Origin of the sequence: Gemmobacter aquatilis (genome assembly GCF_900110025.1) — a bacterium.
Lineage (GTDB): Bacteria > Pseudomonadota > Alphaproteobacteria > Rhodobacterales > Rhodobacteraceae > Gemmobacter > Gemmobacter aquatilis.
Window position 1 is genome coordinate 1 of the sequence record NZ_FOCE01000012.1, and the last position, 54,458, is coordinate 54,458.

At 65.4% G+C, this 54,458-nt stretch carries 60 protein-coding genes (1 of these 60 running past the window's edge); 21 read left to right on the plus strand and 39 right to left on the minus strand.

What is annotated here, in order from left to right:
- Nucleotides 1-59: 59 nt before the first annotated feature.
- The 4 genes from BMX43_RS16535 (at nt 60) to BMX43_RS16545 (ending at nt 1,248) form a co-directional block, all read left to right on the plus strand.
- A complete protein-coding gene (locus BMX43_RS16535; protein ID WP_091303273.1) occupies nt 60-479 on the plus strand; it encodes a hypothetical protein in 420 nt (139 codons plus the stop codon).
- A gap of 24 nt (nt 480-503) precedes the next feature.
- Nucleotides 504-647, plus strand: coding sequence for a hypothetical protein (locus BMX43_RS19885; protein ID WP_175482151.1), 144 nt, complete (start codon nt 504-506; stop codon nt 645-647).
- Nucleotides 648-821: 174 nt separating this feature from the next.
- Nucleotides 822-1,043, plus strand: coding sequence for a hypothetical protein (locus BMX43_RS16540; RefSeq protein ID WP_091303274.1), 222 nt, complete (start codon nt 822-824; stop codon nt 1,041-1,043).
- A gap of 10 nt (nt 1,044-1,053) precedes the next feature.
- Nucleotides 1,054-1,248 carry a DUF6900 domain-containing protein gene (locus BMX43_RS16545; protein WP_091303275.1) on the plus strand — a complete coding sequence of 65 codons (195 nt, stop codon included), beginning with the start codon at nt 1,054-1,056 and terminating at the stop codon, nt 1,246-1,248.
- Nucleotides 1,249-1,442: 194 nt separating this feature from the next.
- Here the strand turns inward: BMX43_RS16545 and BMX43_RS16550 are convergent, their stop codons facing one another.
- Complete coding sequence (locus BMX43_RS16550; protein ID WP_091303276.1) at nt 1,443-2,102, minus strand: hypothetical protein; 660 nt, start codon at nt 2,100-2,102, stop codon at nt 1,443-1,445.
- Complete coding sequence (locus BMX43_RS16555; RefSeq protein ID WP_091303277.1) at nt 2,099-3,634, minus strand: restriction endonuclease; 1,536 nt, start codon at nt 3,632-3,634, stop codon at nt 2,099-2,101. Before BMX43_RS16555 ends, BMX43_RS16550 begins: the two co-directional genes overlap by 4 nt.
- 638 nt (nt 3,635-4,272) lie before the next feature.
- On the opposite strand from BMX43_RS16555, the gene BMX43_RS16560 reads away from it, so the two are divergent.
- The 5 genes from BMX43_RS16560 to BMX43_RS16580 all read left to right on the plus strand — a co-directional run bounded on the left by BMX43_RS16560 (nt 4,273) and on the right by BMX43_RS16580 (nt 7,716).
- A complete protein-coding gene (locus BMX43_RS16560) occupies nt 4,273-4,776 on the plus strand; it encodes a type III secretion system chaperone family protein (protein ID WP_091303278.1) in 504 nt (167 codons plus the stop codon).
- A gap of 29 nt (nt 4,777-4,805) precedes the next feature.
- Nucleotides 4,806-5,618, plus strand: coding sequence for a pyrroline-5-carboxylate reductase (gene proC, locus BMX43_RS16565; protein ID WP_091303279.1), 813 nt, complete (start codon nt 4,806-4,808; stop codon nt 5,616-5,618).
- Entirely contained in the window at nt 5,615-5,950 is a 336-nt protein-coding gene (locus BMX43_RS16570; RefSeq protein WP_091303280.1) for a tRNA-binding protein, read from the plus strand. Before proC ends, BMX43_RS16570 begins: the two co-directional genes overlap by 4 nt.
- Nucleotides 5,950-6,903, plus strand: coding sequence for a 2-hydroxyacid dehydrogenase (locus BMX43_RS16575; RefSeq protein WP_091303281.1), 954 nt, complete (start codon nt 5,950-5,952; stop codon nt 6,901-6,903). The genes BMX43_RS16570 and BMX43_RS16575 overlap by 1 nt, the downstream gene beginning before the upstream one ends.
- Before the next feature lie 153 nt (nt 6,904-7,056).
- A complete protein-coding gene (locus BMX43_RS16580) occupies nt 7,057-7,716 on the plus strand; it encodes a sulfotransferase family 2 domain-containing protein (protein ID WP_091303282.1) in 660 nt (219 codons plus the stop codon).
- A gap of 32 nt (nt 7,717-7,748) precedes the next feature.
- Here BMX43_RS16580 and BMX43_RS16585 read toward each other — a convergent pair whose 3' ends face one another.
- The 9 genes from BMX43_RS16585 to BMX43_RS16625 form a co-directional block, all read right to left on the minus strand.
- Nucleotides 7,749-9,944 (minus strand): 3-hydroxyacyl-CoA dehydrogenase NAD-binding domain-containing protein, encoded by a 2,196-nt coding sequence (locus tag BMX43_RS16585; protein ID WP_091303283.1) that lies wholly within the window; start codon nt 9,942-9,944, stop codon nt 7,749-7,751.
- Complete coding sequence (locus BMX43_RS16590) at nt 9,941-10,411, minus strand: cupin domain-containing protein (protein WP_091303284.1); 471 nt, start codon at nt 10,409-10,411, stop codon at nt 9,941-9,943. The genes BMX43_RS16585 and BMX43_RS16590 overlap by 4 nt, the downstream gene beginning before the upstream one ends.
- Nucleotides 10,411-10,881, minus strand: a complete 471-nt coding sequence (locus tag BMX43_RS16595; protein WP_091303285.1) for a cupin domain-containing protein — start codon at nt 10,879-10,881, stop codon at nt 10,411-10,413. The genes BMX43_RS16590 and BMX43_RS16595 overlap by 1 nt, the downstream gene beginning before the upstream one ends.
- Nucleotides 10,881-12,092, minus strand: coding sequence for an acetyl-CoA C-acetyltransferase (locus BMX43_RS16600; protein WP_091303286.1), 1,212 nt, complete (start codon nt 12,090-12,092; stop codon nt 10,881-10,883). Before BMX43_RS16600 ends, BMX43_RS16595 begins: the two co-directional genes overlap by 1 nt.
- A gap of 96 nt (nt 12,093-12,188) precedes the next feature.
- The gene (locus BMX43_RS16605) at nt 12,189-12,824 is read right to left on the minus strand and encodes a glutathione S-transferase family protein (RefSeq protein WP_091303287.1); all 636 of its coding nucleotides are present in this window, start codon (nt 12,822-12,824) and stop codon (nt 12,189-12,191) included.
- 269 nt (nt 12,825-13,093) lie between these two features.
- Nucleotides 13,094-13,306 (minus strand): hypothetical protein, encoded by a 213-nt coding sequence (locus BMX43_RS16610; RefSeq protein ID WP_091303288.1) that lies wholly within the window; start codon nt 13,304-13,306, stop codon nt 13,094-13,096.
- Between the two features lie 69 nt (nt 13,307-13,375).
- Nucleotides 13,376-15,151, minus strand: a complete 1,776-nt coding sequence (locus BMX43_RS16615; protein ID WP_091303289.1) for an acyl-CoA dehydrogenase C-terminal domain-containing protein — start codon at nt 15,149-15,151, stop codon at nt 13,376-13,378.
- A gap of 25 nt (nt 15,152-15,176) precedes the next feature.
- A complete protein-coding gene (locus BMX43_RS16620; RefSeq protein ID WP_245749514.1) occupies nt 15,177-15,590 on the minus strand; it encodes a MerR family transcriptional regulator in 414 nt (137 codons plus the stop codon).
- 229 nt (nt 15,591-15,819) lie between these two features.
- Entirely contained in the window at nt 15,820-16,191 is a 372-nt protein-coding gene (locus BMX43_RS16625) for a MerR family transcriptional regulator (RefSeq protein WP_091303290.1), read from the minus strand.
- Between the two features lie 149 nt (nt 16,192-16,340).
- Between BMX43_RS16625 and BMX43_RS16630 the strand changes: the two genes are divergently transcribed.
- The 3 genes from BMX43_RS16630 to BMX43_RS16640 are packed head-to-tail and all read left to right on the plus strand — an operon-like array spanning nt 16,341 to nt 18,587.
- Complete coding sequence (locus tag BMX43_RS16630) at nt 16,341-16,763, plus strand: PaaI family thioesterase (protein ID WP_091303291.1); 423 nt, start codon at nt 16,341-16,343, stop codon at nt 16,761-16,763.
- Nucleotides 16,760-17,272, plus strand: a complete 513-nt coding sequence (locus BMX43_RS16635) for a PaaI family thioesterase (RefSeq protein ID WP_091303292.1) — start codon at nt 16,760-16,762, stop codon at nt 17,270-17,272. The genes BMX43_RS16630 and BMX43_RS16635 overlap by 4 nt, the downstream gene beginning before the upstream one ends.
- The gene (locus BMX43_RS16640) at nt 17,265-18,587 is read left to right on the plus strand and encodes an MATE family efflux transporter (protein WP_091303293.1); all 1,323 of its coding nucleotides are present in this window, start codon (nt 17,265-17,267) and stop codon (nt 18,585-18,587) included. Before BMX43_RS16635 ends, BMX43_RS16640 begins: the two co-directional genes overlap by 8 nt.
- Here the strand turns inward: BMX43_RS16640 and BMX43_RS16645 are convergent.
- The 14 genes from BMX43_RS16645 to BMX43_RS16700 all read right to left on the minus strand — a co-directional run bounded on the left by BMX43_RS16645 (nt 18,577) and on the right by BMX43_RS16700 (nt 30,028).
- The gene (locus BMX43_RS16645) at nt 18,577-19,353 is read right to left on the minus strand and encodes a TIGR02186 family protein (RefSeq protein ID WP_091303294.1); all 777 of its coding nucleotides are present in this window, start codon (nt 19,351-19,353) and stop codon (nt 18,577-18,579) included. The two genes, BMX43_RS16640 and BMX43_RS16645, sit on opposite strands and share 11 nt — an antisense overlap.
- Nucleotides 19,350-20,270 (minus strand): sulfite exporter TauE/SafE family protein, encoded by a 921-nt coding sequence (locus BMX43_RS16650; RefSeq protein ID WP_091303295.1) that lies wholly within the window; start codon nt 20,268-20,270, stop codon nt 19,350-19,352. The genes BMX43_RS16645 and BMX43_RS16650 overlap by 4 nt, the downstream gene beginning before the upstream one ends.
- 145 nt (nt 20,271-20,415) lie before the next feature.
- Complete coding sequence (locus BMX43_RS16655; protein ID WP_091303296.1) at nt 20,416-21,381, minus strand: ABC transporter permease; 966 nt, start codon at nt 21,379-21,381, stop codon at nt 20,416-20,418.
- 10 nt (nt 21,382-21,391) lie between these two features.
- On the minus strand, nt 21,392-22,483 hold the full coding sequence (locus BMX43_RS16660; RefSeq protein WP_091303368.1) for an ABC transporter permease: 1,092 nt from the start codon (nt 22,481-22,483) through the stop codon (nt 21,392-21,394).
- Entirely contained in the window at nt 22,483-24,051 is a 1,569-nt protein-coding gene (locus BMX43_RS16665; protein WP_091303297.1) for an ABC transporter ATP-binding protein, read from the minus strand. Before BMX43_RS16665 ends, BMX43_RS16660 begins: the two co-directional genes overlap by 1 nt.
- 4 nt (nt 24,052-24,055) lie before the next feature.
- Nucleotides 24,056-25,057 (minus strand): BMP family lipoprotein, encoded by a 1,002-nt coding sequence (locus tag BMX43_RS16670; protein WP_091303369.1) that lies wholly within the window; start codon nt 25,055-25,057, stop codon nt 24,056-24,058.
- Between the two features lie 142 nt (nt 25,058-25,199).
- Nucleotides 25,200-25,646 (minus strand): GNAT family N-acetyltransferase, encoded by a 447-nt coding sequence (locus tag BMX43_RS16675; RefSeq protein WP_091303298.1) that lies wholly within the window; start codon nt 25,644-25,646, stop codon nt 25,200-25,202.
- A complete protein-coding gene (gene tsaB, locus BMX43_RS16680) occupies nt 25,643-26,251 on the minus strand; it encodes a tRNA (adenosine(37)-N6)-threonylcarbamoyltransferase complex dimerization subunit type 1 TsaB (RefSeq protein ID WP_091303299.1) in 609 nt (202 codons plus the stop codon). Before tsaB ends, BMX43_RS16675 begins: the two co-directional genes overlap by 4 nt.
- A complete protein-coding gene (locus BMX43_RS16685; RefSeq protein WP_091303300.1) occupies nt 26,241-26,804 on the minus strand; it encodes a NifU family protein in 564 nt (187 codons plus the stop codon). The genes tsaB and BMX43_RS16685 overlap by 11 nt, the downstream gene beginning before the upstream one ends.
- 88 nt (nt 26,805-26,892) lie before the next feature.
- Nucleotides 26,893-27,048: a hypothetical protein gene (locus BMX43_RS20260; protein WP_245749515.1), complete on the minus strand. Its 156-nt coding sequence runs from the start codon at nt 27,046-27,048 to the stop codon at nt 26,893-26,895.
- Nucleotides 27,049-27,359: 311 nt separating this feature from the next.
- The gene (locus BMX43_RS20265; protein WP_245749516.1) at nt 27,360-27,743 is read right to left on the minus strand and encodes a hypothetical protein; all 384 of its coding nucleotides are present in this window, start codon (nt 27,741-27,743) and stop codon (nt 27,360-27,362) included.
- 62 nt (nt 27,744-27,805) lie between these two features.
- A complete protein-coding gene (locus BMX43_RS16690; protein ID WP_091303301.1) occupies nt 27,806-28,261 on the minus strand; it encodes a universal stress protein in 456 nt (151 codons plus the stop codon).
- Between the two features lie 204 nt (nt 28,262-28,465).
- Nucleotides 28,466-29,164 (minus strand): metalloprotease, encoded by a 699-nt coding sequence (locus BMX43_RS16695; protein ID WP_091303302.1) that lies wholly within the window; start codon nt 29,162-29,164, stop codon nt 28,466-28,468.
- Nucleotides 29,165-29,167: 3 nt separating this feature from the next.
- Nucleotides 29,168-30,028: a branched-chain amino acid aminotransferase gene (locus BMX43_RS16700; protein WP_091303303.1), complete on the minus strand. Its 861-nt coding sequence runs from the start codon at nt 30,026-30,028 to the stop codon at nt 29,168-29,170.
- Nucleotides 30,029-30,492: 464 nt separating this feature from the next.
- Here BMX43_RS16700 and BMX43_RS16705 point away from each other — a divergent pair, with 464 nt between their 5' ends.
- Nucleotides 30,493-31,860: a calcium-binding protein gene (locus BMX43_RS16705; protein WP_091303304.1), complete on the plus strand. Its 1,368-nt coding sequence runs from the start codon at nt 30,493-30,495 to the stop codon at nt 31,858-31,860.
- A 39-nt stretch (nt 31,861-31,899) separates the two neighbouring features.
- On the opposite strand, the gene BMX43_RS16710 is transcribed toward BMX43_RS16705, so the two are convergent.
- Both BMX43_RS16710 and trpS read right to left on the minus strand, forming a co-directional pair.
- A complete protein-coding gene (locus BMX43_RS16710) occupies nt 31,900-32,985 on the minus strand; it encodes a hypothetical protein (protein WP_091303305.1) in 1,086 nt (361 codons plus the stop codon).
- Nucleotides 32,985-34,028, minus strand: a complete 1,044-nt coding sequence (gene trpS / locus BMX43_RS16715; protein ID WP_091303306.1) for a tryptophan--tRNA ligase — start codon at nt 34,026-34,028, stop codon at nt 32,985-32,987. The genes BMX43_RS16710 and trpS overlap by 1 nt, the downstream gene beginning before the upstream one ends.
- A gap of 90 nt (nt 34,029-34,118) precedes the next feature.
- Here trpS and BMX43_RS16720 point away from each other — a divergent pair, with 90 nt between their 5' ends.
- Nucleotides 34,119-34,805 carry a rhomboid family intramembrane serine protease gene (locus tag BMX43_RS16720; protein WP_091303307.1) on the plus strand — a complete coding sequence of 229 codons (687 nt, stop codon included), beginning with the start codon at nt 34,119-34,121 and terminating at the stop codon, nt 34,803-34,805.
- Here the strand turns inward: BMX43_RS16720 and BMX43_RS16725 are convergent.
- The 4 genes from BMX43_RS16725 to BMX43_RS16740 are packed head-to-tail and all read right to left on the minus strand — an operon-like array spanning nt 34,756 to nt 41,189.
- Entirely contained in the window at nt 34,756-35,616 is an 861-nt protein-coding gene (locus BMX43_RS16725; protein WP_091303308.1) for a hypothetical protein, read from the minus strand. The genes BMX43_RS16720 and BMX43_RS16725 overlap by 50 nt on opposite strands.
- A gap of 59 nt (nt 35,617-35,675) precedes the next feature.
- Nucleotides 35,676-37,220 (minus strand): murein biosynthesis integral membrane protein MurJ, encoded by a 1,545-nt coding sequence (gene murJ, locus BMX43_RS16730; RefSeq protein ID WP_091303309.1) that lies wholly within the window; start codon nt 37,218-37,220, stop codon nt 35,676-35,678.
- Nucleotides 37,221-37,230: 10 nt separating this feature from the next.
- Nucleotides 37,231-39,966, minus strand: coding sequence for a [protein-PII] uridylyltransferase (locus BMX43_RS16735; RefSeq protein WP_091303310.1), 2,736 nt, complete (start codon nt 39,964-39,966; stop codon nt 37,231-37,233).
- Between the two features lie 32 nt (nt 39,967-39,998).
- Nucleotides 39,999-41,189 carry a penicillin-binding protein activator gene (locus BMX43_RS16740; RefSeq protein WP_091303311.1) on the minus strand — a complete coding sequence of 397 codons (1,191 nt, stop codon included), beginning with the start codon at nt 41,187-41,189 and terminating at the stop codon, nt 39,999-40,001.
- Between the two features lie 85 nt (nt 41,190-41,274).
- On the opposite strand from BMX43_RS16740, the gene rsmI reads away from it, so the two are divergent.
- The 3 genes from rsmI to gshB are packed head-to-tail and all read left to right on the plus strand — an operon-like array spanning nt 41,275 to nt 43,506.
- Nucleotides 41,275-42,144 carry a 16S rRNA (cytidine(1402)-2'-O)-methyltransferase gene (gene rsmI, locus BMX43_RS16745; protein ID WP_245749517.1) on the plus strand — a complete coding sequence of 290 codons (870 nt, stop codon included), beginning with the start codon at nt 41,275-41,277 and terminating at the stop codon, nt 42,142-42,144.
- A gap of 1 nt (nt 42,145) precedes the next feature.
- Nucleotides 42,146-42,508, plus strand: a complete 363-nt coding sequence (locus BMX43_RS16750; RefSeq protein WP_425431812.1) for a YraN family protein — start codon at nt 42,146-42,148, stop codon at nt 42,506-42,508.
- A gap of 53 nt (nt 42,509-42,561) precedes the next feature.
- Entirely contained in the window at nt 42,562-43,506 is a 945-nt protein-coding gene (gshB, locus tag BMX43_RS16755; protein ID WP_091303312.1) for a glutathione synthase, read from the plus strand.
- Here the strand turns inward: gshB and BMX43_RS16760 are convergent.
- The 4 genes from BMX43_RS16760 to cobU form a co-directional block, all read right to left on the minus strand.
- Nucleotides 43,481-45,004: a YifB family Mg chelatase-like AAA ATPase gene (locus tag BMX43_RS16760; RefSeq protein ID WP_091303313.1), complete on the minus strand. Its 1,524-nt coding sequence runs from the start codon at nt 45,002-45,004 to the stop codon at nt 43,481-43,483. The two genes, gshB and BMX43_RS16760, sit on opposite strands and share 26 nt — an antisense overlap.
- A gap of 44 nt (nt 45,005-45,048) precedes the next feature.
- Nucleotides 45,049-45,921, minus strand: a complete 873-nt coding sequence (locus BMX43_RS16765; protein WP_091303372.1) for a glutathione S-transferase — start codon at nt 45,919-45,921, stop codon at nt 45,049-45,051.
- A 72-nt stretch (nt 45,922-45,993) separates the two neighbouring features.
- The gene (locus tag BMX43_RS16770; protein WP_091303314.1) at nt 45,994-46,551 is read right to left on the minus strand and encodes a histidine phosphatase family protein; all 558 of its coding nucleotides are present in this window, start codon (nt 46,549-46,551) and stop codon (nt 45,994-45,996) included.
- The gene (cobU, locus tag BMX43_RS16775) at nt 46,548-47,051 is read right to left on the minus strand and encodes a bifunctional adenosylcobinamide kinase/adenosylcobinamide-phosphate guanylyltransferase (protein WP_091303315.1); all 504 of its coding nucleotides are present in this window, start codon (nt 47,049-47,051) and stop codon (nt 46,548-46,550) included. The genes BMX43_RS16770 and cobU overlap by 4 nt, the downstream gene beginning before the upstream one ends.
- 107 nt (nt 47,052-47,158) lie before the next feature.
- Here cobU and BMX43_RS16780 point away from each other — a divergent pair, with 107 nt between their 5' ends.
- Nucleotides 47,159-48,034, plus strand: a complete 876-nt coding sequence (locus tag BMX43_RS16780; RefSeq protein ID WP_091303316.1) for an RNA polymerase factor sigma-32 — start codon at nt 47,159-47,161, stop codon at nt 48,032-48,034.
- Between the two features lie 180 nt (nt 48,035-48,214).
- Nucleotides 48,215-49,408, plus strand: coding sequence for a bifunctional phosphopantothenoylcysteine decarboxylase/phosphopantothenate--cysteine ligase CoaBC (gene coaBC, locus BMX43_RS16785; RefSeq protein ID WP_091303373.1), 1,194 nt, complete (start codon nt 48,215-48,217; stop codon nt 49,406-49,408).
- On the opposite strand, the gene BMX43_RS16790 is transcribed toward coaBC, so the two are convergent.
- Nucleotides 49,409-50,182 carry a protein-disulfide reductase DsbD domain-containing protein gene (locus tag BMX43_RS16790; RefSeq protein WP_245749518.1) on the minus strand — a complete coding sequence of 258 codons (774 nt, stop codon included), beginning with the start codon at nt 50,180-50,182 and terminating at the stop codon, nt 49,409-49,411.
- Nucleotides 50,183-50,358: 176 nt separating this feature from the next.
- On the opposite strand from BMX43_RS16790, the gene BMX43_RS16795 reads away from it, so the two are divergent.
- Nucleotides 50,359-50,913 (plus strand): YqgE/AlgH family protein, encoded by a 555-nt coding sequence (locus BMX43_RS16795; RefSeq protein ID WP_091303317.1) that lies wholly within the window; start codon nt 50,359-50,361, stop codon nt 50,911-50,913.
- Nucleotides 50,914-50,922: 9 nt separating this feature from the next.
- On the opposite strand, the gene BMX43_RS16800 is transcribed toward BMX43_RS16795, so the two are convergent.
- Nucleotides 50,923-51,984 (minus strand): quinone-dependent dihydroorotate dehydrogenase, encoded by a 1,062-nt coding sequence (locus BMX43_RS16800; protein WP_091303318.1) that lies wholly within the window; start codon nt 51,982-51,984, stop codon nt 50,923-50,925.
- Nucleotides 51,981-52,319, minus strand: a complete 339-nt coding sequence (locus BMX43_RS16805; protein WP_091303319.1) for a DUF952 domain-containing protein — start codon at nt 52,317-52,319, stop codon at nt 51,981-51,983. Before BMX43_RS16805 ends, BMX43_RS16800 begins: the two co-directional genes overlap by 4 nt.
- A gap of 160 nt (nt 52,320-52,479) precedes the next feature.
- On the opposite strand from BMX43_RS16805, the gene BMX43_RS16810 reads away from it, so the two are divergent.
- Complete coding sequence (locus BMX43_RS16810) at nt 52,480-54,078, plus strand: bifunctional metallophosphatase/5'-nucleotidase (RefSeq protein WP_091303320.1); 1,599 nt, start codon at nt 52,480-52,482, stop codon at nt 54,076-54,078.
- A gap of 252 nt (nt 54,079-54,330) precedes the next feature.
- Here BMX43_RS16810 and BMX43_RS16815 read toward each other — a convergent pair whose 3' ends face one another.
- Nucleotides 54,331-54,458, minus strand: the final stretch of a protein-coding gene (locus tag BMX43_RS16815; RefSeq protein ID WP_091303321.1) for a glutamine synthetase family protein. 1,267 nt of this gene lie beyond the right edge of the window; 128 of the gene's 1,395 nt are visible here — the last part of the coding sequence; the start codon falls outside the window, past its right edge — the gene reads right to left on this strand; the stop codon is at nt 54,331-54,333.

The window sequence follows — 54,458 nt, forward strand, 5'->3', positions numbered from 1 at the left end:
ATCCATCTCACCGAAGACGGCCCGGTGGCCCTGCCCAGCTATACCCCGGAGGTGGTCGCATGATCGACTGGACCCTGATGAAATCCCCCGAAACCCGCGCGACCGAGGCGCTGGCCGAGGCCAAGGCGCAAGCCCGCACCGAGATTACCACCCGGATCAGCGCCGCCCGCGCCACCATGATCACCACGCTGCCCGGCCAGCAGATGATCTACATGGCCAAGGAAGCCGAGGCCGCCCGCTACATCGCCGACCCCGCGCCCGACCTCGCCACCTATCCGCTGCTCGCCGCCGAGATCGGCATCACCGCCCCCGACGCCTGGCAACTGGCGCAGATCTGGCTCGCCATGGCGGATCTGTGGCGCCAGGCGGCGGCGGGGCTGGAAGCGCTGCGGCTGGGCACCGCGGCGGCGGTGGAGGCGGCCGGGACGGTGGGGGAGGTGGAAGCTGCGATGGCGGCGGTGCGCGGGGCATTTCCATAATGGTCAGCTGAAGGAGTACCTGCGTTGAAGAACGAAACGATCACGCAATGCATTCTTGCGGCCCTCATCGCCTGTGGCGGCGTGGCGGCCTCCATCGGCCTCGCCAAACTCGGCGAGCCGCAGTCTGTCTGGCTGTGGTGTGACATGGTTGGTCTATGCGCGCGCTAGAGGGGGCGGAGATCGAGGCGTTCGGGACGGTGGTGGAGGTGGACGCGGCGGCGGAGCCGGTCGCGCAATGAAGTGCTCGAAACTGCCCTGAAAGAGCAATCCCAAGGGGCTTCAAACCGGCGTTCAAGGGGGCATGTACAGACCATGAAACACGACCCGAAAAGGACCGGATCCATGGAAAGCACCACCCTCTGCAAGCTGATGGAAGCCAGCTATCACGGTGCGCGCGACCTGCTGATGCAGACCGCGCGCGAGTTGGACGATGCGGGTACCGCTGCGCGGCAAGGGCAACAGAGTCTTGCGCGTGGCACGGCCATCGGGGCCGAGGCTGACCTGCAGAAGGCCATTGACCTGATCAAGGCGGTGGGTGCGTTGCAGCAACTCGGCCGGGTATGAGGAGGGCGCCATGAACGACAAGGCCGCGCACCTAGACCAGACCAACGCCCTTCTCGCCGAGATCGCCCGCACCCACCTCGGCTTGCCCACCCTGGAGGAGCGCCGCTCAGACAGCCTCGATTTCCACGACCTCGCCGTCTGGTCGGTGAAAGCCGCCTTGGAGGCAGCATTCGAGGCAGGGCGGAGGGCGGCGAAGGAGGGGTGAATGCGGCCCTTTGCTGTCGGTCGGCAAACACAACTGCTGCGAGGCGGCGCTCCCCAAAGCAGCCACTCGAGTGGCGCCGCAGCGAAATCCTCGTCATCATGGTAGCGATGCGGGGCAAAACGGACAGCTGGCGTAATAGTTCGAGTGGCTTGGGGAAGTCCACCACGCGAGTTCTTGACCAGTCCGGCCGTCGATCATGAAAACTCTTTGAGGAGAAGGTCTGACAGGCCTTGCCTATCATCATCCCACAGGACGTTGCCGTATGCATCGTAGACCGGGAAGACGATGCTCCCCGTTTCTCGTTTGATTATTGGCCTCACCTGATAGGCTTTCGGCGTTGCTATGCGCTCGCACGAGATGCTGTTTTCACCGGACGGCCCGTCGATGAGGATGGCAGATAGGATTGTCTCGGGGGCTGGGGCGCCATGCGTCTGGACATCTTGTTTCGCCACCATCATCCGAATAGCCCCAAACCGATCAACCAACTCATTGAGCCGCTTGCAAATGGCCGACCCTTCTTCTGTGCCATTCCGCGTAGCGCGCAGCATTTCACCGACGCTCACCACCCAGTATCGGGTCAGTTGTATCTGAATTCGTGTCCGACTGTATGGGTGACAAGGTTCACCCGTATTCGCAATATATTGCGCGTGTTCGTCCTCCATCTGTCTAAGGAGAAGGTCGAAATATACGTCGTTATCTCCAGCATCATGGGGCGTCCCATTCCCTCGGATTTCTTCCAAGCGCTTTTGCACTGCACGCCACTTGGCGTGATAAGATCGCTTGGCTTCATAAGCCCGATGGAAACCGAATTCGATCAGATCGGTTGGGGACGCATCCTGAATCTTGCTGATCATCCTTGAGCCCTCCCCGAAATCTTGCTGGAAAGCCCAAGTTCTCTCCGCGCCTGTGCAATGTCGATCCTTGCCCGCATTCCGTGTTTCTCCAAAAGGTGGAGCAGGTGTCCACCGTTCAGCAGTGTGATGGGCTTACCTTGCACAAATTTGTAGGCGTCAGGCCCGAAGTCGGCGGTCGTCACTAGGATGCCCTTGGAAGCGCCCTCAGACTGTGCCGTGCCGTAGAGATCCCGCACCGCGCTGACGCCGACTGGCCGGGTGTAGCGCTTGGCCTGGATGACGATTTTTCCGCCGGTGATCGGATCTGGATCGAAGGCAATGGCATCGACACCGCCGTCTGCAGACGACTGTGTGATTTTCACTTCGCCGCCGCGCGATGCAAACTCTCTCTCGAAGACCTGCCGGACGAGGTGCTCGAACTCCTCCCATCCCATGGCAGCGAGGTTGACGGACCCATCTTCGACCAGCTCCACCTCTTCGGCCTTGATGAAGCGCTTGTCAGTCTTGTTGAACTTAATGACCGGTACGACTGCGGCTAGCCCCGACAAGCTCGATGCCGAAACCCCCTTCAGGGATTTGAAGCATGCCTTCGGATCGACGTTCTTAAAGTCGATTCCTGCGATAGCATCGCGCCCGACGAGTATCGACATGATCGTCTCGGTCGATTTTTTGCCGGTCGCCGCATTCACCGCCGTGACATTTCCGTTAAAGACGATCGTGTCGATGTTCTTCGGTTTGTCGCCCCTAAAGGTGTCCCTGATCGTCCGAAGACATGCCTGGTAGCACATGTTGTCGTAGAGCGCTTTGGCGTCCGTCTGCGATATCTGCGTCGTCGAGAACTCGCCGGACGTCGCGTTATAGCGCACGGTCTTCGTCGTCGGCATGTCTGACGGCAGCGGGAGCCAATAGTCGATCAGGAGGAGCTTTGCGGTTTTGTCGTACTGTAGCTCCACCCGAGGTGCCAGCGGCGGCGGATGGTCAGACATCCTCATGATGGCGGCGACATATTGAACAACGGTCTCCGCATCGCCGTCCTGCCATGCCTTCTTTATGTCACGGATCTTCTGATTGGCGTCCTCAATTCGCGCCGCCTCGGCTTTTTCAGTCTTGGCCTGATCTGCCTCGTGTTTTGACCACTGAGCCTCCCACTCTGCGATGCTCGCATCATATCTGCGTTCAGCTTCGGCATTGTCGGCGTCCACCATTGCGCACCGATCCTGGTAATCCTGTTCGATCTTGGCGGATCGGCCGAGAAGGCGATCCATGAATCCAGGCGCGGGTTTGGCAGGGTGCGGGTCGTGATGCTCTTTGACGGGCTTCTTGACGACGAATTTCTTCTTTGTGAATGACGAGATCTCCTCCTCGCCCATCCACTCCTGCATCGCTTTGATAGTTGGGGACTTTTTGAGAATAGACATCAGCGCCTGCCGCTCGTCCGAAAATCGGCGGGTAAGGTTGAGAGCCTTTTCGCGCTGGCGCTCGGTTTCAAGTCTCTTCAATCCCGCTGTAGAAAGCGGATTAAATCCGGACATGTCTGTCTCTCTGTAAAGGTTCGCAATAGTGGATCACTTCGCCGACGCGCATGTCCAGAGAAATCAGCGCAGGCGAACTTCCCGCGCTAACCGGGCGCTCTAAACGCTGATCCGGCCCGTGCGGGTCGCGACGATGCTCGGCTCCAGGCGATCTGGCGTATGGTTGGCTGCGGTCCGCACGAACGACTGCTATTCTGAGGTTTCTGCAAACGCTAAGCTGTGCTGCGGTCAGACAGCTTCAAGCCCGTAGGTGCCAACAGTCACTCGGGGGGGCCGTTCTTGGCAGACTGCGGGACATTCTGGCAGTTGGTGTGACGGGAACCTTGAGGCAGAGAGGGCCGGTCCGGTTTCGCATGGAGGGCCCTCTTCACACCCCCGTTCAACCCCGCTACAACGCCCCTCCTGTGAAAACCGTTCTGCTGCAAGTTCTGGTGTCAAACTCTGCAAGTTTGCGTGTCACGCTACAAGGGTGGAAATCAACAGACCAAGACTTATGCACAGAAGAATTTCCTTTACACACTTCCGCTTTGCCCACACCATATCTAGTAAGGTGTGACCGGGCTTCCGCTGCAAATTGCCCGATCCCCAGCTTCTAGTGGATCCCCGATCCGCACGGGGCGTTATGAAGAGGCCGGGCCATGTCGCTTGCTGAAGATTTCCTGATCGGAGACGATCTCCACCCCATCGACCTCGTGGAAACGCTGGCGGCGGATCAGCAGTGGGAGTTTGATCGGGTCACCGAAAACCAGATCGCCATGGCGGTCGAAGGGTTGTGGCGCACCTATGCACTGACCCTCGCTTGGGCGCCGCAGGACGAGACACTGCGCCTGATCTGTACCTTCGAGATGGAACCGCCTGTCACGCGCATGGGCGATCTCTACGATGTGATCAATCGTGCGAACGATCAGGTCTGGACCGGGGCTTTCACCTACTGGGCCGAGCAGAAGTTGATGGTCTGGCGCTATGGCCTGTCGCTGGCCGGCGGGGCGCTGGCCGGGCCGGAGCAGCTTAACCACATGATTTCCGATGCGATTTCGGGATGCGAGCGCTATTATCCGGCGTTTCAGATGGTGTCCTGGACTGACCAGTCGCCCGCCGAGGCCATGAAGGTCGCCATTGCAGAGGCTTACGGTCGCGCCTAACCTTGCCCCTGACAGACAGGGGACGTTCGATGGTTTTGGACAAGGTGAAAGACCGGGGGCTGGTGCTTCTGGGATGTGGCAAGATGGGCTCGGCACTGCTGGAGGGCTGGCTGAAGCAGGGTGTGCCGCCGGGCGCGGTCTGGGTGATCGAGCCGAACCCGTCGGACTGGCTGTGCACCACCGGGGTGCGGATCAACGAAACCTTGCCGGGGGCACCGGCCATCGTGCTTTTGGCGGTGAAGCCGCAGATGATGGGCGCGGCGCTGCCGCAGGTCACTGCGCTAGGGGGCAAGGATACGCTGTTCCTGTCGATCGCCGCAGGCACCACGATTGCCAGTTTCGAGGCGACATTCGGCGCCGCCACCCCGCTGATCCGCGCCATGCCCAACACCCCTGCCGCCGTGGGGCGGGGCATCACCGCGATCTGTGGAAATGCCCGCGCGTCAGAGGCCGATCTGGCGTTGGCCGAGGCGCTGCTGTCGGCGGTGGGGCAGGTGGTGCGGCTGGCGGGCGAGCATCAGATGGATGCGGTCACTGCCGTTTCCGGCTCTGGCCCCGCCTATGTGTTTCACCTGATCGAGGCGCTGGCGGCAGCGGGCGAAGCCGAGGGGCTGCCTGCGGATCTGGCGATGCAACTGGCGCGAGCCACGGTCTGCGGCGCGGGCGAGCTGGCGCATCAGGCCCCCGAAAGCGCCAGCCAGTTGCGTATCAACGTCACCTCGCCGGGTGGCACCACGGCGGCGGCGCTGGCGGTGCTGATGGATGTGGAGACCGGCTTCCCGCCGCTGCTGCGCCGGGCGGTGAAGGCGGCGGCGGATCGCGGGCGGGAGCTGGGCAAGTGACCATCACCTATGACGATTTTGCCAAGGTCGATATCCGTGTGGGCCGCATCACCCGGGCCGAACCCTTCCCCGAGGCGCGCAAACCGGCCTACAAGCTGTGGCTCGATTTCGGGGGCGAGATTGGCGAGAAGCGTTCGTCGGCGCAGATCACCGCGCATTATACGCCCGAGGCGCTGATCGGGCGGCAAGTGCTGGCGGTGGTCAACTTCCCGCCGCGCCAGATCGGCAAGGTTCTGTCCGAGGTGCTGGTGCTGGGCCTGCCCGATGCGGCGGGCGAAGTGGTGCTGATCGGGCCGGGCCATGAGGTGCCGCTGGGCGGGAGGCTGTTCTGATGCGGCTGCTGATCACCCGCCCGCTGCCCGATGCGGTGATGCAGGCCGCCCGCGCGCGGTTCGAGGTGACGGCGCGCACCAACACCCTGCCGCTGGACGATGCGGAGCTGCGCGCGGCGCTGCGCGACCATGACCTTGTGCTGCCCACGCTGGGCGACCGGTTCTCGGCGCAGGTCTTTGCCGATGTGCCGCAACCGCGCGCCAGGCTGCTGGCGAATTTCGGGGTGGGCTACAATCATATTGATGCGGTCGCGGCTCGGGCGGCGGGGGTCGCGGTGACCAATACCCCCGGCGCCGTCACCGATGCCACCGCCGACCTTGCGCTGACGCTGCTGCTGATGACCGCGCGCCGGGCAGGTGAGGGGGAGCGGCTGGTGCGGTCCGGCCAATGGCAGGGCTGGCACCCAACGCAGATGCTGGGCACCCATGTTTTCGGCAAGCGGCTGGGCATCATCGGCATGGGGCGTATCGGCAAGGCCATCGCCTGGCGCTGCCATTACGGCTTTGGCATGGAGGTGCGGTTCTATAACCGCTCGCCCGTCGTCCATCCCGGCCTGCTGGCTGATCAGGTAGAGACGCTGGCGGCGGCGATGAACAATGATTTCGTGGTGATCGCCGTGCCCGGTGGCGCCGAGACCCGTCACTTGATCGACGCGGCGGCGCTGGCCGCCATGCCGCGCCACGGTATCCTGATCAATATTGCGCGGGGTGATGTGGTGGATGAAGCCGCGCTGATCGCCGCGCTGCAAACTGGCCAGATCGCCGGGGCGGGCCTCGATGTCTATGAACATGAACCCCATGTGCCCGAGGCTTTGCGGGCGCTGGACAACGTCACCCTGCTGCCGCATCTGGGCACGGCGGCGCTGGAGGTGCGCACTGCCATGGGGCTGATGGCGCTCGACAACCTGATTGCCTGCGCCGAGGGCAGGCCGCTGCCCAACCCGGTGGCCTGACATGGCCCCCTTCTTCTTTGCCCAAATACCCAAATCCCACGCCCCCGCCGCAGCCGGCGCCTGCCAGACGCATCGCCGGGCCCGCCCGCCATGGCAATGCCGCCCGCAGGGGCTCGATGCCCCGGAGGGCGGCCCCTTGCGGCTGGTCAACCGATGATCCTGTCACGCGGGCGCCGCTTCATCTTCGTGCATATCCCCAAGACCGGCGGCACCGCCTTGTCGTTGGCGCTGGAGGCGCGGGCGATGAAGGACGATCTGCTGATCGGCGATACGCCGAAGGCCCGCGCGCGCAAACACCGGCTGCATGGGGTGAAGACGGCGGGGCGGTTGTGGAAACACTCCACCCTTGCCGATATTGCGGGCCTTGCCAGCGATGCCGAGATCGAAGGTTTTTTTACCTTTACGCTGGTCCGCAACCCGTGGGACCGGCTGCTCAGCTATTACCATTGGCTGCGCGGCCAAAGCTTTGCCCATCCGTCGGTCGGCCTTGCCAAAGCTTTGAATTTCAGCGATTTCCTGCATCACCCGCAGATCGGCACCGCTTTCCGGCTCTGGCCCGCCCGCGCCTATCTGACCGACCGTCACGGGGTGGAACGCGGGTCGGCAATTCTGCGGCTGGAACATCTGGCCGAAGATCTGGCCCCGGTCGAGGCGCATCTGGGTTATCGGCTTGGGCCCTTGCCGCGCGTCAATGAAAGTGACCGGCCGCGCGACTGGCGAGGTTGCTATTCCGATGCCGACGCCGCGCTGGTCGCCGATCTTTGCGGCGAAGATATCGCGCGGTTCGGCTATCGTTTCGACGATCCGGCGTAAGGCCGAGGGCAGCCCCCCGGCCTTGGCCCGTATCAGGCGGCTTTCGCCGCAGCCGGGTCATAGAAGCCCCGACCCTGCGCCGCCATGTCGCGCAGCACCTGCGGTGCCGCAAACCGGGCGCCATGGGCAGCCTCCAGCGCGTCGCAGATCGCCACGGCACGCGGGGCGCCGATGATGTCCAGCCAGCCGAACGGCCCGCCCGACCAGGGCGCAAAGCCCCAGCCGAGGATCGCGCCGACATCGCCTTCGCGGATGTCGGTCAACACGCCGTCTTCCAGCGCGCGCACCGCCTCCAGCACCTGCGCCATCAGCAGGCGGTGCTGGACCTGCGTCAGATCGGGTTGCACCTCGGCCAGCGGATACTGCGCTGCCAGTTCTTCCCACAGGCCCAGCCGTTTGCCTGCCGCATCATAGGCATAGAACCCGGCATTGGATTTGCGCCCCAGCCGCCCCTGATCGGCCATTGCGAACAGCACCGCATCCACCGCGCCATCCGGGTAGGCATCGCCCATCGCGGCCTTGGTCGCCTTGGCGATCTTCACCCCCAGATCAATCGAGGTTTCGTCCACCAGTTGCAGCGGGCCGAGCGGCATCCCCACCAGCTTGGCGGCATTTTCGATCAGCGCCGGTTCCACCCCTTCGGCCACCATGCGGATGCCCTCGTTGATATAGGGGATGATGCAGCGGTTGGCATAGAAAAAGCGGGCGTCGTTCACCACGATCGGCGTCTTGCGGATCTGGCGCACGAAATCCAGCGCCTTGGCCACGGCGCGGTCGCCGGTCTGCTTGCCCTTGATGATCTCCACCAGCATCATCTTGTCCACCGGGCTGAAGAAATGGATGCCGATGAACTGATCCGGCCGGGCAGAGGCCTTGGCCAGCGCCGAAATCGGCAGGGTGGAGGTGTTGGTGGCAAAGATGCAGTCCGGCCCGACGGCGGCTTCAACCTTGGCGGTCACTTCGGCCTTGACCTTCGGGTCTTCGAACACCGCTTCCACGATCAGGTCACACCCGACAAGGGCAGCGTAATCGGTGGTGGCGGTGATGCGGGCCAGCACCTCGGCCTTCTTCTCCGCTGTCACCTTGCGGCGCTGGATACCCTTGTCGAGCAACCCTTCCGAATAGGCCTTGCCACGATCCGCCGCGTCCTGCGCGGCGTCGATCAGCACGACCTCGATCCCGGCAGTGGCGCTGACATAGGCGATGCCCGCCCCCATCATGCCCGCCCCGATGACGCCCAGCTTCTTCACCGTCTGATCGGCAACCTTGGGCCGGTTTGCGCCCTTCTCCAGTGCTTCCTTGTTGATGAACAGTGAACGGATCATCGCGGTGGAAGACGGGTTCATCAGGACCGAGGTGAAGTGCCGCGCCTCGATCTTCAGCGCGGTGTCAAACGGCACCAGCGACCCTTCGTAAACCGCGGCCAGTAGCGCCTTGGCGGCGGGGTAAACCCCCATCGTCTTGCCATGCACCATGGCCGAGGCGCCGACAAAAGTCATGAACCCCGCCGGATGATACGGCGTGCCGCCCGGCATCTTGTAGCCCTTGGCATCCCACGGTTTCACGAGATCGGTATCCTTCGCCGCCAGAATCCACTCCTTGGCGCGGGCCAGCAGATCTTCGGGGGCCACCACCTCGTCGATGAGACCCGCCGCCTTGGCGCCCTTGGGATCGGACAGCTTGCCTTCCAGCAGGAAGGGCGCGGCCATCATCGCGCCCAGCTTGCGCACCAGCCGCGTCGTGCCACCCGCGCCGGGAAAGATGCCGACCATGATTTCCGGCAGGCCGATCTTGGCTTTGGGGTTATCGGCGGCAATGATGCGATGGCAGGCCAGCGGCAGTTCCAGCCCGATGCCAAGCGCGGTGCCGGGCAGGGCCGCCACGATGGGCTTGCCGCCTTTCAGCGTCTTCGGGTCCATCCCCGCGCGCTCGATCTTGCGCAGGATCGCGTGGAATTGCAGGATGCCTTCAAACACGGCCTTGGCCGGTTCTGCGCCACCCTGTTCCTTCATCCGGGCGATGACGTTCAGATCCATCCCCCCGGCGAAATCCTTTTTGCCCGAGGTGACGATCACGCCCTTCACGGCTGCATCCGCCAGTGCCGCGTCAATCAGCCCGTTCAGCTCTGCCAGCCCGGCCAGCGACAGCACGTTCATGCTCTTGCCCGGCACGTCCCAGGTGATGGTGGCAACGCCATCGGCATCGGTTGCCATGGTGAATTCGGTCATTCTTTCCTCCTCTCGGGCCAGTCGGTGCCATCGCGGCGCAGATAGCGCCGGGCCGGGCCGTCCTTATGGGTGATCAGGTCGTGATCGGTGTAATGGATGACATCGCGCTGATTGCGGGTGCCGATGACGAGATAGCGGGCCGGGGCATCCGACCGATTGTCCAGCCGATGCCCCACCGGGGCGCCCGCAGGCCAGCAGGCGGCATCGCCCGCGCGCAGGGTGGTTTCGGTCTCCTCCACCAGAACCACCTCGCCCGCCAGCATCAGGATCATTTCATCCTCGGTCTCGTGCCAGTGACGGCGGCCCGAGGTTGATCCGGGCGGCAGTTCCTCGATGAAGGCGCCGAACTGCGTCAGCCCGCCGGGATCGGAGATCAGCTGAAAGCTGTAGGGCCCGAGGCCGCCACCCAGAACCGGATGCGCGGTATCGCTTTCGGTCACAAACGGGGGCAGGGCGACCTTGGGCATCAGCGCGGGCCTTCCCAATCGCTGCCATCCTTGTAGGTGAAGCGCGCTTTGCCGCCGCCGATTTCCACCCGCAGATCGACATCGGAATAGGTGGCCACCTCTTGCGGCGCCTTGGTGCCCGCCACAAGAAACTTCGCTACGGCGGCAGAGCGGTTGATGAAGTGGTGCCCGTTCGGATTGCCCGCCGGAAAGGCCGCACAATCGCCCAGCCGCATCACGGTTTCGCCCGCGTCCTCCACCAGCACACATTCGCCCTCGATCACCATGACGAATTCGTCTTCGTTCTGGTGCCAGTGGCGCAACGAAGATAGCGCCCCCGGCTGCAGGATCACGAGGTTCACCCCGAACTGCGTCAGCCCCCCGGCATCGCCCAGCCGCAGGCTGGACCGGCCCGCCATCATCTCGGCATAGGGCGCGGGGTAGATGGAGCCGGTCTTGACCGGCACTTTCGTCAGATCAAGTTTCGGCATCACACCCTCTCGATGATCGTGGCCACACCCATGCCGCTGGCGATGCACAGCGTGGCAAGGCCAGTGGATTTGCCCGTCCGCTCCAGCTCGTCCAGCAGGGTGCCGATGATGATCGCCCCGGTGGCCCCCAGCGGGTGGCCCATGGCGATCGAGCCGCCGTTGACGTTGACTCGTGCCGGGTCCACGTCGAACGCCTGCTGGAAGCGCAGCACGACCGAGGCGAAGGCCTCGTTCACCTCGAACAGGTCGATGTCACCGATGGCCATGCCGCTGTCGCGCAGGATCTTTTCGGTCACCGGCACCGGCCCGGTCAGCATGATCGTCGGATCGGTGCCGATCTTCGCCGTGGCCCGGATGCGGGCACGGGGTTTCAGCCCATGGGCCGCGCCGAAATCGGCGTTGCCGATCAGAATGGCCGCTGCACCGTCCACGATGCCCGAGGAATTGCCTGCGTGGTGGATATGCTCGATCCGCTCCAGATGCGGATATTTCATCAGCGCCACCCTGTCGAAACCGGGCATCCCCTCGCCCATGTCCTTGAAGGCGGGTTTCAGGCTGGCCAGTGCCGCCATGTCGGTGCCCGGGCGGATATATTCGTCATGGTCCAGAATGGTCAGCCCGTTCATATCGCGCACCGGCACGATCGAGCGGGCGAAACGCTTGTCGGCCCAGGCGGCAACGGCGCGGCGCTGGCTTTCCACGGCCAGCGCATCGGCCATCTCGCGGGTGAAACCATATTCGGTGGCGATGATGTCGGCGCTGATACCCTGCGGCACGAAATAGGTCTTCATCGCCAGCGTCGGGTCCACTGCAATGGCCGCGCCGTCAGATCCCATGGCGACGCGGCTCATCATCTCCACCCCGCCAGCGATATAGGCCGACCCGGCGCCGCCCTTCACCTGATTGGCGGCCAGATTGACCGCCTCCATCCCCGAGGCGCAGAAACGGTTGATCGCCAGACCGGGGATCGCCTGATCGAGGTTCGAAGCCAGCACGGCAGAACGGGCAAGGCAGCCGCCCTGTTCGCCGATCTGCGTGACATTGCCCCAGATCACATCCTCCACCGCAGGACCCGAAAGCCCGTTGCGCGACTGGATCGCATTGAGCATCTGCGCCGACAGGGCGACCGAAGTCACCTCATGCAGCGCGCCATCCGGGCGGCCCTTGCCCCGCGGGCTGCGGATCGCATCATAGATATAGGCTTCGGTCATTCTCTCCTCCGGGGTCGTCTGGTTGGGGCGAGCCTAGCAGCGCCGCCCCTGCTTGTGGGATATGCCGTCACGTCCCGGCCTGCCCGTCACGCTGCGTCACGCGCGGTCGGACGGATTGCCGGGCATCAGGTCATAGGGATGTTTCCAGCCGGGCAGGGTGGCGATCCGGCCCAGCCAGCGGTCGATATGCGGCCAGTCGGCGCGGGTGAATCCGAAAGGCTCGGGGTAATAGAGATAGCCGCAGCAGGAAAAGTCGGCGATGGTCGGGCCGGTGTCGGCGATCCAGTCCCGCTGTGCGAGGTGATCGTTCAGCACGGTATAGGCGGCCTTGAGCCGCCCTTGCAGGAACGGGATCACGCCTTCGGGCCGTTTTTCGGCGGACAGGAAGTTCATCAGAAAGCGGCAGGTGCCTGCCTGACCGGAAAGTTTGTGATTGTCCCACAACACCCAGCGCCAGACTTCCTGCTGCGCGGCAGGGGTACTGCCGCCGAACCGGCCGGTCTTGCGGGCGATATGGTCAAGGATCATGCCCGATTGCGTCAGCACCTCACCGTCCTCGACCAGCACCGGCACTTCGCCCATCGGGTTGATCGCACGGAAGGCCGGGCCTCGGGTTTCGCCGTTGAAGAAATCCACAAACACCGGCTGCCAGTCCGCCCCCGCGAGGGTCAGGGCAAGGGCGGCCTTGTAGGCATTGCCGCTTTCACCAAAACAGTAGAGTTGCGCTGTCATGTCTTATGTCCTTCCTGTGGGATCTGTCGGCAGCGGGGGCTTCGCGCCCCCGCACCCCCGCGGAGTATTTTGGCCAGGATGAAAGGGATTTGTTAACTTTGTTCCTGTTTCCTGACGCTACGGAACAGGCTGGAGAGCCGATGACCGTCCAGGGTGAAGCCCCATCCCGATAAATCGCATAGCCAAGGCGTCAAGCGGGGTGGGGTGGATCGCGGTTTCATCCTGGCCAAAATACTCTCCCGCCGAAGGCGCCCGCATCCTCCATCTGCTCAGCGTTTCCGGCTGTCGATCTCGGCATTGAACAGGCGCAGCCGGTGGGTCAGATTGTCTGCATCAATCACGCTCGACCAGTTCTCGAACAGGAAGGACAGCGCCTCGCCTTCGTCCAGCCCCGCCTCCTGGGCAAAGCGTTTCAGGCGGCGATAGCCGTCTTCGGTCATGGCAACGGGAAAGCGGCGGGTGAGGCGAAAGCGTTTCGGCATGGGGAACTCCGGCTGGGCCGGGCCGGAATTTTCGCAGAAAATTCGCGGCCCTTCGGGATATGCCCCAGCTTAGAACGCCTCTGCGCGCAGCGCCATAACCGTCTCGGCGCCGCTTTCGATCCGGGCCAGATGCGTGGCGCAGGCGGGAAGTTGGCGCGCCATGTAATAGCGGCCGGTGGCGATCTTGGTTTCATGGAACGGCGTGTCCTCCGCCCCGGCATCCAGCGCCGTGAAGGCCGCCTTCGCCATGCGCGTCCACATCAGGCCGAGGCAGACATGGCCCATCAGGTGCATGAAGTCATAAGACCCGGCCAGCGCCGCATTGGGGGTCTTCATGCCGTTCTGCATGAAGAACATGCCCGCCGCCTGCATCTGCTTCGAGGCGGTTTTCAGCGCATCGGTGAAGGGCTGCATCCGCGCATCGCCCTCATGCGCCTTGCATTCGGCTTTCACCAGATCAAAGAACGCCATAACCGGCTTGCCGCCATCACTGGCCAGCTTGCGCCCCACCAGATCCAGCGCCTGCACGCCATTCGCGCCTTCGTAAATCTGGGCGATGCGGGCGTCGCGCACGAACTGGCTCATGCCCTGTTCTTCGATATAGCCATGACCACCATAGATCTGCTGGGCCTGCACCGCCATCTCGAAGCCCTTGTCGGTCTGGAACCCCTTGATCACCGGGGTCAGCAGGCCCACCAGCCCATCGGCATCCTTGTCGCCCATCCGGTGATAGCGGTCGATTAACGAGGCGCCCCAGAAGGTCAGCGCGCGGGCGCCTTCGACAAAGCTTTTCTGATCCATCAGATTGCGGCGGATGTCGGGATGCACGATCAGCGGATCGGCGGGGCCGGCGGGGTTCTTCACCCCGGTCACGTCGCGGCCTTGCAGGCGGTCTTTCGCATAGGCGACCGCGTTCTGATAGGCTGCTTCCGCCACCGCATAACCCTGCAGGCCCACGCCCAGCCGCGCCTCGTTCATCATGGTGAACATGGCGCGCATCCCCTTGTGCAACTCGCCCAGCAGGAAGCCGGTCGCGCCGTCATAATTCATCACGCAGGTCGCGTTGCCATGGATGCCCATCTTCTCTTCGATCTTGCCGACCGACACGGCGTTGCGCGCGCCAAGGCTGCCATCGGCGTTGACCATGTATTTCGGCACGATGAACAGCGAGATGCCCTTGGTGCCCTCGCCGCCGCCCGGTGCCTTGGCCAGCACCAGATGGATGATGTTGTCGGCCAGATCGTGATCGCCCGCCGAGATGAAGATCTTCTGCCCGGTGAGGCGATAGCTGCCATCGGTCTGAGGCTCGGCCTTGGTGCGCATCATCCCCAGATCGGTGCCGCAATGCGGCTCGGTCAGGTTCATCGTGCCGGTCCAGTCGCAAGTGACCATCTTCGGCAGGTAGGTTGCCTTCTGCGCCTCTGTGCCATGGGTATGGATCGCCGAATAGGCGCCATGGGTCAGGCCCTGATACATGTTGAAGGCCATGTTGGCCGACACGAAAATCTCGCCCACGGCCGAGTTCATCAGATAGGGCAGGCCCTGGCCACCATAAGCCGGATCGCAGTCCAGCGCTGTCCAGCCGCCGTCTTTCATCGCGGCGAAGGCCGCCTTGAACCCTGCGGGGGTGCGCACCACACCGTTTTCCAGCACGCAGCCTTCCCGGTCGCCCACCGCGTTCAGCGGCGCCAGCACTTCGGCGGCGACCTTGCCGGCCTCCTCCAGCACCGCCAACGTGAAGCCTGCATCCAGATCCGCATAGCCGGGTACGCCGGTTTCGGTCACTTTCAGCACGTTCTGCAGCAGAAACTGCATGTCTTTCACGGGGGCGGTGTAGGTCGTCATCAGTCTCTCCCTCTGATGGTTCAGCTCATTCGGCGGCCTTTCGGAGGCCCGCCAGCACTTCTTCCCCCCAGGACATCTGTGCCCTGAGGTCGGCAATCGCCTCGTTCAGCGTGTCCCGCTCCTGCTCCAGCACCTGCAGCCGTTCGCGGGCCAGATCATAGGTCCGCGACAGTTGGGCCTCTTGCGTGCCGTCGCGGTCATACAGGTCCAGCAACTGCCGGATGTCTTCCAGCGAGAAGCCAAAACGTTTGCCGCGCAGGATCAGCTTCAACCGCGCGCGGTCGCGGCGGGTGAACAGGCGCTTGGTGCCCTGGCGGATCGGGAACAGCAGTTCCTTCTGTTCGTAGAAGCGAAGCGTGCGGGGCGTCACGTCGAAGGCGTCGCACATTTCGCGGATGGTCATCGTATCCGGCCGGGCCGGGGTGGGTTTCGGTATCATGGCGGGTCACTCGCAGAACAGTTTCTGCGGTGAAAATGTAGGCTTGCCGGGAGTGATACCAGAGAAACCGAAGTTGACGTAAATGTAACGTCACGTCAAACGACAGGTGACGTAATGTCAGTGAAAATGACGCCGGGGAAACGCAACTTTATGACCCGGAAATCTGCCGTTCAAAGCGGTATGAGCCGCAACCGAAGCGGTGTGAAGGGCGGCAGATGCGGGTTTCGACTCAGGTGTCCAGCTCGCGCAGGGCGGTTTGGCGCAGGTCGCGCAGGTCGTCGATCGCGGCATCCAGTTCGGCCCGCTGGGTGGCCAGCGCGTCAAGCTGGCGGTCGGCCATGGCGATCCAGGCTTCCAGTTGTGGCCGGGTGCCCTTTTGCTGATAGATCAGCAGCCACTGGCGGATTTCTTCCAGCGAGAACCCGAAGCGGCGACCACGCAGCACCAGCGTCATCCGGGCGATTTCGCGGGCGCCATAGAACCGCGCGCGGCCTTCCTTCTGCGGGGCGAGCAACTCGATATATTCGTAATAGCGCAGGGTTCGCGGGGTCACGTCGAACCGGGCGCACATTTCCTTGAAGGTCAGGCGGGTCTCGGTCATGGGGTCCTCCTGCCCGCACCCTAAGGGAAAGACGGGGGGAAGCGCAATCCGCCCGGGCAGGGCCGGAACGTCATGTGCTGCAGTGCCGCGAGAGGGCTTGCAGCCCGGGCGGCGCCAGTGTCACATGAGACCATCTGAAAGGACATGCCATGACCGACAAGCTGCAGATTGCCCGGCAGTTCATCGAGGCGATCCCGCATAGCCGCGCGCTGGGGATGGGGCTCGACAGCCTCGGGAACGGGGTGGCGGTGATCTCGATGCCCTACGATGCGCGGTTTGTCGGCGATCCGGCGACCGGGGTGATCCATGGCGGCGCGGTGTCGGCGCTGATGGATACCGCCAGCGGCGCGGCGGTGATGAGCCATCCGTCGCAGCCGCGATCGACCGCCACGCTGGATCTGCGCATCGACTACATGCGCCCGGCAACCCCCGGACAGCGCATCACTGCGCGGGCGGAGTGTTACAATGTCACCCGGACTGTGGCCTTCGTGCGTGTGACCGCAACGGATGACGATACGGCGCGCCCCGTGGCCACCGCCACCGGCGCCTTCACGATGGAGTGGGGGGCATGACCGAACGGCGCAAACCCGAACCCGTGCAGGTGGTGAAGCAGCGGCGCGATGGCGCCTTGCGGCGGCTGATCGGCGGGGTGCCTTACATCAGCTTTCTGGGCATCGAATTCGACCGGCGCGGGGATGAACTGACCGCGCTTTTGCCCTATCGCGCCGATCTGATCGGCAATCCACAGATCCCGGCGCTGCATGGCGGGGCCACGGCTGCGTTTCTGGAGGTGACGGCGATCATCGAACTCAGCTGGTCGCTGCTGTGGGAGGAGATGGAAAGCGGGCAGCTTGACCCTGCCACGATTGACGGGGCGCATCTGCCGCGCCTGCCCAAGACCATTGATTTCACAGTGGATTATCTGCGCTCCGGCCTGCCACGCGATGCCTATGCGCGAGCGCGGGTCAATCGGTCCGGGCGGCGCTACGCCTCGGTGCATGTCGAGGCGTGGCAGGACAATCGCAGCCGTCTGTTCGCGCAGGCGACCGGGCATTTCCTGATGCCGGATCGCGATGGCTGATCCCGCCGCCGCCCTGACCCATGGCCGCGTGCTGCGCATCGCGCTGCCCATCGTGCTGTCGAATGTCACCGTGCCGCTGCTGGGCGCGGTTGATACCGCGGTGGTGGGGCAGATGGGGCAGGCGGCGCCGATTGGCGCGGTGGGGCTGGGCGCGGTGGTTCTGGCCAGTTTCTACTGGATCTTCGGCTTTCTGCGCATGGGCACCAGCGGGCTTGCCGCGCAGGCCCATGGCGCAGGGGATGAGGCGGAGCGCACGGCGGTGCTGCTGCGCGCACTGATCGTGGGCTTTGGCGCCGGGGCGCTGATCGCGCTGATGCAGGGGCCGATCTTCCTTGCCGCCTTCCGCCTTGCCCCGGCCAGTGCCGAGGTCGAGGCGCTGGCGCGGCAATATCTGGAACTGCGCATATGGGGTGCCCCCGCCACCATTTGCCTTTACGCGGTGACTGGCTGGCTGATCGCGCTGGAACGCACGCGCGCCGTGCTGCTGCTGCAACTGTGGATGAACGGGTTGAACATCGCGCTCGACCTGCTGTTCGTGCTGAAGTTCGGCTGGGGGGTGCCCGGCGTGGCCGGTGCCACGCTGCTGGCGGAATGGAGCGGGCTGGGCCTTGGCCTGTGGCTGTGCCGCGATGCCTTTGGCCCGATGCTGGACGAGGCGCGGGCGCGGCTGTCCGACGCTGCGGCGCTGCGGCGCATGGCCTCGGTCAACAGCGATATCATGGTGCGCTCGGTGCTGCTGCAGGGCAGCTTCACCGCCTTCCTGTTCTTTGGCGCCGGGCTGGGCGATGTGACGCTGGCGGCCAATCAGGTGCTGATGCAGTTCCTTGAAATCACCGCCTATGCGCTGGACGGGTTCGCCTTTGCGGCCGAGGCGCTGGTGGGGCAGGCTGTGGGCGCGCGGGCGGGGCCTGTGGTGCTGCGCCGGGCGGTGCGGCTGCCGTTCATCTGGGGGATCGCCGGGGCGCTGGCGCTGTCGACCTGCTTTGGTCTTTACGGCCCGCAGATCATCGACCTGATGACCACCGCCCCCGAGGTGCGGGCGGCGGCGCGGGGCTATCTGTGGTGGCTGATCGCGGCGCCGGTGATCGGTGTGGCCAGCTGGATGTATGACGGCGTGTTCATCGGCGCCACCGCCACGCGCGAGATGCGCAATGCCATGCTGCTGTGCGTCGCCAATTACGCACTGGCGCTGGCGCTGTTGCTGCCGACGCTGGGCAACCACGGGCTTTGGGCGGCGCTGATGCTGCTGAACGCCACGCGCGGGCTGACGCTGGCGCATATCTGGCGCCGCCGCGAGGCACAGCTTACCACCTGAACCGCGAGAACATCACCGAGGCGCCCCAGCCTGCCAGCGCCGCCACGATCAGCGAGGCCAGCCCGTAGAGCAGCGGTTGCTGATGGGCAGATTGGTAGAAGAACCGCTCCAACCCCGCCTTGCGCACCCAGATCGCGCGTTCCACGCGATCCACCACCTTGCCGTTACGCGTCAGGAACACCCGCACGCGGTAATCCCCTTCGGTCAGCGCGGTGGGCAGGGCGATATCGGTGCGGAACAGCGTCTGCTGGGTCAGCGCCACGCTGTTTTCGCGCAGCACATAGCGGCCTTCTGCCGCACGGATGCGCAGCAGTGCCTCGACAAAGGCGGGGGAATTGTCGGCCTCGGCGCTGATGCCCACGGCGCGCACGGCGCGGGGGATGGTGATGCGGTGGCGCAGATCCTCGGTTGCCGACAGGGCCACGGCCAGCGGGGCCGAGGTTGCCACGGCGTAAAAGCTGGGGGCCGAGTCGATCTGCACCGCCGCATTGTTCAGCCAGATGCCGAAGCGATGATCCTTGCGCCGCACCTTCAGCGGTGCCGAAGGCCCCTGCACCGTCACCACAATGCGCAGGGGATCGCCCTCGGGGATCGCACTTTCGCGTTTCACCGCGCCATAGACCATGATCTCGGCCCCCGAAAAATCGGCGGTGATGGACACCGAGCTTTGGCTCAGCCCGGCCACGATCGCTTCGGTCGGGGCCTCGGTCTGCGCGCACAGGGGCAGGGCGAACAAGGCAAGGATCAGGGCAAGGAGGGCCTTCATGGCAGGCTTCCCGGTGCGATGGAGTAAAGCTCGTCCGGGGCCAGCACCAGATCCAGCGCCACCCGCCCGCAGACCGCCAGCACCAGCAGTGCCAGCATGACCCGCATCTGATCGGCGCGCAGTTTCACACCCACCTTGGCACCGATCTGTGCCCCGATCACACCGCCGAGGATCAGCAGCAGCGCCAGCATCATGTCCACCGTCTGCGACGAGACCGCGTGCATCACCGTGGTGAAGGCGGTGGTGAAGATGATCTGGAACAGCGAGGTGCCGATCACCACCTTGGTCGGCATCCCCAGCAGGTAGATCATCGCGGGCACCATGATGAAGCCGCCGCCCACCCCCATCACCGCCGACAGGAAGCCGACAAAAGCCCCCACCATCATCGGCGGCAGCACACTGATATACAGGCCCGAGGCGCGGAATTTCATCTTGAACGGCATCTTGTGCACCCAGGTATGCACATGCGCCCGCCGCACCTGCGCCCCCGGTTTGCGCGCCCGCAGCATCGCCCGCAGGCTTTCCTGCAGCATCAGCAGCCCGACAAGGCCCAGAAACACCACATAGCTCAACTGTACGAACAGATCGACCTGACCGGCTGCGCTCAGCACCCGGAACACCCAGATCCCCAGCGCCGATCCGGCCATGCCGCCCGCCAGCAGCACCAGACCCATGCGGAAATCCACCGCCTTGCGCTTCAACTGCGCCAGCACGCCAGAGATGGACGAGGCCACCACCTGATTAGCGCCGGTGGCCACCGCCACCGCAGGCGGCACGCCGATGAAGAACAGCAAGGGGGTGATCAGAAAGCCGCCGCCCACACCGAACAGGCCCGACAGAAAGCCCACCACGCCGCCGATGCCGATCAAAAGAAAGGCATTTACCGAGACTTCGGCAATGGGAAGGAAAAGCTGCATGTCCGGCCTGCCGCTGCCTCTGGGGTTTTTTCAAAGCCTTGCGCCGTTCGGCAGGCTTGTCAAACCTTTGGACGACCATCCCCGGCGTTTCGCGCCGCCTGTGGCGCATTCCCCGCCCCGCAGTCGTTGCGGGGCGGGCGCGGGGTCACCGCTCTTTCACATAAGGCTCGCCGCCCGCGCGCGGCGGGATCGCCTTGCCGACGATGCCTGCCAGCACGACCACCGTCAGGATATAGGGCAGGGCGTCCAGCGCGGGCACCGGGATCGACAGGCCGGTTTTCGCGATCACATCGGGGCGCAGCGCCAGCGCCTGAAAGAAGCCGAACAGCATGGTGGCGCCCAGTGCCTGCCAGGGCCGCCATTTGGCGAAGATCAGCGCCGCCAGCGCGATATAGCCGCGCCCCGCCGTCATCTCGCGCCCAAAGCCCGCCTGCAGGCCGGTGGACATATAGGCCCCCGCCAGCCCGCACAGAACCCCGGTGATCAGCACGGCGGTGAAACGCAGCCGGATCACCGAAACCCCCGCCGTATCGACCGAGGCCGGGTTTTCCCCCACCGCCCGCAGCCGCAGGCCAAAGCGGGTGCGATAGAGCAGCCACCATGTGGCGGGCACCAGCGCCGCCGCGACATAGACAAGGAAGGTATGGCCCGAAATCACCTCGCGATACATCGGGCCGAGGATCGGCACGACTGACAGGCTGTCGACAAAGGGCAGCGAGATCGCGTTGAACCGCGCACCGCCCGACAGCGGCGGGGTGCGCCCGCCCTGACCGAACAGATCCTGCGCGATCAGCACCGTGATGCCCGAGGCCACAAAGTTCAGCGCCACGCCGGAAATCAACTGGTTGCCCCGGAAGGTGATCGAGGCCAGCCCATGCACCAGCGCAAACAGCAGCGCCCCCAGAATGCCCGCCGCCAGCCCGACCCAGACAGAGCCGGTCAGCGCCGCCACCGCCGCCGAGGTCATCGCGGCCATCAGCATCTTGCCCTCCAGCCCGATGTCGAAAACCCCCGCGCGTTCGGAATACAGCCCCGCCAGACAGGCCAGCAGCAAGGGCGTAGCCAGCCGCACCGTGGTGTCGAGGATTTGCAGGAAAGTCGCGTAATCCATCACCGCCCCCTTATGCCGCTTGCGGGCGGCGGGTGCGGAACACCACGCCCAGCATCATGCGCACCATCTGATCCAGCGCGCCGGTGAACAGGATCACCAGCCCCTGCACCACCGTCCGCAACTCGATCGGGATCGAGGTCCAGAGGCCGAGTTCTGCCCCGCCCTGATACAGGAACCCGAACAGCAGCGCCGCCAGCAGCACCCCCAACGGGTGGTTGCGCCCCATCAGCGCCACCGCGATGCCGATGAACCCTGCCCCTTCCGAGGCGTTCTGCAACAGCCGCTCGCTTTCGCCCATCACGTTGTTGATCGCCATCAACCCGGCCAGCGCGCCGGAAATCAGCATGGCGATCATCGTCACCTTCACCGGCGAGATACCGGCATAGCGCGCCGCCGCCTCGGATTTGCCGAAGGCGCGGATCTCGTATCCCAGCCGGGTGCGCCACAGGATCGCCCAGATCACCACACAGGCCGCCAGTGCAATGAACAGCGTCACATTGGCGGGCACCTGCTTGGTGAAGATCAGGCTGAGGCCGGGAATCTCGTGCAATGTCGGCAGCTTGGTGCCTGCGGGAAAGCGGGCGGAGGCCGGGTCCATCTGGCCGTCGGGGCGCAGCACCTCGACCAGAATGTAGATCAGCAAGGCCGAGGCGATGTAGTTGAACATGATCGTGGTGATCACGATATGGCTGCCGCGTTTGGCCTGCAGATAGGCCGGAATCGCCGCCCAGGCCGCGCCGAACAGCGCCGCCCCCACCATGGCGGCGGGCAAGGCCAGCGTCCAATGCGGCCAGGGCAGTGCCAGACAGACCAGCGCCACGCCCAGGCCCCCCAGTTGCGCCTGCCCTTCGGCGCCGATGTTGAACAGGCCCGCATGATAGGCAATCGTCACCGCAAGCCCGGTGAAGATGAACGAGGTCGCATAATACAGCGTATAGCCCCAGCCATAGGGCGACACGAGCGCGCCCTCGACCATCACCTTCAGCGCCTCGGACGGGCTTTGGCCGATGGCCAGCAGCACAAGGGCCGACACGAAGGCGGCCAGCAAGAGGCTGATCAGCGGCACCAGAACCACATCCGCCCAAGTCGGAAGTTTCTGCATCATGCGCTCTCCCCGCCGACACCGGCCATCAGCAGGCCAAGCTCGCGTTCATTGGTGGTGGCGGGGTCACGTTCGCCCATGATGCGGCCGTCGAACATCACCGCGATCCGGTCTGACAGTGACATGATCTCGTCCAGTTCGACCGAAACAAGCAGGATCGCCTTGCCCTGATCGCGCAGCGCCACGATCTGTTTGTGGATGAATTCGATGGCGCCGATATCCACCCCGCGCGTCGGCTGACCGATCAGCAGCAGGTCGGGGTTCCGTTCGATCTCGCGCGCGACCACGATCTTTTGCTGGTTGCCGCCCGAGAAATTCTTGGCGGCCAGCGTCGGGATCGGTGGGCGCACGTCAAAGGTGGCCATCTTCTTTTCGGTATCCGCGCGGATCGCGTCATTGTCCATGAACAGCGCGTTCTTCTGATATTCCGGCGCGTGGTGATAGCCGAAGGCCACGTTTTCCCAGGCCGAGAAATCCATGATCAGGCCCAGCACCTGCCGATCTTCCGGCACATGGGCGATGCCATCCGCCCGGCGCGACCGGCCGTCGGAAAACTTGCCAGTCAGATCAAGCTCTTTGCCGTTCAGCCGGATGGTGCCGCTGCCCTTGGCGATACCGCCCAGCACCTCCAGCAGTTCCGATTGGCCATTGCCCGCCACGCCTGCGATGCCCAGAATTTCCCCTGCGCGGACCGTCAGGCTGATGCCGCGCAGCCGTTCCACCTTCTGGTCATCGACGACGCGCAGGTTTTCCACCTCCAGCACCGCAGCCCCCGGGGTGGCCGGGTCTTTGTGCACATGCAGCAGCACCTTGCGGCCCACCATCAGTTCGGCCAGTTCTTCCGGGCTGGTCTGCGCGGTGGTCACCGTCGCCACCATCTGGCCGCGCCGCATCACGCTCACCATATCGGTGATCTCCATGATCTCGCGCAGCTTGTGGGTGATCAGGATGATCGTCTTGCCCTGATCCTTCAACCCATTGAGGATACGGAACAAATGGTCCGCCTCGGCCGGGGTCAGCACCCCCGTCGGTTCATCCAGAATCAAGATATCGGCCTGCCGGTACAGCGCCTTCAGGATCTCCACCCGCTGCTGGTGGCCCACGCTCAGATCCTCGATCAGCGCGTCGGGGTCCACGTCCAGCTCATATTCCCGCGCCAGATCGCCCAGCACCTTGCGCGCCTTGGACAGCGAGGGCGCCAGCATCGCGCCTTCTTCGGCGCCGAGGATCACATTTTCCAGCACCGTGAAATTCTGCACCAGCTTGAAATGCTGGAATACCATGCCGATCCCGGCGCGGATCGCGCTCTGGCTGTCGGGGATGGTGGTCGGTTTGCCGTCGATCAGGATCTCGCCCGAGTCGGCCTTGTAAAACCCGTAAAGGATCGACATCAGCGTCGATTTGCCCGCGCCATTCTCGCCGATGATCCCGTGGATCGAGCCTTTCGCAACCTGGATCGAAATGTCCTTGTTGGCCTGAACCGGGCCGAAGGCCTTGGAAATGCCCCGCAGCTCGATGGCGAAGGGGGCGGCAGATGCCTGCCGCCCCAAAGTGCCTTGCCCCTGCATGGGATCAGAAGGTTGCTGCCGGGCAGGTGTCGTCCGACATGTAGTCGTGCACCACCAGCTCGCCCGATTTGATCTTCTCGGCGGCGGCATCCACCGTGGCCTTCATTTCGGGGGTGACGAGGGCCGCGTTGTGTTCGTCCAGCGCATAGCCCACGCCGTCGCTGGCCAGATTCATCACCTTCACCTTGCCGGTTTCCAGATCGGCGCCAGCCTTGAACGCCTCATAAACCGCATTGTCCACGCGCTTGAGCATGGAGGTCAGCACCTTGCCCGGGAACAGGTAGTTCTGGTTGCTGTCCACGCCGATCGACAGGATGCCCTCATCCGCCGCCGCCTGCAGCACGCCGACGCCGGTGCCGCCTGCCGCCGCATAGATCACGTCGGCGCCCTGCGATTTCTGTGCCTTGGCGATTTCGGCCCCTTTCACCGGGTCGTTCCAAGCTGCGGGCGTGGTGCCTGTCATGTTCAGGATCACGGTCGCGTCAGGTTTCACCGCTTTCACGCCCTGCGCATAGCCGCAGCCGAACTTGCGGATCAGCGGAACGTCCATGCCGCCAACGAAACCCACGGTGTTGGTTTTCGACGCGAGGCCCGCCATCATGCCAACCAGATAGCTGCCTTCATGTTCCGAGAAGGCGATCTGCAGGATATTGGGTTGGTCCAGCCAGTCTACGTCGATGATGGCGAATTTGGTATCCGGGAAGTCCGGCGCGACCGAATTGAGCACATCGCCAAAGGCGAAGCCGGTCATCACAACAGGGTTGGCGCCCGATTCCGCCAGACGGCGCAGCGCCTGTTCGCGCTGTGCCTCTGACTGCATCTCCAGCTCTTTGAAGGTGCCGCCGGTTTCCTGCGCCCATTTCGTCGCGCCATTGAAGGCCGCTTCGTTGAAGGATTTGTCGAACTTGCCGCCAAGATCGAAAATGATGGCCGGATCGGCCGAAACCATTGCCGAGGACAGCGCGAGCGTGGCCGCTGCGCCGAGCAGGGTTTTCATCAGGGTCATGGAAATCTCCCGGTTGTCATTCATTATTACCGCGCGTCGCCCTGCGGGCCGGAACGGGCGGGTCACAGCCGATTTAGGGCGGGTTTGATCCAGCCGGTCAAGATGGAATCGCGGATACGTTGAGTGCGCTTTGATCTTTCGATCAAATTTCAGTCGGGTGCCCGCCACCTTCCGTTGCGTAAATCGGGCGCGACAGCACCAGCGCGTCGATCTTTTGCCCATCCGGCTGGCGATAATACCCCCGGCGTCGCCCGGCAGGGGTGAAGCCGGCCCGCGCGTAAAGTGCGATTGCGGCGGGATTTTCGGCGCTGACCTCCAGAAAGGCGGTCCGGGCGTCGTGCAGGGCGGCGTTGCGCAGAAAATCCGCCACGAGATCGGCGCCGACACCCTGCCTGCGCGCGTCGGGGGCGACCGCCACGGTCAGCAGTTCCGCTTCGTCCGCCACCACCCGCCCGATCAGGAAGCCAGCGGGGCGGAGCAGGGCAAAGCATAGCGGATCGGCCAGAAACCCGGCGATCTCCGCTGCCGACCACGGGCGCGGCGTGGTGAAGCAGCGGGCGTGCAGGGCCGCCATTGCCTCGGGCGTCATGGCAGGATGACCGGCGGCGGATCGGCGGGCGGGGCGGCGTCGGCGCTGCGCAGATAGAAGGGGGCCGGACGCGGGCCGGGCGCGCGATCGGCGGCCAGCCGGGCCATCGCCTCGGCCAGCGGCAGGGCGGGGGGCAGGGCATCGGCAAAGGCCGATCCGGTGACATGCGACGCGGGCGGCAAGTCAGAAATCGGTGAAAGGCACGCCGTTTCAAAACCTTGCAGATCGAACCCCTGCGCATAGGCCTCACCCCGCCGCGCATCCTCGGCCACCAGAAGTGGGCGGGGCAGGCCGTAGGCCAGCGCCTCCAGCCGGGTAATCCCCAGGGCCGGGATGCCAAGGCCCAAGGCCAGCCCACGCGCCGCCGCGACGGAAATCCGCACGCCGGTAAAGTTGCCCGGCCCGGTGCCCACCGCGATCCGCGTCAGATCGCGCCAGCCCAGCCCCGCCTCGGCCAGCAGTTCTTCCAGCAGCGGCATCAGGCGTTCGGCCTGTCCCTTTTCCATCGGCTCCAGCCGCTGGACCACCTGCCCGTCGGGCAAAAGCAAAGCGGCCGCGCAATGCGCGGCCGATGTGTCGAAGGCCAGAACGGTTTCAGGCGGCAACGGGACGGACCTCTGTCACCTCGGGGATATAGTGGCGCAGCAGGTTCTCGATCCCCATCTTCAGCGTCAGCGTCGAGGACGGGCAACCCGCGCAGGCGCCCTGCATATGCAGGTAGACCACGCCGCGATCAAAGCCGTGGAAGGTGATATCGCCGCCATCCTGCGCCACGGCGGGGCGGACGCGGGTATCCAGCAACTCTTTGATCTGGCGCACAATATCGGCATCTTCGCCGCTATGTTCGGCGTGCCCGCCCGAAGGCGCCGCCTCGCCCGCCATGACCGGCGCGCCCGATTGGTAATGCTCCATGATCGCGCCCAGAATGGCGGGTTTGATATGGTCCCACTGGCTGGTTTCGGCCTTGGTCACCGTCACGAAGTCCGTGCCGAAGAACACGGCCTGCACGCCGGGCACCGTGAAAATGCGGCCCGCCAGCGGGCTTTTCGTGGCAGCCTCGGCGCTGGGAAAATCGGCAGTTCCGATTTCCAGCACGGTCTGGCCGGGCAGGAATTTCAGCGTCGCGGGGTTCGGTGTGGATTCGGTCTGGATGAACATGGGTATCTCCGACGGTTCTCGTCGGATATGCGCCTTGGCGTGTCAGAAGTCAACTCTGGAACGGTTCTAAAAGCCCCGCAGCCTGCCCTTACTCTTCCGAGTAATAGGCATACATCTGGTCGATGGCCGAAAGCTCGCGCAGTTTTTTCACTGCGGTATCAGGGGTATAGTAGGCAAGCGTATCTTCGCGTACAGGCACGGGCTGCGGCGCGGGCGCTTGGGGTTTGGTGAAACGCATGAACATGGGCGGACCCTTTCTGACTGCTAGCCTCCCTGCACCTCCATATATGCTGCACTGCGGCAATTTCCACCCCGCACAGGCGCAAAGGCGCCATGACGTAGCGACATTGCTTGTCTGAGAGGCGTTCAGGCAGCGCGAAGGCTGCGTGACAGGCGGTGCAGCATCCACCGCACGAGCCGCCGACGGGCCAAGGCCTACCACAATCATGTAGATCCGTGCCAACAGATTCCGGGGGACCACCGAGGAGGTGATGGTCAGCCTGCCATCAATTGTGGTGACGCAGGCCATGACATCAAGATGTCGGTTCCGTTCGGTCAGGACAGGCTGTTCGGGGTGGATTCTTCGACAAGAACGATGCTGAACCGTGCACCGGGCCGGGCGCTTTCTGCCTTGCGATGCGAGAAGCCATTGAGGCGTTGGACGCCGAAACGCGACGCAATCATGTCGTGCGTGCGCATGGCTGTGGCCGTGAACCGCAGGAAATGGCCCATGAAGCGGCTCCACGCCTCCAGTGCCGAAAGCGGGGCGGCGAGAGGGAGGGACTGGCTGTCGAGGAAGCACAGATGTGGCTCGGGGGCGACGAGGCGGGGGCCGGTGGGCAGGCGCGGGCGGCCTGTCGTGTGGCGGCGGGCCCGCCGCCGAAACGGGGCGCGTTCGGCCTGTTTTCCCCCGGTGACCGGCGTCTGACAGTTGTACACCCCCCGTACACCCCCTGTCGGGCATTTTCGCCGCCCGCACAGGCGCGACGGACCGGCACAGGTCAGGTGATCGCCTCCAGCCGTTCCTTCGACATGTCGCCCGGAACGATGGTGATCGGGATCGGCAGCGTGCCGGAATTGCGGCTCATCTGGGTGACCAGCGGGCCCGGGCCGCTTTTGTCGGTGCCCGCGCCCAGCACGAGGATGCCGACCTGCGGGTCGGCCTTCACCTGCGCCAGAATCTCGGCCGCCGGGTCGCCCTCGCGGATCACCAGTTCGGGGTTCACGCCCTGCCGGTCGCGCATCCATTTGGCGAAGACCTCGAAATGCGCCTCGATCCGCTCGCGCGCCTCTTGCCGCATCAGATCGGCGACGCCCATCCAGTGCTGGTATTCCTCGGGCGGGATCACCGAAAGGATCTGAACGCCCGCGCCGGTATGGGCGGCGCGCAGCGCGGCATAGCGCATCGCGTTAAGACATTCGCGGCTGTCGTCCAGCACGACGAGGAACTTGCGCATGGGTCTCTCCTGTCCGGGCGGATCATGGCGCCGGGGGGCGGGCTTGGCAAGGGGGGCGCTGGGGGCGATTGTTACCGGATCGTGCGCCGTTAAGGGCCTGTTAAGCCGACTCGGTCAGGGTAGGGCAGGACAGGAGGCTGCGAATGACCGGATATGTTGCGACGATATGGGTCTGGGGTCTGGCCATGTGGCGGCTCTGCGCCGTTACAGCCGCTGTTCGCCCTTTGCCATCGCAAGATGCAGTGCCAGCGAGGGGGCGAAGAACAGAAGCCAGCCGGTGGCGAAGAACAGCCAGACCAGCGCAGGCCACCACAGCAGGCAGAACACGGTGCCGATCTGGCCGGCCAGCCGAACCGCGCCCGCCACCGGCATCAGGCGGCGCAATCCCAGCAGCAAGAGCTTGCCGCCATCCAGCGGCTGTACCGGCACCATGTTGAAGGCAAAAAGCAGCAGGTTGACCATGCTGGCAAAGGAAAGCCAGGGCAGCAGCGCATAACCCAGCCGCGCGATCTGCGGATCGGTCAGCGCATGGGCATAGAAGCCGTTCATCACGAGGCCGAGCAGCGCCCAGAGCGAGAGGTTGACCAGCGGGCCCATCGCCACGATCAGCTCTTCCTGCCGGGCGGTGCTGCGCGCGGTTTCGGTGGTGCCGCCGCCGCCATGGATCACGATGCGCTGCACCGCGATGCCCTGCACCCGCGCGCCCCAGGCATGGCCCAGTTCGTGCAGGAGGATCGAGCCGAGCACCACGGCGACAAGGCCAAGGGCGGTGAGCGGGCTGCCCCCCTGCACGAGGAACAGCAGCAGGAAGACCATCAGCAGCAGGGCCGCCGATTGCCGCACCTCGACCGCGATGCCGAAGGGACCGCGCAGGGTGAGAAGCGTGGGTTCGCTGCCCGGCATGGCTCAGGCGCTCAGCGCCCAGTCCATGTACAGGCTGCGGATGTGGTCGGTCATCTTGCGGGTCTTGTAGGTGGTATCATCGAAGCGCGAGACCGAGGTGACCTTGGCGAAGTTGCCGGACAGGAACAGCTCGTCAGCGGCGTGCACATCATCGAAGGTCAGTACGGTTTCATGCACGGCGATGCCATCGGCGCGCAGATTGGCGATGTGGCGGGCGCGGGTGATGCCCGACAGGAAGGTGCCATTGGCGATGGGGGTGAAGACCTCGCCATCCTTGACGAGGAAGACATTGGCCGTGGCGCTTTCGGCCAGGTTGCCCATGGCATCGGCGACGAGGGCGTTGCCGAAGCCCTTGCCCTTCGCCTCGACCAGCATCCGGGCGTTGTTGGGGTAAAGGCAGCCGGCCTTGGCATTGCAGACCGCATCCTCCAGCACCGGGCGGCGGAACCGGGTGCGGGTGACGGTGGTGGCGCCATTGGCCGGGGGCATCGGCACCTCTTCCAGGCACAGCGCGAAGCGGGTGGAATTTTCGGCAGGCGCGATGCCGAGTTCGGAGCCATCGACCGCCCAGTACATCGGGCGGATATAGACGGACTGGTGTTTGCCATAGGCGCGCAGGCCCTCGCGGGCGATCTCCAGCATGTCTTCGGGCGTGACGGTGGGGGTGATCATCAGCGCGGCGGCCGAGCGGTTGACGCGGGCGAGGTGCAGATCAAGGTCGGGGGTCACGCCATCGAACAGGCGGGCGCCGTCGAACACCGACGAGCCCTGCCAGATACCGTGATCGGCGGCGCGCATGACGGGGATGTCGCCCGCGTGCCATTGCCCTTCGAACCAGGTGCGGATGTTCGTGCCGAATGCCATGATCGTCCCTCGGATATGGTGGCCCGGCCTGTGGCGGACCCCGGATTTGTCCGGGCAGTCAAACACAGGGGGGCGGGATGGTCCAGAGCAGTGCCCGCAGTGTTTTGGCAGGGCGGTAAAAGACGCCCCGGACCGGAGGGCCGGACCGGGGCAGGAGGGCGCCGTGCAGGGGAGGGAAAGCCCGTGCCATGTGTCTGGGGGACAGGAGGCCGATTCGGCGCCGGTGGTGGCCCGCCCCGATCTGAGCGCCGCCGTGCAACACTTTGATGATGATGCCTGAATTTTGCGCGCCCTCTAACATACCGCCATTCAGCCGCCATTTGTGGCTTTAAAACCACGATTGGCTTGACCGAATCTGCCCCTGCGGAGGATAGTCTTGTCGCGCGGCCTGCATATTTGCCCCGCGCCAGCGCTTGAGCTCTCTAATTCCTTGAAAACGTGTAATAGTAATCTGGAGAAAGCCAATGCCTAAATCATTTCTGTTTGAACGCTCCTTCAATGTCAATACCAACTTCCTGTCCTGGGCGACCGCGACGACCGGGGAGGGGAGCTTTGCCGGGATCGACGATCCTGCCCTGCTGCACTATGTCGGCTTCGACGATATCCTGTCGCCCGATGACGAGGTGATTATCCCGGTTGCGTTGTTTGCCGGGCAGACGGTCAATATCGACGTGGATTTCGGGATGAAGACGGTCGGGGATTCCATCGACCTGCAGGCGGTTATTGTGGATGCCTTCGGAAATTCCGTGCGCCAGGATGATTCTGGCGCTCTGGATGACGGATCTGTTCATCAGTTCGACCCGAATTTTTCTTTTACCGCCACAACGACCGGGCTTTATTATCTGGTCATCGCCGAATTCCGGAACAATTACGCGGGTGATTTCGAATTCGAGAATGACGGCGGGGACACCGGCAGTTTTCAGGTGGATATTTCAACCTCCAACACGTTCGGCTTCATCAACTTCGGCACGAATGAAGACAACGTGCTCGATTTCACCAGCGACAACTTTGATGACCGGGTTGCCGGTCTGGGCGGCAATGACCTGATCGAGACCGGGGGCGGGCGTAATGTCGTGGATGCGGGCGACGGGTCGGATACCGTTCTGGGGGGCGAGGATTCCGATCAGGTGTTCGGGGATCTGGGCCGGGATTCGCTGGTCGGCAATGGCGGTGTGGATGTGCTGGTCGGCGGCGGTGGCGATGATTTCATCATGGGCGGCGGGGGCGAGGATCAGATGTATGGCGGCGGCGGGATTGATACCGTCAGCTATGCGGACGGCACGGCCGGGATCATCCTCGACCTGACGGTGATCGGGGGGCAGAATACGGTCGGCTCTGGCGTGGAGGCGTTGGGCGGGTTCGAGAATGTCATTGGCAGCCAGGGCAATGACCGGATTTCAGCCACCTTTGTGAACAACCGGCTGGAGGGCAATGACGGCAACGATTTCCTGAGCGGTCGGGCGGGGGAGGATACGCTGACCGGCGGCATCGGGCGCGATACGATGCAGGGCGGCGGCGATGCGGATGTATTCCTGTTCGCCGCAGCGTCGGAGATGGGGACGGCCGGGGCGCAGGACATGATTCTGGATTTCGCGCATCAGGTGGATATCATCCATCTGCGCGGCATTGATGCCAATGTGTTCGCAGCCGGTAATCAGGAGTTCGAGTTCATCGGGCAGCAGTCCTTCTCGGGGGCCGCGGGCGAGTTGCGGTTTGTGCGGGGAGGCGGACGGACCTTGATCCAGATGGATATCGACGGCGACGGGGTTGCCGATATGGCGATCACCATCGACCGGCGGGTTGGGCTGACGGCGGGGGATTTCATTCTCTGACCGGCTGGAACAGCCACGGGCGGGAGGGCCTGCCCGTGTTCACCCGGCGCGCAGCAGGCGGCGGGTGAGGCGGTGTGTCACGCCATGGGCCGCGCTGACGCCAAGGCCGGTGAGGGCGGCGAGCAGACCGGCAAGGCCCGACCACAGGTGCAGCGCGGTATCCGACAGGCGCAGGCCCAGCCGGAACAGGCGGGTCTTGCCCAGAACCTCGATCCGGCCCAGGGTTTTCGGCCCCAGCGCCTCGGCTGTGCGAGCGAGGCGGGCGGCGTCTTCGGGCGTATCGACATAGCGCAGCAGGTGCAGGGCCTCGGTCGGGCCGGTCGCGCGTTCCAGCCGCAGCAGGTTGGCGGCGAGGGTTTCGATCCCGTCCAGCGCGCCGGGTTTGATGGCGCGGCGCAGATCGCCGAAGGCGCCTTCGGCGCGCAGGGCGTTCCAGTCGATCGCGTCATCGGCGCTGCGGGTCAGCCAGCCGGTGAGCCGGGGCGACAGCAGTTTCATCTCGCGCCCCAGCCGCAGGACCGAGGCGCCCTCTTTCACCGGCAGGGTGAGGGGGGTGGCGGTGCCCGCACTGGCAAGGGTGACGACGGCGGCGCCAAGGCCCACGGCGCAGAGCGTGGTGTTGAAACGGTCCACCTCGGCGCCGCTGAGGTAGTTCACGCCCTCGCGGGTCAGGCACAGCCCGTCGCCCAGCGTGGTGAAGGTGATCGGCGCGTTGCAGATCAGCGCCTGCGACAGGCTGCATTGGCCGATGTCCCAGGCGCAGGTGGCGCAATCGGTGATCCGGGTCAGAAGGCCGGTGTCTTCGGCGCGGGCGGTTTCGATCCGGGTGATCAGGGTCGGGTGCAGGGGCAGGCCGCGTTCGGCGGCGACGGCAAGCAGCGCGTCGAGGGCGAGCCAGTTGCGGGGATCTTGTGCCAGGTGGCCGGACAGCAGGCTGGCGATATGGGCTTCGGTGGCGCTGCGGGCGAGGGCGGCGTCAGTTGCGGCCTGCAATTCGGCGGCGGAGCGTTCGACAAGCGGGCGGACAAGCGGATTGCGGGCCAGTTGCAGGCCCGCATTCAGGCTGATGATCAGCGAGGCGGCCAGCAGGGCCAGCAGCCCCGCTTGCCGCAGCCGGTGCAGCATCACACTTCGCGCGAGCGGATCATGCCCACGATGTCCTTCACCTGATCGAGGATCGGGCGGGCGATGGCGTCGGCCTGTGCGGCGCCGCGGCCCAGGATGCGATCGATCTCGGCCGGGTCGGCCATGAGGCGGTTCATCTCGGTGGTGATGGGCGAGAGGGTGGCGACCGCCAGTTCCGCCAGTTTCGGCTTGAAGCTGCCGAATTGCGCGCCGGCATATTCGGTGATCACCGCCTCGGCGCTTTGGCCGGACAGGGCGGCGTAGATGTTCACCAGATTGCGCGCCTCGGGCCGGTCTTTCAGGCCGTCCAGCGTGTCGGGCAGCGGTTCCGGGTCGGTTTTGGCCTTGCGGATCTTGGCGGCGATGCTGTCGGCATCATCGGTCAGGTTGATGCGGCTTTGATCGCTGGGGTCGGATTTCGACATCTTCTTGGTGCCGTCGCGCAGGCTCATCACCCGGGTTGCGGCGCCTTCGATCAGCGGTTCGGTGATCGGGAAGAAATTCACGCCGTAATCATGGTTGAACTTGGCGGCGATGTCGCGCGTCAGTTCCAGATGCTGTTTCTGGTCTTCGCCCACCGGCACATGGGTGGCGCGGTAAGCCAGAATGTCGGCGGCCATCAGCGAGGGATAGGCCAAGAGCCCCAGCGAGGAGTTTTCGGCGTGTTTACCCGCCTTGTCCTTGAACTGGGTCATCCGATACATCCAGCCGATGCGGGCGACACAGTTGAAGATCCAGCCCAGTTCGGCATGGGCGCTGACCTGGCTTTGGTTGAACAGGATCGAGCGCGCCGGGTCGATGCCCGAGGCGAGGAAGGCCGCCGCAATCTCGCGCGTCTGGTTGCGCAGCTTGTCGGGGTCTTGCCAGACGGTGATCGCGTGCATGTCGACCACGCAATAGATGGTCTCGATGCCCTCGTTCTGCTTTTCGGCAAACCGCTTCAGCGCGCCGAGGTAATTGCCGAGCGTCATGCCGCCCGAGGGTTGGATCCCCGAGAAGATGCGCGGCGGGAAGGTCTGAGGCGTTTGGACCGGCTCGGACATGTGGTTCTCCGTCTGGATAAGGGTGCCTGCATCGCTTACTCTTGGCGGCAAGGGGCGTCAATCGAAGCGCCCGTGAGTTGGAGCAGTGCCATGCGCGAGAATCTGAATGCCCCGCCGCTGAACCCCTTGCCCTGGGTGGTCTGGCTGATTGCCCTGCCGATCATCGCGATGGAGGTGGTGGTCAGCGCGGGGGGCAGCGGGCTGGTGGGCGGGCCTGCGGCGATCGGCTGGCGGCTGGATGCGGTGCAGCGCCTTGCGCTGTCGCCCGAGATGCTGCGGCAGATGCTGGCGCAGGGGGTCTATCCGCCCGAGGCGCTGTTGCGGGTGGTGGCCTATCCGTTTGTGCATGGCAGTTTCACCCATGCGGCCTTTGTGGTGGTGATGCTGCTGGCGCTGGGCAAGATGGTGGGCGAGATCTTCCGCTGGTGGGCGGTGCTGCTGGTGTTCTTTGGCGCGGCGGTGATGGGCGGGCTGGTTTATGCGGCGGTGCCGATGACGGAATATGCGCTGCTGGGCGGCTATCCGGCGGTCTATGGGTTGATCGGGGCGTTTACCTTTCTGGTCTGGGTGCGGCTGGCGGGCAGCGGCGGCAACCAGTGGCGGGCGTTTTCGATGATCGGCTTCTTGCTGGGGGTGCAACTGCTGTTCGGGGTGTTTTTCGGCAGCAGCATGGAATGGATCGCCGATCTGGCGGGGTTCGCCACCGGGTTCTTGCTGAGCTTCGTGGTCAGCCCCGGCGGTTGGGCCCATGTGAAGGCGCGGCTGCGCGCGCGGTAAGCAGAGTTGCGGCATTGAGCAGGCCAAGCGCACCCCAGATGCAAAGATAGGCGAGCGGGGCGGGTTTGCCTTGGGCCAGTTGTGCCAGGCAGGCCAGCGCGATGCCGCAGCCATAGCTGGCGGTCAGGGCATGGGCCGAGATGCGGCTGGCGCGGTCGCCCGCGAAGGGCTGGGCGGCGGCCACGGTTAGGACCATCGCGGCGATCAGGCGGCTGGTCAGGGCATCGCTTGGCCAAGGCCAGAGCAGGGGCAGCGGACCTGCGGGCCAGAGGAACAGGGCAAGCCCCCATGCGGCGGCGATCAGGCTGGTGAGGGTGGCGATGGTGCCTTGTGGGCGGCTGAGGCGGGGCGGCATCTGGGGCAGGGTGGCCGCGAGCCCGGCGAGCAGCAGCAGGACGATGGCGAAGAACGCGATCACCACCGGGCGGTCGAAGCTGAAACGATCCAGATGCAGCGCCAGAATCGCCAGCGTCAGCGGGCCGAGATAGAGGCCGAGCAGCCCGAGAAACTGCGCGCTGCGGGCGGGGCTGGGCCGCGCCAGCGCCAGCAACCCGCAAAGACCGAAGGCGAGGCCCGCCACGGCAAGAAACCGGAAGGCCAGCGGCGTCAGATCCCACGAAAAGGACCAGGGCAGGGCCTGCATCCAGGCCGTGGCGCCGATCATCCCGCCTGCGGTTGTGGCCAGGATCACCATGCGGGCCAGACGGGGCTGCCCGTGCAGCGGGCTGCGGCGCTGGAGCATCACCTCGCCGCCGGTCAGGGTGACGACGAGCAGAAACAGGCCGATCCCTTGCCAAAGCGTTGCGGTCATCCGGTCCTCTCGGCCCCTGTGTGGGGTCAGTCTAGGGGCGGGGCAGCGGGGCTGGCAAGTCAGGCTTTCTTGCGGCGCAGGGCGGCTTTGAAATCCGACAGGCGGAAGGCGCCGATCAGCGTGCCGAAGCCGAAATAGACCACCGCGCCGCCGATGCAGAGCGCGGCAAGCGCCAGCCAGCGCAGGGCGCGGGCGTTCAGCGCGGGGGCCAGCAGGTCGGCGCCGCCCCAGAGCGCCAGCCCCATCAGGGCGCAGGCGGCCAGGATGCGGGGCAGGCGGTTGCGGAACCGGGCATCGAAGGTGGCCGCTGCGCCCATCCGGCGCGAGCCGAACCAGAGCTGCGCGACCATGGTCCAGCCGGAAACCGTGGTGGCGAGTGCCGCCGCCATGAAGCCCATCAGCGGCATCATCCCCAGCGCGAAGCCGACATTGACCACCATCGACCAGACGGCATAGCGGAAGGGGCTACGCGTGTCTTCCCGCGCGTAGAACAGCGGCTGCAAGACCTTGTGCAACACGAAGGCGGGCAGGCCGAGGCCATAGGCGGCCAGCGCCAGCGCGGTGTTGTGGGTGTCGAGCGTGCTGAAGGCGCCGCGTTCAAACAGCACGCGGGTCAGCGGCACGGCGATCACCACCAGCGCCACGGCGGCGGGCAGGGTCAGCGCCAGCGCAAATTCGGCGCCGCGGTTGAACGAATTGCGCCCGCCCTCCAGATCGCCCGCGCGCAGGCGGCGGCTGAGGTCGGGCAGCAGCACGGTGCCGATGGCGATGCCCACCACCCCCAGCGGCAGTTGATAGAGCCGGTCGGCATAGCTGAGCCAGGCCACCGCCCCTTCGGTGAAGCTGGCGACCTGACGGCCCACCAGCAGGTTGACCTGCACCACGCCGCCCGCCAGCACGGCAGGGCCGGCGATGATCGCCAGCCGCTTCAGTTCCGGCGTCAGGCGGGGGATCCGGGGGCGGATGCGGATGCCCAGACGTTCCGCCGACCACCAGGTGAAGGCCAGTTGCGCGATGCCGGTCACCGGCACCGTCCAGCTGAGCGTCAGGCCCATGTCCCAGCCCTGCCAGTCGGCCAACCACATGGCGATGATGAACATCAGGTTCATCAGCACCGGCACGAAGCTGGCCTCGGTGAAGTGGCCAAAGGCGTTCAGCACACCCGACAGCAGCGCCACCAGCGAAATGAACAGGATGTAGGAGAAGGCGATCTGCCCGAACAGCACCGCCAGATCGAAGCGCGCATCGCCCGCAAAGCCCGAGGCCATGGCCCAGACCAGCCAAGGCATGGCCAGCGTGCCCAGCAGGGTGAACACCAGCAGCACCGCCGCCAGCCCGTTGAAGGCGTCGCGGGCAAAGCCCTGGGCATCCTCGCCGCCTTCGAGTTTCTTGGAGAACATCGGCACGAAGGCCATGTTGAAGGCGCCTTCGGCGAAGAAGCGGCGGAACATGTTGGGCAGCGAGAAGGCCACCAGAAATGCCTCGGCCACCGGGCCTGCGCCCAGATAGGCGGCCATCATCACGTCGCGCACGAAGCCCACGACGCGGCTGCCCAGCGTCCAGCCCCCCACGGTGAGGAAGCCCTTCACAAGCCGGATGCCCATGTTTCTGCCCTTATGCCTGCGCCCGTTCGGCGCCTTCGACGATCGCCTGCCGCAGCTTGCGTTCCAGCGCCTCTTGCTTGGGTTTGGTGTGCAGCTTCAGCCCGAACATGTCCTTCACATAGAAGGTATCCACCACCTGCGCCCCATAGGTGGCGATCATCGCCGAGGCGATGTAGATGTTGTTCGCGGCCAGCGTGCGCGTCAGATCATAGAGCAGGCCCGGGCGGTCGCGCGTGTCCACCTCGATGATCGTGTAGATTTCGGAGCCTTCATTGTCGAAGGTGATATGGGTGGGAAAGCGGAACTCGCGTTCGCGTTTCTTCACCTTGTCGCGGTCGGCCAGCGCCTGACGCGGCATCACCTCGCCCTTCAGGGTCTTGTCGATCATGTTGCGCAGACGGGGCAGGCGGCTGACCTCGTAGGGCTTGCCCTCGGAATCCTGCACCCAGAATACCGCCGTGGCATAGCCGTCTTTCGAGGTATAGGTGCGCGCGTCCACCACGTTGGCCCCGACCAGCGCCAGCGCACCGGCAAGGCGCGAGAAGATGCCGGGGTGATCGGCCAGCGCGAAACAGGCGCGGGTGGCATCGCGGGCGGGATCGGGATGCAGGTCGATGCGGATCTCGTTTTCCGGCAGATCGCGCAGCAGCCGGGCGAAGGTGGCCTGCGTTTCCGTCATCAACCCCTGCCAGTAGGGGGCGTAATGGCGGCCAAGTTCGGTGCGCAGATCCTTGGCGTCCCAGTCTTTCAACGCCTCGCGCAGGTGGCGCTTGGCCTCGCTTTCGCGGCGTTCGCGGTTGACGCTTTCCAGCCCGCCTTCCAGCGCCAGCGTGGTATCGCGGTACAGCTGGCGGATCAGCATGGCCTTCCAGTTGTTCCACGTCCCCGGCCCGACGCCGCGGATGTCGCAGACGGTGAGCACGGTCAGCAGATCCAGCCGTTTGCGGGTTTTCACCGCCTTGGCGAAATCGCGCAGGGTGCGCGGGTCGGAAATGTCGCGTTTCTGCGCCATGTCGGACATCAGCAGGTGATAGCGCACCAGCCATTCGACGGTTTCACACTCTTCCGGGTCCAGCCCCAGTTGCGGGGCGACGCGGCGGGCGATCTGCGCGCCGAGGATCGAGTGATCCTCGGGGCGGCCCTTGCCGATGTCATGCAGCAGCAGGGCGACATAGATGACGCGCCGGTTGATCCCGGCCTTGAGGATGGAGGAGGAGAGCGGCAGTTCCTCGACCAGCTCGCCCCGTTCGATCTGGGCGAGGGTGGAGATGCACTGGATGATGTGTTCGTCCACCGTATAGTGGTGGTAGACGTTGAACTGCATCATGGCGACGATGGGTTCGAATTCCGGGATGAAGGCGCCCAGCACGCCGAGTTCGTTCATCCGCCGCAGGGATCGTTCGGGGTTGCCATGTTTCAGCAGCAGGTCAAGGAAGATGCGCCGCGCCTCGGGGGCATCGCGCATTTCGTCGTCGATCAGGTGCAGGTTGGCGGCGATCAGGCGCATCACATTGGGATGCAGCAGATAGCCGGTGCGCAGCCCCTCTTCGAAGACACGCAGCAGGTTGAGCTTGTCGGAGAGGAATTTCTTCGGGTTTTCGGCGTCGATGCGGCCCTGCACCACCTTGAAACCGGCGCGGACCTGCTTCTTGCGGCGGAACATGCCGATCAGATTGGCCTCGGGCTTGGCGTGGCGGGCCTCTAGCTGGGTGAGGAAGACGCGGGTCAGTTCGCCGACGCGGGTGGCGTGGCGGAAATAATCCTGCATGAACACCTCGACCGCGCGGCGCCCGCCGCTGTCGGTATAGCCCATGCGGGCGGCGACATCGACCTGGAGATCGAAGGTCAGCTGATCCATCGCGCGTTTGCAGATGTAATGCAGATGGCAGCGCACCGCCCAGAGGAAATTCTCGGCCCGGCTGAAGGTGGCAAATTCTTCCTGCGTCAGCAGGCCTGCCCCGACGAGGCCCGCCGGTTCCGGCACCCGATGCAGGTATTTGCCGATCCAGTAGAGCGTTTGCAGGTCGCGCAGGCCGCCCTTGCCCTCTTTCACGTTGGGTTCCAGCACATAGCGCTGACCCCCTTGCCGTTTGTGCCGGTCGGCGCGTTCGGCCAGTTTCGCCTCGATGAATTCCGGCCCGGAATTGCGGAACAGCTCGGCCCAGAGCATTTCGTCCAGCTCTTTGGCCAGGGCACTGTCGCCGGTCAGATAGCGGCTTTCCAGCAGGGCGGTGCGGATGGTGATGTCTTCGCGCCCCAGCCGCACGCAATCGCGCAGCGCGCGCGAGGAATGGCCGACCTTCAGCTTCAGATCCCACAGGATGTAAAGCATGGTCTCGATCACGCTTTCGGCCCAGCCGGTGATCTTCCATGGTGTGAGGAACAGCAGGTCCACATCGGAATGGGGGGCCATTTCGGCGCGGCCATAGCCTCCCACCGCCAGCACGGTCAGCCGTTCCGACGCGGTGGGATTCGGGGCGGGGTGAAAATGGTTGCGTGCCAGTTCGAAGGCCAGCGAGACGAGGCCGTCGGTCAGGTGGCTTTGCGCGCGGGTCAGGGCGCGGGCCTCCAGCGGGCGGGCGGCGAAGGCGGCGGCGAGGGTGGCATTGCCGGCGGCCTTGGCCTCGGCCAGATGGCGCACGGCGATGGCGCGTGCGGCGCGGGCATCGGGTTCCCGGGCCAGATCGGCGTGGATGGCGGCAAGAAGGGCGCGGGGGTCGATGATCTCGACCCCCGGCAACAGCATGTCCTGCTGGGAAATGGCGGCGCGGTGCAAGGTCAGAATCCGGCCCCGCCGAAGCTGCGCGGGGCGGGATCCAGCACCACAAGCTGGCTGTTCTGGATCGAGGCGATGGCGAGGCCGCGTTCGTTGGTGCCGTCGGATTTCAGCCGGAAGATGCCCGAGACGCCAACAAAGCCCGAGCCTTGCGTCAGCGCCGAGGCCCCCAGCGCATGGGTATTGCCGCGTTTGACCAGCGCGCCGATGGCGGCGATGCCGTCATAGGCCAGACCGGCGATCGGGTGGGGCTGTTCGCTGAAGGCGGTCTGATAGCGGGTCTGGAACTGGCCGTAGAGGTTGGGATCGGGCAGCGCGAACCAGCCGCCCTGCACGCCGGGCAGGGCCAGCGTGGCCGACGGGATGTCCCAGCGGGTCAGGCCCAGAAAGGCGGTGGTGGGCGGCGCCACGCCATTGTCGCGCAGCACCTGCGAGATCAGCGGCAGAGCGCCTGCGGTATCGGCGGTGAGGAAGATCGCCTGCGCGCCGGTGGCCTTCGCCTCGGCCGCGATGCCGGGACCGGCGCCGAGGATGCCGTTCTGCGAGAATTCGTAAGAGCGGGACGCCACGACCTGACCGCCCGCCGCGCTGACGCCCCGCTGGATCGCGGTATTGCCGGCGCTGCCCGCAAGGTTCTGGTCGCTGACCACCATCACCCGCGACTTGCCCGCGCGCACGGCATAGCGTCCCAGCCGGTCGGCGGTGTTCTGGAAGGTCGGCCCCAGCACGAAGACATTGCCGCCCGCGATGTCGGTATTGTTGGAGAAGGACAGCAGGTTGACCCCGCGCCCCGCCACGGCGACGCCGGCGGCATTGGCCTCTTGCGCATAGACGGGGCCGAGGATGATCTTGGCGCCTTCGTCCACCGCCTTGATCGCCATGGCCTGCGCCTGTGCCGGCTGGCCCGCGGTGGAATAGACCCGCAGGTCGATCTTCACATTGCCCAGATCGGAAATCGCCAGCCGCGCGGCATTCTGCAGGCTGCGCGCCAGCAACTCGTCACTCGCCTGACCTGAACCCGAGGGCACCAGCAGCGCCACCGGTACGGCGGCATTGGTGTCGATCTTCGGGCCAGAGCCGCCGGGGCCCCCCGCCGGTACGCAGGCGGCCAGCGCCACGGTCGTCACGATGGCGGCGGCACGGGCAGCGGTTCGGGCCAGCGACTTGCGGGCCAGATCGAAAACGGACAACATACGGGCTTCCTCACTCTGCGGGGGCACACCCGGCAGAATAGGCCGCACCGGCGGGGAAGTAAACTTGCGAGCATGGGAGCGGCAGATGATGAGCGGGACGCGGCCAGTCCGGACGACCCTGGCACCGGGGCTGTATTTTCTGGCAACACCGATCGGGGCGGCGCGCGACATCACCCTGCGCGCGCTGGACATTCTGGCCAGCGCCGACGTGCTGGCGGCGGAAGATACCCGCACCCTGCGCCACCTGATGGAGATCCATGGCGTGGTGCTGAACAACCGCCCGCTGGTCGCCTATCACGACCATAACGGCGACGCCGCCCGGCCCCGTCTGCTGGCCGCGCTGGCCGAAGGGCGGTCGGTCGCCTATGCGTCCGAGGCGGGCACGCCTCTGGTGGCCGACCCGGGCTTCGCGCTGGGCCGGGCCGCGATCGAGGCCGGGCATACCGTGCTGTCGGCCCCCGGGCCCTCCGCCGTGCTGGCGGCGCTGACGGTTTCGGGCCTGCCGAGCGACCGGTTTCTGTTCGCAGGCTTTCCGCCATCCTCCGGGGCGGCACGGCAGACCTTCCTGAAGGATCTGAACCGCAGCGATGCGACGGTGATCCTGTATGAATCGCCAAAACGGATTCAGAGATTATTAGATGATTTGGGGCACTGTGTGGAAACAGACCGGCGAATCGTGATCTGCCGGGAACTGACCAAGCGATTCGAAGAAACCACGCGCGGCACTTTGGCCGAGGTGACGGCCGCCTTTGCCGGGCGCGAGGTGAAAGGGGAAATCGTCGTGCTGATCGATCGGGCTCCGGCGCGGGCGGCCAGCGCCGATGATCTGGATCAGGCGCTGCGTCAGGCCTTGCGGGATCACCGTGTCAAGGAAGCGGCGGCGATGGTGGCCGAGGCGCTGGATCTGCCGAAACGCGAAGTTTATCAGCGCGCCCTGCGCCTGTCGGAGGAATGAGATGCGTCAGATCCGGGGAAAGATGGCCCACCATGCCGGGCAGGCCGCCGAGGGCGCGGTGGAGCGGCTGTATGAACGGGGCGGGCGGCAGATCGCGGCGCGGCGCTGGCGGGGCCATGCCGGTGAGATCGACCTGATTGCGCGGGACGGGGCCGAAGTGATCTTCATCGAGGTGAAGCAAAGCGCCACCCATGCGCAGGCGGCGGAACATCTGGGGCCGCGGCAGAGGGCGCGGATCTGTTCGGCGGCGGCAGAGTTTCTGGCCGGGGAGCCGCTGGGGCAGTTGACCGAGGCGCGGTTCGATGTGGCGCTGGTGGATGGGCAGGGGCGGATCGAGATTCTCGAAAACGCCTTCGCGGCCTGATTGCATCGGGCCGGGCGCTCGGGCATTGAGGGGGCAAAGCAGGAGGAATTCCCATGCGCCTCAAGGTGGCCTTGCAGATGGACCCGATCGGGTCGGTGAATATCAATGCGGACAGCACGTTCCGCATCGCGCTGGAAGCACAGGCGCGGGGGCATGAGCTGTTCTTCTACACGCCCGACAAGCTGGCCTTCGTGGAAGGGCGGGTGATCGCGCGTGGTTTTCCGATCGAGCTGCGGCGCGAGATTGGCAATCATGTGACCTATGGCGCCGAGACCGAGGTCGATCTGGCCGATTTCGATGTGGTCTGGTTGCGGCAGGATCCGCCGTTTGACATGGGCTATATCACCACGACCCATCTGCTGGAGCTGATCCATCCGGGCACGCTGGTGGTGAATGATCCGTTCTGGGTGCGCAATTACCCGGAAAAGCTTCTGGTGCTGCGCTTCCCGCAGTTGACGCCGCCCACGGCGATTGCCCGCGATCTGCAGACGATCCGCGAGTTCAAGGCGCGGCATGGCGACATCATCCTCAAGCCGCTTTATGGCAATGGCGGGGCCGGGGTGTTCCGGCTGGACCCGAACGACCGCAATCTGGCCTCGCTGCACGAGATGTTCACCGGCATGAGCCGCGAGCCGATGATCGTGCAGAAATTCCTGCCCGATGTGGCCAAGGGCGACAAGCGGGTGATTCTGGTGGACGGCGAACCTGTGGGGGCGATCAACCGGGTGCCGCAGGCGGGCGAGACGCGGTCCAACATGCATGTCGGCGGGCGGCCCGAGAAGATCGGGTTGACCGACCGGGATCTGGAGATCTGTGCGACGATCGGGCCGGTGTTGCGCGAAAAGGGGCAGGTTTTCGTCGGCATCGACGTGATCGGTGACTGGCTGACCGAGATCAACGTGACCTCGCCCACCGGGATTCAGGAGTTGGAGCGGTTTGACGGCACCAATACCGCCGCGCGGATCTGGGAGGTCATCGAGGCGAAGCGCGCTCGCTGAGCGTCAGGCGATAGCTGACCGCCTCGGCGATATGGGGCGCGCGGACGTCGGCGCTGCCCGCCAGATCGGCAATGGTGCGGGCGACGCGCAAGACGCGGTGATAGCCGCGGGCCGACAGGCCGAAGCGTTCGGCGACGCGGCTGATCAGGGCGCGGCCTTCGGCATCGGGGGTGGCGATCTCGTCCAGCACCCGGCCCTCGGCATCGGCGTTGACGCGCAGGCCGGGGGTGGTGGCGAATCGCTGTTGCTGGATCTGGCGGGCGCGCAGCACACGGGCGGCGATGGTGGCGGATGTGTCGCCCGCGGCGGGCAGATCGAGGTCGGTATAGGCGACCGGGGGCACATCGACGCGCAGGTCGAAGCGATCCATCAGCGGGCCGGAGATGCGACCGAGGTAGTCTTCACCACAGAGCGGCACCTTGGCGCAGGCGCGGGACGGATCGGTCATATAGCCGCATTTGCAGGGATTGGCGGCGGCGACCAGCAGGAAGCGGCAGGGGTAGCGGATATGCGCATTGGCGCGGGCCACCACCACCTCGCCGGATTCGATGGGCTGGCGCAGGGTTTCCAGCACGGCGCGGGGAAATTCGGGGAATTCATCCATGAACAGCACGCCGTTATGGGCGAGGCTGATCTCGCCGGGCTTGGCCCCTTTGCCGCCGCCGACAATGGCGGCCATCGACGCAGTGTGATGTGGTTCTCGGAACGGGCGTTCGCGCGAGATGCCGCCTTCGGACAACAGGCCCGCCAGCGAGTGAATCATCGAGGTTTCAAGGGCTTCCGGCGCGGAAAGCGGCGGCAGGATACCGGGCAGGCGGGCGGCCAGCATGGATTTGCCGGAACCGGGCGTGCCGATCATCAGCATATGATGGCGCCCGGCAGCGGCGATTTCCAGTGCGCGTTTGGCGCGTTCCTGGCCTTTCACCTCGCGCAGGTCACGGGTCAGCGGCGGGCGCGACACCTCACCCGCCTCGGCCGGGGTGATCGGGGCCTGGCCGGTATAATGGCGCACCACCTGATCGAGCGATTCCGCGCCCAGCACCTGCGTCGCGCCGACCCAGGCCGCCTCGGCCCCGCAGGCGCGGGGGCAGAGCAGCGCCCGGTCGGCCTCGGCAGCGGCCATGGCGGCGGGCAGGGCGCCAATCACCGCGATCAGGCGGCCATCCAGCGACAGTTCCCCGAGCGCCACGGTGGCCTCCACCTCGTCCTTAGGAATGATGTCGAGCGCGGCGAGCAGGGCCAGCGCGATGGGCAGATCGAAATGTGAGCCCTCTTTCGGCAGATCGGCGGGCGAGAGGTTGACGGTGATCCGCTTCGACGGCAGCGCGATCGACATCGCGGCGAGGGCGGCGCGCACCCGTTCCTTCGCCTCGGACACCGCCTTGTCGGGCAGGCCCACCACGGCGAAGGCGGGCAGGCCTGCGGCGACGGCGCATTGCACCTCGACCATGCGGGCCTCGACCCCTTCAAACGCCACCGTATAGGCCCGCGCGACCATCCCCGCCCCCGTTTACCTTGCTTAACGGGTAACGGGGGAATGGTTTACGATTGGTAAAGAGCGACGAATTTCGGCCAGGCCTCGGGGTCTGCCACCGTCTTGTCGCGGCAGAAGGCATTGCAGAAGCCGAAGCGGCGGCCTGCAAGCTCCAGAACATGGGTGACGGGCTTGCCAGAATAGGGACAGGCGGTGTTTTCGGCCTGCGTGCCGTCCACCGCGCGGGCGGGCAGGGGCGTGGGGCCGGGCCAGGGGCGTTGCGGATAATCGCGGCGGTAGAATTCCTGATCGGCACCGTCGATCAGGCCCATGGCGCGCCAGCGGCGGAACGAAGGATGGGCAAGATGCGCCGCGACATAGGCCTGCGCCGCCGGACCCACGGGCAGGTTATAGCCCGCAATCCGCGCGGCGACCGGGGCAAAGAACACATCGGCGGCGGAATAGGCGCCGCAAAGCCAGTCGCCCGCAGCGCCGGTTTGCACGCGCGCCCAATCCCAGATCACCTGAAGGCGGGCCAGATCGGCCAGAACCTCGGGCGGGGGCGCGCAATCGGCATAGCTGACGCGCAGGTTCATCGGGCAGTAATTGCGCAGCGCGGAAAAGCCCGCGTGCATCTCGGCCGCCAGCACCCGGGCCACGGCGCGGGCTTTCGGATCGGCGGGCCAGATCCTGGCTTCGGGGTGGCGCGAGGCGAGTTCTTCGGCGATGGCGAGGCTTTCGGGCACCACCACCCCGTCGGGCGTGCGCATGGTGGGGGCGGTTTTCGCCGGGTGGAAGTCTTTGAGAAGGTTCGGCAGTTCGTCTGTATACAGCCGCGCCGTCAGCGTGCGCACGGGGATGCCGAAGGCATCGAACAGCAGCCAGCCGCGCAGCGACCAACTGGAATAGCCACGGTCCCCGATTACCAGATCATAGGTCATCACCATCTCCATTTTGGCCCAGCCTAGCGGCGCGGGGGCTGTGGGGGAAACGCCGATTTGTCAGGCGATCCATCACGGAATGTGATTGATCCGCAGCGCCTGCCATCCGTCGGTGAAGCGAAGTTCGGTAAGCGACAGCGGCTCGATCTTGTGGGCGAAGACGGTCTGCACATCGCAGCCAAGGGCGCGTTGCAGGCTGGCGAGGATCGGGCCGAAATGGCAGACGACAATGGCGCGCGGCGGCAGGGCGTCCAGCGTGTGCTGCACCCGCGCGGCCATGGCGTTCCAGCTTTCGCCGCCGGGGGCCTGCACTTCGCCCGCGTCCTCCCAGAAGGCGCGGATCAGGGCGGGGGTTTCGGCCTCCACCTCGGCATAGGGGCGGGATTCCCAGGCGCCGAAGTGGAGTTCGCGCAGGCGGGGGTCATGCGGCAGGCGCGGGCGGGGGCCTTGCAGCGCGTCGGCGGTGGCGCGGGCACGGTGGAGGTCGGACGAGATCACCGGCACATCGGGCAGCGCGGCAGACAGCCGGGCGAGTGCTGCGGTATCCGACAGATCGGCGGCGCGGTCGGTCCAGCCGATCATTTCCTTCGCATGGGTCGGGCCGTGGCGGACCAGCCAGAGGTGCCTCATGGCAGGGTGCCCTTCAGCACCAGCGGCAGACCGGCGATCACCGTGACCACCAGCCCTGCGCTGGCGGCGAGGCGCTGATTCAGCCGCCCCTGCGCATCGCGGAACCGCCGCGCCAGCGCGTTTTCCGGCACGATGGACCAGCCGAGTTCGTTGGTCACCACCACCACCGGCGCGGCACAGGCCAGCAGCGCGGCCTCCAAGGCGGCGGCCTCGGCCTCCAGATCCGCTTCGGCCAGCATGCGGTTGGTCAGCCAGAGCGTGGCGCAATCCAGCAGCACGGCATGGCCTGCGGGCACGGCGGCCAGGGCGGCGCACAGGTCATGCGGCGCCTCGACCGTCTGCCAGCCGGGGCCGCGATCCACCTGATGCGCGGCGATGCGGGCGCGCATTTCGCCGTCCCAAGCCTCGGCCGTGGCGATGTAGAGGCGGGGCAGGGCGCTGGCGCTGACCAGCCCCTCCGCAAAACGTGACTTGCCGGACCGGGCGCCGCCGATCACCATCGAAAGCTGCGGCAGGGATTTATCTTTTGGCAGTGATCCGATCACGTCGCAGCCTCGTATTCCAGTCAAACGTACCACACCAACGCAAGCAGCGAACGGGGGTCTTCATGGCGCTGGATGGATATACCGACCAAAAGATGTCGCGCCAAGCGATGAAGGCCGAATTGCTGGATGCCGAAACCGAGGCGCGGCTGGCCTATGCCTGGCGTGACCAGCGCGACGAGGCGGCGCTGCACCGGCTGATCACCGCCTATATGCGGCTGGCAATCTCCATGGCGTCGAAGTTCCGGCGCTACGGCGCGCCGATGAATGACCTGATTCAAGAGGCGAGCCTTGGCTTGATGAAGGCCGCCGACAAGTTCGACCCCGATCGCGGCGTGCGGTTTTCGACCTATGCGGTGTGGTGGATCAAGGCGAGCATCCAGGATTATGTGATGCGCAACTGGTCGATGGTGCGGACGGGATCGACCAGCAGCCAGAAGGCCCTGTTCTTCAACATGCGCCGGGTGCAGGCCAAGCTGGAACGCGAGGCGGGCGAGCGGGGCGAGGTGCTGGACCAATACCAGATCCACGAACGCATCGCGCAGGATCTGGGTGTGCCGCTGGCCGATGTGCTGATGATGGAGGGGCGGCTATCGGGGTCTGATTTCTCGTTGAATGCCACGCAAAGCAGCGAGGACGAGGGGCGCGAATGGATCGACGCGCTGGAAGATGACAGCGCGCAGCCCAGCGAGGTGGTCGAGGGGCAGCATGACACCGCCCATCTGCGCGGCTGGCTGGTGCAAGCCATGGGGGCGCTGAGCCCGCGCGAACGCTATATCGTGACCGAACGCAAGCTGCGTGGCGAGGGGCGGACGCTGGAAAGTCTGGGTGAGGAACTCGGCCTGTCGAAAGAGCGCATCCGGCAATTGGAGGCGGCGGCTTTCGCCAAACTGCGCCGCAATCTGGAGGCAGAAGCGCCGGAGATCCGGCATTTCCTTTGACCGGGGCGCCAGCGGTGCTGGTGTTTGAGTATTTGGACCAGGGTGAGGGGGCAAGGGCGGCTCTTGTGCTTTCACCCTGGCAAAAATACTCATCTTCTGTCTGTCACGGGCGCGCGGTCGGGTATGGTTGAGTTTCCTTTGCCCGGCCTCTACACCTTTGCCAAAGGCAAGGGGGGCGCCATGCTGGCAGGGAAACGGGTTCTTCTGATCATCGGCGGCGGCATCGCGGCCTATAAGGCGCTGGATCTGATCCGCCGCTTGCGCGAGCGCGGGGCGGCGGTGACGCCGGTGATGACGCGGGCGGCGGGCGAATTTGTCACGCCTCTGTCGGTCAGCGCTCTGGCGGGGGAGGCGGTGCATACGGATCTGTTCGATCTGACCGCCGAGGCGGAGATGGGGCATATCCAGCTATCTCGCGTGGCGGATCTGATCGTGGTGGCGCCAGCGACCGCCGATCTGATGGCGAAGATGGCGCAGGGGCGGGCGGATGATCTGGCCTCGACCCTGCTTTTGGCCACCGATACGCGGGTGCTGCTGGCCCCGGCGATGAATGTGCGGATGTGGCAGCACCCGGCGACGCAGCGTAATCTGGCGCAGCTGCGGGCGGATGGCGGGCTGTTTGTCGGCCCGAATGACGGCGAGATGGCCTGCGGCGAGTTCGGTCCGGGGCGGATGGCGGAACCGCTGGAGATCGTGGCGGCGGTGGAGGCGGCGCTGGCGACGGGGCCGCTGGCAGGGCGGCATGTGCTGGTGACCTCCGGCCCGACGCATGAGCCGATCGACCCGGTGCGCTATATCGCCAACCGATCCTCGGGCGCGCAGGGCACGGCGCTGGCGGCGGCGCTGCGCGATCTGGGGGCCAACGTGACCTTTGTCACCGGCCCGGCTTCGGTGCCGCCGCCTGCGGGGGTGCGGGTGGTGAAGGTGGAAACCGCGCGCGAGATGCTGGCGGCGGTGGAGGCGGCCCTGCCCGCCGATGCGGCGGTGTTTGCCGCCGCCGTGGCCGATTGGCGGGTGGAAAATGCCGCCGGGCAGAAGATGAAGAAAGACGGATCAGGCCAGGCCCCGGCGCTGGAATTTGCGGAAAACCCCGACATTCTGGCGACGATTTCGCGGATGGGGCAGGGGCGGCCACAACTTGTGGTGGGCTTTGCAGCGGAAACCGAGACGGTGACCGCCCATGCCACCGCCAAACGCGCCCGCAAGGGCTGTGACTGGATCGTGGCGAATGATGTCAGCCCGGCGACCGGCATCATGGGCGGGGCGGAAAACGCGGTGACGCTGATTACCGGCGCAGGGGCCGAAGACTGGCCGCGCATGGCCAAGGACGAAGTGGCGCGGCGGCTGGCGGCGCGGATCGCGGCGGCGCTGTGATCACTCCACCGGGCAGCCGGTGGTCTCCATCGCATGGCCCTCGGCCAGCACGGTGAGGCGCAGTTGTGTGGGGTCGAGCTGGTAGCTGGCCCCCGGCGGCGGCACGAAATCGGCGACGGCGGTCAGGGCATTGCCCGCCCGCGTCACCTCGGCATCCGAGACCCAGACCGGGGTTTCCGGCTCCATCACCACGGTTTCGGGGCCGGTGGCGGGGGGCAAGGCGAGGCGGGCGGTGACGCGCAGCCCGTCTTCGATTTCCTCGACCTTGCAGGTCACCTCGGACAGACCGGCCTCGGCGGCAGAAAGCGGGGTTTCGGCCAGCGCGGTTTCGATCATCGGATCGGGGGCGCCGGTCTGGGACAGGGTGGCTGACAGCGCAAGGCTGGCGGGCATGCAGATGTCGTTGCACACACCCAGCAGCACGGCGGCGTTCAGCAAGACGGGTTGCGCCGGATCGGCGGGGGTAATCTCGACCGGCAGCACCACGTCCTGCCGATAGCCGATGGTCTTCATCCCCTGGAAATCAAAGACTTCCGGGCTGGGCCAATGCACCTTCACCGATCCGAGGTTTTGCGAGCCCGCCCAATCGAATTCCGGCGGGATACCCGCATCGCCCGGCGCGCGCCAATAGGTTTTCCAATGCGGCGCCAGATGCAGATGCAGCGCCGCCATTTGCCGCCCATCCGCCATGCGCCAGCCGGGCCGCAGTTCGGCCTGCAGCACATCAGCTTGCGAGGCCGGAGTTTGCGAGACCGGGCCGGTCTGGGCATGCAACGGGGCTGCGAGCAGCAGCGGGAGGAGGGCGTGTCGGATCATGCGCTGAAAATAGGGGCTGGCGCGGAAATGCGAAATCACATTCCGGAGAAGCCGCGCCGGGGCCGTGATGTGTGGCGCGGTTGCCCTTGTCGCCCGCGACCGGCGGGGCCATATTTGAGGGGAAGGAGTGCAAGATGGACCTCACCGGCTCGATCCTCATTTCCATGCCCGGCATGGGCGATCCGCGATTTGAGCGGAGCGTGATCCTGATCTGCGCCCATACGCCCGAGGGGGCGATGGGGCTGGTTGTGAACAAACCTTCGCATGATATTGATTTTGCAGGTCTTCTGGATCATCTGGAGATTCCGCGCGCCCCGAAGGGCCGCGATATTCGCGTGCATTTCGGTGGCCCGGTGGAGCGCGGGCGCGGCTTTGTGCTGCATTCGCGCGACTATGAGGCGAAGGGCGGCACGATGGAGGTGGCGGGCGGCTATGGCATGACCGCCACGTTGGACATCTTGCAGGCGCTGGCGCAGGGCGATGGCCCGCGCGAGGCGCTGCTGGCGCTGGGCTATGCTGGTTGGGGGCCGGGGCAGTTGGAGAGCGAGATTGCGCGCAATGACTGGCTCACCGCGACTCCGGCACCGGAACTGATCTTCAACGCCGATGATGGCGGGAAATGGAGTGCGGCGCTGCGCGGGATGGGGATCGACCCGATCAGCCTTTCTTCAAGCGCGGGAAGGGCTTGAAGCCCGATCTTAAAGCCAGCGGTCGCGCCCGGTGCCCACGGCATCGCTGATGCGGGCAAACCCTTCGCGGGCGGCAATCGCTTCCAACCCTTCCGCTACGCGGGCGGCGAGCGACAGGCCCTCATAGACCAGCGCAGTATAGATCTGCACGGCCGTCGCCCCGGCGCGGATCTTTTCCCAGGCCTGTTCGGGCGAGGAGATGCCGCCGACGCCGATCAAGGGCAGCTTTCCGTCGGTCAGCTGCGACAGGCGGGCCAAGACGCGCGTGGACTTTTCGAACAATGGCGCGCCAGAAAGGCCGCCAGTTTCGCCCTTGCTTGCAGATTTCAAACCTTCGCGCGAAAGCGTGGTGTTGGTGGCGATCACGCCCGAAATGCCGGAGGCCAGCGCGACCTCGGCCACGTCGGCCAGATCAGCCTCGGTCAGATCGGGGGCGATCTTCAGGAACACTGGCAGTTGATGCGGCAAACCGGCCCGCACCTCCATCACCCCGGCCAGCAGCGCGGCCAAGGCGGCGCGGCCCTGCAAATCGCGCAGCTTTTCGGTATTGGGCGAGCTGACATTGACGGTCGCAAAGTCGATATGCGGACCGCAAGTGGCCAGAACGGCAGCGAAATCGGCGGCGCGATCCGCCGAATCCTTGTTGGCGCCAAGGTTCAGGCCCACCGGCACCGCCCCCTTGGGCCGCAGCGCCAGCCGCGCGGAAATCGCGCAGGCGCCTTCGTTGTTGAAGCCGAAGCGGTTGATCGCGGCGCGGTCTTCGGTCAGGCGGAACAGGCGGGGCTTGGGGTTGCCGGGCTGCGGGCGCGGCGTGGCCGCCCCCACCTCCAGAAACCCGAAGCCCGACCGCATCAGCGGCGCCAGCGCCACGGCGTTCTTGTCATAGCCCGCCGCCAGCCCCACCGGATTGGGCAGCACCATCCCGGCCAGATCGGTGCGCAGCCGGTCGGAGGTCACCACCCCCGGCAGCGGCACAAACCCGGCGCGCAGCGCCGCCAGCGACAGACCATGCGCCCGCTCGGGGTCGCAGCGATGCAGGGCCCAGAGGCCCAGAGACTCGGTCAGGCTCAAATCACGCCCTCGGGGAAGATGTGGCCGGTGGCGCCGAGCGGGAGGGACTTGTCCCAGACCACATCCGACAGGCGCAGGCGGCGGTAAAGATGGGGAAACAGCGCGCCCCCGCGCGAGGGTTCCCATTTCAGATCGGGGCCCAGCTGTTCGGCCCGCACGGCAACCAGCACGAGATCGCTTTCGGTGGCGAAATGTTTCGCCACGGTTTCAACCACTTGCACCGAGGTTGAAAAATGGATGTAACCATCCTGCAGATCAATCGGCGCGCCTGCGGTCTCACCGGCGGCGCGGAACGCATCCCATTCGGGGCGGCGGAGGATCTTGTAGATCAGCATGGGGCCTTCCTGCACCTTGTGCGGCGTCTGGTCAATGCCCGCAAGCAGCGGGCGGAAATCTGCGCGTCTTCACCCTTTACGTCACGACAGGTGGCGCAAGCTTTGACTCGCATCGAGGCCCGGCGCAGTCTGGCTGGATCAACCAACAAGGGAGTATTCCATGCTCGCACGTTTTTTGCAGTCGGCTGCCGTCATCGCATTGAGCGCCGGGGCGGCGCAGGCGGAGTTCACGCTGAACATTCTGCACGTCAATGATTTCCATTCTCGTATCGAAGCGATCAACAAGTTCGACAGCACCTGCACCGCCGAGGATGCGGCGGAAAATGGCTGTTTCGGCGGGGTGGGGCGGCTGAAGACCAAGATCGACGCGCTGCGCGGCGAGATCACGGCGGCGGGCGGCCATGTGATCGTGCTGGATGCGGGCGACCAGTCGCAGGGCAGCCTGATGTATACGACCTACAAGGGCGTCGCCGAGGCGGAGTTCATGCAGGCCATCGGCTTTGACGCCATGGCGGTGGGCAACCACGAATTCGACAACGGGCCAGAGGGGCTGGCGACCTTTCTGGACACCGTCAGCTTCCCGATCCTGTCGGGCAATATCGACGTGAGCCAGAACACCCTGTTGAAAGACCGGGTGAAAAACCATGTCGTGCTTGAGGTGGGCGGCGAGAAGATCGGCATCGTCTCGGTGCTGGCCACCGATACGCCCGAAACCTCCAGCCCCGGGCCGACGGTGATCTTTCAGGATGACATCGACAGCCTGAAGGCCGATGTGGCGGTGCTGGAGGCCGAGGGCGTGACCAAGATCATCGCGCTGACCCATGTCGGCTACAAGCGCGATCTGGAGCTGGCGGCGGCGGTGCCGGGGCTGGATATGGTGGTGGGCGGGCATAGCCACACCTACCTGTCGGCCACCGACCCGGATCGCGACGGCCCCTATCCAACTTGGGTGGACCGGGCGGATGGCAGCATGGTGCCGGTGGTGCAAGCCTATGCCTATTCCAAATATCTGGGCCATGCCGAGGTGACCTTCGATGATGCGGGCAAGCTGATCTATGCCGGGGGCAACACGATCCTGCTGGATGGCAGCGTGACGCCGGATGCGGGGCTGGAGGCGAAGGTCAAGGAACTGGCCGGCCCGATTGACGGGTTGCGCGCCCAGGTGGTGGCGGAAAGTGCCGCCCCGATTGACGGCAGCCGCGACAGTTGCCGCGCGATGGAGTGCCAGATGGGAAATCTGGTGACTGATGCCATGCTGGACCGCGTGAAAGATCAAGGGGTTACCATCGCCATCACCAATGGCGGCGGCTTGCGCGCCTCGATCGACGGCGGGCCGGTGACCATGGGCGAGGTGCTGACGGTGCTGCCGTTCCAGAACACGCTGTCCACCTTCACCGTCACCGGGGCGCAGATCGTGGCGGGGCTGGAAAACGGTGTGAGCCAGATCGAGGAAGGCGCTGGCCGCTTCCCGCAAGTGTCTGGTCTGAAATACACTTTTGACGCCAAGGCCGCGCCAGGCAGCCGGATTTCCGAGGTGCTGGTGGCCGAAGGCGACAGCTTCGTGCCGATCGACCCGGCGAAGGACTATCTGGCGGTGTCCAACAACTATGTCCGTCGCGGGGGGGATGGCTACAAGATGTTCATCGACGCCAAGGAGGCCTATGATTTCGGCCCCGATCTGGCGGATGTGACCGCCGCCTACCTCGCCGCCCACGCGCCCTACACGCCCTATACCGACGGGCGGATCACCGCGAAGTGAGCAATCGCGGCGCGGGGGCAGCCTCGCGCCGCAACCCGTTGAGAACGCAGGTTTAACCTGCTGCTTTCCGCGAAAATGACCCGGCACCCTCTGTACACCCCCGGTGCCGCAACCGGGCCGCAGCGGTGCTGCGCTTTTCGCGCCGCCCGCCCGTTAACCAAAGGGCGCGACTCAGCCCTTCATCCTGGCAAAAATACTCCGGGGGAGTCGCCGCAGGCGACGGGGGCAGCGCCCCCGCCGACCTGTCCGCCGTCACACGGTGTGCAGATAGAGGTCGAAATCCACCTCGGATACGGTGCGCGCCACGCGGGCATATTCTGCCGCCTTGATCGCGGTGAAGGTGCGGTGCATGTCTTCGCCCAGCGCGTCTTTCAGGAACT

Bases quoted from the DNA above. Each gene is read 5' to 3' on its own strand.
- BMX43_RS16590 (WP_091303284.1), bottom strand. From the start codon at position 10,411: ATGCCCAAGGTCGCCCTGCCCCCGTTTGTGACCGAAAGCGATACCGCG.
- BMX43_RS16545 (WP_091303275.1), top strand. From the start codon at position 1,054: ATGAACGACAAGGCCGCGCACCTAGACCAGACCAACGCCCTTCTCGCC.
- BMX43_RS16665 (WP_091303297.1), bottom strand. From the start codon at position 24,051: ATGCAGGGGCAAGGCACTTTGGGGCGGCAGGCATCTGCCGCCCCCTTC.
- BMX43_RS16740 (WP_091303311.1), bottom strand. From the start codon at position 41,189: ATGTTGTCCGTTTTCGATCTGGCCCGCAAGTCGCTGGCCCGAACCGCT.
- BMX43_RS16660 (WP_091303368.1), bottom strand. From the start codon at position 22,483: ATGCAGAAACTTCCGACTTGGGCGGATGTGGTTCTGGTGCCGCTGATC.
- BMX43_RS16625 (WP_091303290.1), bottom strand. From the start codon at position 16,191: ATGACCGAGACCCGCCTGACCTTCAAGGAAATGTGCGCCCGGTTCGAC.
- BMX43_RS16670 (WP_091303369.1), bottom strand. From the start codon at position 25,057: ATGACCCTGATGAAAACCCTGCTCGGCGCAGCGGCCACGCTCGCGCTG.
- BMX43_RS16760 (WP_091303313.1), bottom strand. From the start codon at position 45,004: ATGGTCGCGCGGGCCTATACGGTGGCGTTTGAAGGGGTCGAGGCCCGC.
- cobU (WP_091303315.1), bottom strand. From the start codon at position 47,051: ATGGTGATCGGCGGCGCCCGGTCCGGCAAGTCACGTTTTGCGGAGGGG.
- BMX43_RS16675 (WP_091303298.1), bottom strand. From the start codon at position 25,646: ATGACGCCCGAGGCAATGGCGGCCCTGCACGCCCGCTGCTTCACCACG.
- BMX43_RS16700 (WP_091303303.1), bottom strand. From the start codon at position 30,028: ATGGCATTCGGCACGAACATCCGCACCTGGTTCGAAGGGCAATGGCAC.
- BMX43_RS16735 (WP_091303310.1), bottom strand. From the start codon at position 39,966: ATGCTGTTGCCGGGGGTCGAGATCATCGACCCCCGCGCCCTTCTTGCC.
- BMX43_RS16610 (WP_091303288.1), bottom strand. From the start codon at position 13,306: ATGCCGAAACGCTTTCGCCTCACCCGCCGCTTTCCCGTTGCCATGACC.
- BMX43_RS16555 (WP_091303277.1), bottom strand. From the start codon at position 3,634: ATGTCCGGATTTAATCCGCTTTCTACAGCGGGATTGAAGAGACTTGAA.
- BMX43_RS16630 (WP_091303291.1), top strand. From the start codon at position 16,341: ATGACCGACAAGCTGCAGATTGCCCGGCAGTTCATCGAGGCGATCCCG.
- BMX43_RS16720 (WP_091303307.1), top strand. From the start codon at position 34,119: ATGCGCGAGAATCTGAATGCCCCGCCGCTGAACCCCTTGCCCTGGGTG.
- BMX43_RS16765 (WP_091303372.1), bottom strand. From the start codon at position 45,921: ATGACCTATGATCTGGTAATCGGGGACCGTGGCTATTCCAGTTGGTCG.
- BMX43_RS16805 (WP_091303319.1), bottom strand. From the start codon at position 52,319: ATGCTGATCTACAAGATCCTCCGCCGCCCCGAATGGGATGCGTTCCGC.
- coaBC (WP_091303373.1), top strand. From the start codon at position 48,215: ATGCTGGCAGGGAAACGGGTTCTTCTGATCATCGGCGGCGGCATCGCG.
- BMX43_RS16615 (WP_091303289.1), bottom strand. From the start codon at position 15,151: ATGACGACCTACACCGCCCCCGTGAAAGACATGCAGTTTCTGCTGCAG.
- BMX43_RS16770 (WP_091303314.1), bottom strand. From the start codon at position 46,551: ATGAGGCACCTCTGGCTGGTCCGCCACGGCCCGACCCATGCGAAGGAA.
- BMX43_RS16780 (WP_091303316.1), top strand. From the start codon at position 47,159: ATGGCGCTGGATGGATATACCGACCAAAAGATGTCGCGCCAAGCGATG.
- BMX43_RS16605 (WP_091303287.1), bottom strand. From the start codon at position 12,824: ATGACAGCGCAACTCTACTGTTTTGGTGAAAGCGGCAATGCCTACAAG.
- BMX43_RS20260 (WP_245749515.1), bottom strand. From the start codon at position 27,048: ATGTTCATGCGTTTCACCAAACCCCAAGCGCCCGCGCCGCAGCCCGTG.
- BMX43_RS16710 (WP_091303305.1), bottom strand. From the start codon at position 32,985: ATGCTGCACCGGCTGCGGCAAGCGGGGCTGCTGGCCCTGCTGGCCGCC.
- BMX43_RS16575 (WP_091303281.1), top strand. From the start codon at position 5,950: ATGCGGCTGCTGATCACCCGCCCGCTGCCCGATGCGGTGATGCAGGCC.
- BMX43_RS16795 (WP_091303317.1), top strand. From the start codon at position 50,359: ATGGACCTCACCGGCTCGATCCTCATTTCCATGCCCGGCATGGGCGAT.
- BMX43_RS16810 (WP_091303320.1), top strand. From the start codon at position 52,480: ATGCTCGCACGTTTTTTGCAGTCGGCTGCCGTCATCGCATTGAGCGCC.
- BMX43_RS16540 (WP_091303274.1), top strand. From the start codon at position 822: ATGGAAAGCACCACCCTCTGCAAGCTGATGGAAGCCAGCTATCACGGT.
- BMX43_RS16750 (WP_425431812.1), top strand. From the start codon at position 42,146: ATGCGTCAGATCCGGGGAAAGATGGCCCACCATGCCGGGCAGGCCGCC.
- BMX43_RS16635 (WP_091303292.1), top strand. From the start codon at position 16,760: ATGACCGAACGGCGCAAACCCGAACCCGTGCAGGTGGTGAAGCAGCGG.
- BMX43_RS16695 (WP_091303302.1), bottom strand. From the start codon at position 29,164: ATGCCGGGCAGCGAACCCACGCTTCTCACCCTGCGCGGTCCCTTCGGC.
- BMX43_RS16640 (WP_091303293.1), top strand. From the start codon at position 17,265: ATGGCTGATCCCGCCGCCGCCCTGACCCATGGCCGCGTGCTGCGCATC.
- BMX43_RS16705 (WP_091303304.1), top strand. From the start codon at position 30,493: ATGCCTAAATCATTTCTGTTTGAACGCTCCTTCAATGTCAATACCAAC.
- BMX43_RS16685 (WP_091303300.1), bottom strand. From the start codon at position 26,804: ATGTTCATCCAGACCGAATCCACACCGAACCCCGCGACGCTGAAATTC.
- proC (WP_091303279.1), top strand. From the start codon at position 4,806: ATGGTTTTGGACAAGGTGAAAGACCGGGGGCTGGTGCTTCTGGGATGT.
- BMX43_RS16645 (WP_091303294.1), bottom strand. From the start codon at position 19,353: ATGAAGGCCCTCCTTGCCCTGATCCTTGCCTTGTTCGCCCTGCCCCTG.
- gshB (WP_091303312.1), top strand. From the start codon at position 42,562: ATGCGCCTCAAGGTGGCCTTGCAGATGGACCCGATCGGGTCGGTGAAT.
- murJ (WP_091303309.1), bottom strand. From the start codon at position 37,220: ATGGGCATCCGGCTTGTGAAGGGCTTCCTCACCGTGGGGGGCTGGACG.
- BMX43_RS16585 (WP_091303283.1), bottom strand. From the start codon at position 9,944: ATGACCGAATTCACCATGGCAACCGATGCCGATGGCGTTGCCACCATC.
- BMX43_RS16690 (WP_091303301.1), bottom strand. From the start codon at position 28,261: ATGCGCAAGTTCCTCGTCGTGCTGGACGACAGCCGCGAATGTCTTAAC.
- BMX43_RS16580 (WP_091303282.1), top strand. From the start codon at position 7,057: ATGATCCTGTCACGCGGGCGCCGCTTCATCTTCGTGCATATCCCCAAG.
- BMX43_RS16560 (WP_091303278.1), top strand. From the start codon at position 4,273: ATGTCGCTTGCTGAAGATTTCCTGATCGGAGACGATCTCCACCCCATC.
- BMX43_RS16550 (WP_091303276.1), bottom strand. From the start codon at position 2,102: ATGATCAGCAAGATTCAGGATGCGTCCCCAACCGATCTGATCGAATTC.
- BMX43_RS16655 (WP_091303296.1), bottom strand. From the start codon at position 21,381: ATGGATTACGCGACTTTCCTGCAAATCCTCGACACCACGGTGCGGCTG.
- rsmI (WP_245749517.1), top strand. From the start codon at position 41,275: ATGATGAGCGGGACGCGGCCAGTCCGGACGACCCTGGCACCGGGGCTG.
- BMX43_RS16595 (WP_091303285.1), bottom strand. From the start codon at position 10,881: ATGCCGAAACTTGATCTGACGAAAGTGCCGGTCAAGACCGGCTCCATC.
- BMX43_RS16535 (WP_091303273.1), top strand. From the start codon at position 60: ATGATCGACTGGACCCTGATGAAATCCCCCGAAACCCGCGCGACCGAG.
- BMX43_RS16725 (WP_091303308.1), bottom strand. From the start codon at position 35,616: ATGACCGCAACGCTTTGGCAAGGGATCGGCCTGTTTCTGCTCGTCGTC.
- BMX43_RS16650 (WP_091303295.1), bottom strand. From the start codon at position 20,270: ATGCAGCTTTTCCTTCCCATTGCCGAAGTCTCGGTAAATGCCTTTCTT.
- trpS (WP_091303306.1), bottom strand. From the start codon at position 34,028: ATGTCCGAGCCGGTCCAAACGCCTCAGACCTTCCCGCCGCGCATCTTC.
- BMX43_RS16620 (WP_245749514.1), bottom strand. From the start codon at position 15,590: ATGATACCGAAACCCACCCCGGCCCGGCCGGATACGATGACCATCCGC.
- BMX43_RS16600 (WP_091303286.1), bottom strand. From the start codon at position 12,092: ATGACCGAAGCCTATATCTATGATGCGATCCGCAGCCCGCGGGGCAAG.